We start from the raw sequence: 56,778 nt of genomic DNA on the forward strand, positions 1-56,778 counted from the left end.
CGCTGATCGATCAGCAAATAACGTGAGCACAAATGCGCTACCGACTTACCCATCACGTCGGCGACGATCGCCAGCATCAAATCCATTTGCGACAAGGCCGCGCCCGCAGTCAGTCGCGGGCCGTCACGTACCAGCATCCTTGCCTCGTCGAGTACCACATCCGGATAGCGCGCCCGAAAAGCCGGGGCCAGCCACCAGGTGGTGGTGGCGTTTCGACCGCGCAGCAAACCGGCCTCTGCCAGCAAGAATACGGCACTGCACGACGCCGCAATGTTCGTCTTTCCCGCCCCCGCCGCAGCTAACCACCGCATCGCCTGCAAGGCATCGCTGCGCGCAAGACGCTCACTGATTTCCTGATCCGAACGGGTGCCGAGGCCGGGAACAATGATCCAGTCGGATGCCTGTTGGGCCGCCGACCTGAAATTCAGATCAGCCCTCAGGCGCAAGCCGCAGCCGGTTGTAATGTGAGCGTTGACAGCGATGGTCTGGACCCGGACCTGCGGCGCTGCGTCAAGCGCCACCAGAAAGGCCTGGGCAGCGCGTAAGGTATCCAGCGTAATGGCCAGGCTGCTGTCCATGACGTCATCCAATACCAGAATCGAGATAGTTTTCATTTGTCCATTCTGACATAAAAAATGTCAAATATGATTCTTCACGCAAAATCCGTCAGCCGCCAGACTGCAGATTCACTCTCTGAAAAGGAAATCAGTCATGCCAAATATCATCGTCAAAATCCCCGCCGGCATCTTCGATGCCGCAGCCCGTGCTTGTCTGGTTGAAGGCATCAATGCCGCAGCTGCTCATGCCGAACAGATTCCGGACGATCCAAAAAAACGCATGCTGTGCTGGGTCATTGTTGAGGAAGTTGCCGCGGGATTCTGGACCTGCGGCGGGGCGGATCTGAGTTCGGCGCTGGTTCCTGTGCTGGTACAGATCAATTTACCGTCCGGTGTGCTGGATGACGGCGCCCGCACCCGCTATGTCGAAGACGTACACCAGGCGATAGCTACGGCACTGCATGGTGAAAACCGGCGCATCGCAAGCTCTTGCATCGTCAATGATGTCGCCGATGGCAACTGGGGCATCAATGGCATGATTTGGCATTTGCGCGACTTTGCGGAGCATGCCGGATTTTTACATTTGCAAGGATTGGTGAAGTAGGACGCCAAGCTGGAACTTGCGATAGTCAACGTCGTCATAAACCTTGACACACCCGTTGAAGGCCGGTGTGACAATCCCTATCGCGGCGATACCGCTTGCCATGAACGCCTTCAAGACGGTCCTGTGCTCCCCCCTTAACCACGGAACAAGGAGATTTGTCATGAAATACATGTTGACGTTCAACTGGACCCCCGCCCCTGAAACACGGGCTGAAACCATTGCAAGATTTCAGCAGACTGGCGGACTGCCACCGGCAGGCGTCAAGTTGCTGGGGCGCTGGACACGCGTCGATTTCAGCGGCGGTTTCGGTTTAGTGGAAAGCGATGACCCGCTGGCCCTGGCCGAATTTGCCCTGATGTGGAACGACCTGATGACGATAGGGATTACCCCGATCATGGAGGACGAGGGGCTTTCCGAAGTATTGAAGCGTATTGCGAAGTAACCGCCGGTACGATTGCAGCCTGGGCGCACTTTTTCCTCGCGGTGTGCCCGGCCCGCCTGCAAAGGCTCGCGCGTTGTTTGACAAACCGCAGCCGGTATTTCTACAATGGCGGCGCATTCTCAACATGAAAGCGGGCCGCCCCATCGAACATCCTTCCATCGCCACACCATCGGTCCTGCAGGTCAAAGGTCTGGGCTTCCACTATCCGCAGCGCGCGCTGTTCACCGACTGGTCGGCGCGCATCCCGCCCGGAGTCACGCTGGTGCGTGGCGGCGATGGCAGTGGCAAGACCACACTGCTGCGTTTGCTGGCGGGAGAGCTGCCAGCCCAGGCCGGACACTTGCAGGTCGGCGACGTCCGCCTGGACGACCAGCCGGTCGCCTACCGGCAGCAGGTGTTCTGGACCGACCCGCGCTCGGATGCCTTTGATCAGATGACGCCGCTCGACTACTTCAAGTCCCTGCACCGCCTCCATCCCAGGTTTGACGATCAGGTCCTGGCCGACCTGATCGAAGGCTTGTCACTGGCGCCGCACCTCGACAAGTTTCTTTACATGCTGTCCACGGGATCGAAACGCAAAGTCTGGCTGGCCGCAGCCTTCGCCTCGGGTGCCGCGGTCACGCTGCTGGACGAGCCGTTTGCCGCGCTCGACAAGGCGTCGGCTGGTTTTGTGATGGAACTGTTGAAAAACGCCGCGAGCCACCCTGCACGCGCATGGGTGGTCGCCGACTACGAAGCGCCGGGCGACGCGCGGCTGGCGGCGATCATTGATCTGGGAGACTGAACGGGATGGTGAATTGAGACCATCCCGCAGGCAGTTCAGTTCTTGGCCCAATGTGGCAGGTATTCTCGCAAAACCTCTTCGACTGCCTTAGCTTGCAGGGTGTCTCGTCGACGTTTGAGCGGGTCTCGCTCCGGCAGAGTGCTCATCCACTGCTTGAAGCGGACAAACGCCATCGGATCGAGAGTGTTCATTACTGACGCATTGCGTCGGCCGACCGTTCTAGCATGGGAGGTCTTTCGGTATCTTTTATGATTTTTTAGTTTCATACCGAAACGATATAAAAATCAATAGCTTATTGCACGTGGCGCGCTCCCGAGTCGCGTCACACTACCCGCGCCGGTCACCGATTTGCTGACCTTCGGGTCGCCGTAGTATTTGACGCCTCCGGCCCCGGCGATGTTCAGGCTGAGCATCTCCCTGGCCCATACCACTGCCTCGCCAGCGCCCGCTACGTCGATGTTCACATCCTTTGCGCTGAGCCATGCCGCTTCAACATTGCCGGAACCGCCGATGGCGAGGGACACCGTATCGGCCCTGCCGGCGGCTTCGAAAGTTCCGCTGCCGCCAAGCGTGGCTGTGAGCGATTCGCTGTCCAGCGACTTGATGCGCAGTGTGGACGAACCGCCAATGTCAACGTGCAACTTTGCTGCCTGGAGCTTTCCTGCGTAAATAGAACCGGCGCTGCCGGAAGCGAGGCTATCGACTTTCCTGGCCTCGATGATGATTCTGAGTGCATTGAACCGCACGGAAACACTTTTCTGGACCAGACGAATGTTGAGCGTCCCATCCTCGACCACGGTTTCAATCAATGGCAGCAGGTTATCGTCGGTTTCGATGGTGACCCTTTCGGCGTTACCTTGGCGAAGTTCCACATTTGCCGGAAGATTAAGACTGATCGCGGAAAAGTGATCCAGATCCCGGACTTGTTTCTTGAGGATGCCGGAGCCGGAAACGTTTTCGCCCGAGAACGAATTCACAGGCGCTGCCAGAGCGGGAACGGCATGATGTGCCAGCGTGAAAACGCCGATAACAAGAAGCAAAAGGCGAAATCGTCGGGCGGCATTACTATCTATATGCACGCTTGTTCCCCTTGGCAAGCCGGCGCCGACGACCGTGTCAATCAGGATTAGCGCTTGATCGGTGGTTTTGAGGGCGGGCAAGAGAAGCGCATTGCCAGATTCATGCGATTCCACAACGCATCGTCGGCGCTTGCTTTTTGATGCTTCTCTGCGTCGCTGGCAGCATGCGGCGGTATGCCGGTCTGCGCTAGTCGCGAAGGTTGATTTGCATTTTCTTCATCACGAAACAAAGGATGTCGGACCATGACTCACTCCATATCAAGTTGTGTTGATCGGGTGCCAATGTCTTATTCTTATTTATCGTTATTTGCCATTCTTCTCAAGTATCGCAGGCGATGGCGGCGCAGCGGCGTCAGGCGCATCAGCATGTATTAAACTGCTACCGCTTTCCGCCTTGGACTCCACCATTTGCTCGATGCCGGCACCCGGATCTTCGGTTCCATCCGCCTGCACCGCGACTTCATGCAGGACATGCTGCGGCGCAGAATTGTCTTTAGGGTTGCCGGTAGCAGAAGATTGTCCCGATGGCAATGTGCTGTCCGCCTGATCAAGCGCCTGTTTGTCTGTACTCATGTCAGCCTCCGACTTATTGTAGCCTTTGAGATTGGGACTCTCAATCAGAATATAACAAACAGAGGACACATCAATATAGGACAAATACCATAGCCGATGTAGGATTTACGGAAGATATTATTAAGTTAGGCTGCAGCAATCAAGGCAACGCACACAGCGGACCTGGTCAAGCTGCGCTATTCAGCCTCGACACTCCATCCTGCGAATGCATCACGGCGGTCGTCCTCGTGCTGCCATTTTGTGCCGCAATCCGTGCAGACATAGTGGGTCATGATTACCGCCGGTTGCCCCATATTGCGGACCTTCACCGGCTCACCGATTTGCGTCAGTTTTGCGTGCCCCTGAGCTTTACGGTTTCTTTGCTGAATAGCATTGCATGCTTCACACGACATATGGACTCCATTGATTTCGCCAGATCCTACAATCCCACAAAGCACTAGCTCGCCGTGGAATCAATGTCGGCCAGGCTTTCGCGCCCTCGTGGCGTGATGTCGAAACCGCCTCCTGATGCGCGCGGCGCGATGTGTCCCTTTCTGCCGAGGAATAGCGCAACGTCGGCTGCCAGCGGGGCCAGCGGATCATTCGAAACAGCCCGCAGTCCTTCAATGCAGTCCTTGACAAACAACGTTTGCTTGCCTTTTTCCGTTAGCGCAAGCCGCCCGTTTTTTCCATACGCAATATATTTAAGACCTGAAAGACGCTTGGCATTGCGCGCTACACATGCGGTTTCGGTGCCGCGTGCAGGCGCCCGGGCGATCTGCCCAAGCGCGTCGTATTCATCTTTTGTTAAACCATTGCTCATCACGATTTCCCGGGAAATATTTTTTCTGGGCCTCATGGTACGCGCCACGCGGGATAGCGGCAAGGCGGAGCGAGCGCTGAAGCCGATTTACAGCGCCCCGATATCGCTGGAATCAGCGCGTACGCTTATTCAACCACCTTCTCCAATCGGCGATCCGGGATCAGCCACATCAACGCGACGGCAACGTAGACCGCCTGAGCCAACCAGCTGTAGCGAAACGAAAGGAATATTCCGGCGATATACAAGACCGGGGATATCTTCCCCTTTACATCAGACCCGAGTGCATGCGCTATCGACGATTCGCTGCCCTGGGCACGTACCAGCGCCGACTGCAACATCTTGTATGCCACTGCCGCCATTAACAGCACAGTCCCGTACAACGCCGTCGGCACCGCCGAAAAATGGTTTTCGCCCATCCATCCGGTCGCAAACGGGATCAACGACAACCAGAACAGCAGGTGCAAATTTGCCCAGAGCACGGCCCCCGACGCGCGTTTCGCCGCGTGCAGCAAATGGTGGTGATTATTCCAATAGATCCCGACATAGACGAAACTCAGCACATAACTCAAAAACACCGGAAGCAGCGCCGCCAGCGCCTCCCACGTACTCGCATGCGGCACCTTGAGCTCCAGCACCATAATCGTAATGATGATCGCCAGCACCCCATCGCTGAACGCTTCCAATCGGGCCATGCCCATAATCTCTCCGAAACTTAAACTGCCAGTCTAATTCGGCCCCTCCGTGAAGGAAAGACACGGCGAATTGCAGAAAATGCGATCAGGCTGGTCCGGGCTGACGCGATCTTGCCTTTTCGTCTTTTTTCATGCTTTTCGTGGACCATGTTGTTGCCTTGCATGTTTCTTTGGCCCAAGCGCCTGCAGCGCGTTGTTTTCCAGAAACAACCCCATCGTCTGGAAAAAAAGGAATGCTAGAATGTAACAGATTGTTAAATCGCAATCACTGCAACACCCAGGTTCATGGCGGAAAGATAATGTATCTTTCCGATTTTTTTGCTATACAAGCCCCCGCCTATCTTTCTTAATTCCGGATTTTCCGGATTGAGTTAAGTCTGGGGGCTATTTTTTGGGTTGCTGGACTTGTTAAACGTACTCCGTAAATCAATCAAATACACCTGCTACGGCTTTCTTGTATTCGGGGGTGCCCAGGCCATAGCAGCCACACCGAATAATCACGGACAGTCCGGTTATATCAATATGCCAAGCGCTTCGGTAGAAGCCGACGGCACCTTCAGCATGGGATATAGCTTCGACAAGCCGTATGGGGATTTGTGGGCGACGGCGACTGTCCTGCCGTTTTTGCAATTGACCGGCCGCTATATGTCGATCGAGGGCATTCCAGGATTTACCAATGCCAGCAATGCCTACGGCAGCGGGTACGGCCGCTATAAAGACAAGATACTGGATATCAAGCTCAAATTATGGGACGAAACCGCCTGGCTGCCTTCGGTGGCGGTGGGACAATATGATCTGTTTGGCACCGAACTCTTCAACGGGCGCTACATCGTCGCGACCAAGACATTTGGCAGCAGCAAGAATCTGGAAGCCAGCATAGGCTATGGTCGTAAAAGACCGGACGGCCTGTTTGCCGGCGCACGCTGGACGCCCGACGGTTTGCCCAACTGGTCCCTGGTAGCCGAATACGATGCCACCAATTACGCCAACGATTTCCGCGCTGCGCAGACATTCGCCGGGCAACGCAAAAAAGGGCCGGCCGCCGGTGTCGAATACCACTGGGGCTGGCTGGGGGTGCAGGTTGCCGAGCATCAGAAAAATGCCAGCATCAACGCCTACGTCAGCATCCCGCTGGCCGACCGGGAGTTCATTCCAAAAATTTACGAGCCGGCTTATTACCAGGAAAAAACCACCTGGACGCGCCCTTCGATCGATGAATGGCAACACAACAGCGGCCACGGCACCGCCCTGGTGCAGGCGCTGGTCGAACAGGACTACAAGAACGTCCGCCTCGAACTCAAGGGAGATGCGCTCAATCTGACGTTGACGAATAACCGCATCAGCAACCTGGGCCGTGCAGTCGGGCGCGCCGCTCGTACCGCCCTGGCATTGGCCCCGGCCGGGATCCGCAGCATTCGCATCACCTACACCAAAAACGAACAGCCCATCGCCACCTATGAGTTTTTCGACCTCGACAAGCTGAATAAATACCTGGATGGGAGGATCACCCGGCAAGCGTTTCTTGACTCCGTACTGATCCGCTATGCCAACCAGGGCGACACCATTCACGAGGAGCAGGAAGGCATGCTGGCCGGCGTCAAGGATAATGCCGGCCTGGCCGTACTGGTGGGTTACGAAGGGCATATTGTCCAGCTCAACTCGGAAGATCGCGAAGACAATCGTTTCAAGGTCGTGCCTGCGTTAAGTTTTTTCTTCAACGATCCAAGCGGTGCATTGCGTTACAACCTGTCGGCGTTTGCCCTCTACGACCAGCGCCTGGGCGAGGGTCTGTATCTGAACAGCGCATTGGGCTTGAGCATCCTCGATACCGTCGGCGGCGTCACGCAAGCCTCCAACAGTCTGCTGCCGCACGTACGGACCGACATCGCCGAGTACAAGCGCGGCGACCGCCTCAAATTGCAGCGCCTGCTGCTCAACAAATACCTGACACCGGACGAGCGCTGGTACGCGCGTCTATCAGCCGGTATTTATGAAGAAATGTACCGCGGTGCCGGCGGTCAAGTCCTGTATCTCCCCAACGATAGTCGCTGGGCCGCCGATTTGTCGGTCGATTATCTCCAGCAACGCGACTTCAACGGCTGGTTCGGTCAGCGCGATTACAATACCGTCACTGCGCTCGGCGCACTGCATTATCGCCTGCCCTACGGCATCACCGCGACCGCCAGGGTCGGACGCTTTCTGGCCAAGGATGTCGGTGTGCGGACCGAACTCAAGCGGCGCTTTCTCTCCGGCGTAGAAATAGGGTTCTGGTATACCCGCACCAACGGCCGGGACACGACCAACCCGGGCACCCCAACCTCGCCCTATCACGACAAGGGCGTTTTTCTCTCCATTCCATTGGGCAGCATGCTGGCCACCGACTCACAGGCAACCTCCGGGTTTTCTATTGCGCCATGGACACGCGATGTCGGGCAAATGGTGTCCTCCCCGGGCGACCTGTACGAGATGCTGGAAAGCCCGCGCCGCGACATGAGCACATTTGACGGTCTGGGCAACTTTGCCGAGCGTGCGGACGAACAAAGTCTTCCCGCTGTCAATCCGCCGAACAAGACCTTCTTCAATCCATGACCGGAAATACGCATGCGATGTGCATGCGTCCGGGCCGGTCATGCTCCGCGCTCCCACAGCCTCCGACTGGCTAAAAGGGGCCGGAGCACTTGGCGCCACCGGCGCGACATCCCACCAGCTTATCTTGCCCGCACTGTTTCTTGCATCCCTTATTGCCCCGTGAAGCGGGGTTATATCGCTCAGCACGAACGGCTTTTGTTATTCATTAACTGAACAGCATTACCTCTTACGCAGCCCATTTTTTCGGTGAGCTGCCCTCTTCACTCTCCACGATAGCGGCCAATGTGTTGGGTTCGATCCGACAGTTGCCATGAAATGTGTTTGTCACAGCCAGACACTTGATCTCCGGCCATTTCGAAAAGCATCGCGAAGCGATGATCTGAAATAGAAATATTCCTATATTTTTCAATCACTTGCGTTTATTTGCACAGCACATGACCTGGGCTGGCACGGCCTATGCTCTATGTTCATCGAGCGCAACGAAATGCTCATCCAACCGGAACCAAACTTTTAGGAGAACTGAAATGAAATCGACTCTGATGATCAAAGACCTGTCCCTCGACCAACAACTCGACGGCCGTGAAATGGCTGCCGTACGCGGCGGTTATAACGTCTCGAATATCGGCAGCTTCAACCAGGCCGCTGCCCAAGGCGGCGGGTTTGCCAGCCCCAACACGCAAATCGGCGTATTTGCGCCTACCGTGACCAATACCGACGTCAACTTGACCAGCCTCAGCAATGTTCTTGGCAATATGCGTGCAGGGGTGGCCCAGATCTGACGGGCCGCGAGAGCCGCCCGGGGATAGTCCCATCCTGTGCGGCTCTCTGCTTTCCCGTGCATGGCAATTTTGGAGATACAACATGAGTGCAATCACGATCAATGACCTCCCTGCAAGCTGCGCCCTGGACCGCAAGGCGATGGCGTCCATCAGGGGCGCCGACGGTGCCCCGTGGGTGTATGGATGGATCAGTCCTTACGCTCCGGCAACCCCCAGCTTCGTTCCGGTCATCAACTTCTACCAGGTCAACAACAGCTTCTATGCCGAAAAAATGATTAATCAGTCCCAAGTCGTCAATATCAACAATTCGGGGGCCAATTCGAACATTAACGCGGTCCTGCTGAGCTCCCTCACCTCGGCATAATCGACGTCGGCGAGGATCTGGAACGTCTGGCCTGCGCAACCTGGTTGAGCCGTCTGCCTTCCTGGCCTCGATGAACAGGTTTACATTTCAACAGCCTGTTAAAGTGAGCATTACGCGTTTTTCAACACAATCCAGGCCGGAAAAAAAACAAAAATGACCACCGTTTCTCCCTCCATCCCGTTGCCGGCCATGGAAGCCGCGCGCACGACCATGGAGAGCAGGCGCATCATCGTCGCAGCCGCCATTGGCAACGGCTTGATCATGTACGACTTTACGGTGTACAGCTTTTCCGCCGTTATCATCGGCAAGCTCTTTTTTCCATCAAGCAGCCCGCTCGCATCGCTGTTGATGGCACTCGCCACATTTGGCGCCGGTTTCGTGATGCGCCCGCTGGGGGCCATGATCATCGGCAACCTGGCCGACCGCAAGGGACGCAAGGCGGGGCTTACTTTCTCCATCGCACTGATGACGCTGGGCACCGGGATCCTCGCCTGCACACCGTCTTACGCATCGATCGGCGTGACGGCAACGCTGCTGATTGTATTTGCCAGACTCACGCAGGGACTCGCGGCGGGCGGTGAAATCGGTGCCGCGTCTGCCATGTTGATGGAATTGGCCAACAAAAATCGGCGCTGCTATCTGGTCAGCTGGCGCGCCGCCAGCCAGGGAGCGGCCGCGCTTGCGGGAGCCCTGGTCGGGGCCTGCAGCACGGCGCTGCTGACGCCCGCAGCGATGCAAAACTGGGGATGGCGTATCTCCTTCGTACTGGGGCTTCCGATCGGGTTGGTTGGGTGGTATATCCGTCGCCACGTGGTGGAAACCCCGATGGAAGCAAGGCCCCGGCCCACCCTGCAGAATGTGTTCGCGCAACATCCCCGCACGCTGTGGTTCGGCATATTGTCGATGGCCGCACCCACGGCCAGTATCTACATCATGGTGTTTTACATGCCGACCTATCTGGTCACGACGCTGCATCTGTCGCCTGTCATCAGCCTGCTCTCGGCCTGTCTGGCCGGCACGGCGATCTTCCTTGGCAATCCCGCGCTGGCCCGCGTCGCCGACCGGCAACGCCGCCGCAAGCCGATCCAGTACCTGATGCTGACAGGCAGCATCGTGCTGGTTTATCCCATTTTCCTTGCCTTGACGCATGGAGCGGGCGAACTGGCCTCACTCTTGATGATCGTGGGATATGCCGCCGTGGCGCTAACCAATGGAGGCGCAAGCTCGGTGATGATGCTCGAAGCTTTTCCGCGCCACCATCGTGCGACCGGAATGTCGATGACTTACAGCTTCGGCGTCACGATTTTCGGCGGCTTTTCACCATTCATCGTGACCTGGCTGATAGGCGCGACCGGAAACCCGATGGCACCCGCCTGGTATCTGCTGGCAGCGCTGTGCACCAGCCTGTATGCCCTGATCCGGTTTCCCGATACGGTTGAAGATCACTGACAGGTGCTCTTTGCTGCCATGCGGTTCCGTCTATTTGCCCCTGCCACGCCGCAACTTAAGCGCCAGCGCGCGCAAATCCTGCGGCGCCATGTAGTAGGCACGGCGAAAGGCGCGCGTAAAATCCGAAGCGCTCTTGAAGCCCAGCCCGTAAGCAATATCCATCACAGCCAGATGCGGAGACCGGACCAGCTCATCCGCCGCCTCGCGCAGCCTGCGATTGCGAATATAAGCGCCAAGACCGCCCTCATGCTCAAACAAACGATACAAGGTAGGACGGGGTAGTTGCAGCGCATTCAGCAGGCTTTCGGGAGACAGCCCCGATTGATGGAGGTTGGCCTGAATATAGCGCCGCGCCCGGCCGAACATGGCGGCGCGGGCCGCCGCGCGCGCATTGCCGCTCAGGTGCGCCTGTTTGCCAAAAGCGGCGAGCAGGAGCTGGACGCCGGTGCGCAACGCGCTGTCCGCTGCGCTTGCGCTGATACCCGCCATGTTTCGATTCAGCGACACAACATGCTCGACGAGCAGCCGGGTCAGCGGCGTTGTGGCTTCAATGACACGGCCATGCAGGGTTTCCGCATCGGGAAAGGCCGCATCCACCAACGCCCGCGGTGCGAAGAAAGTCAACACCCGGCAGGCATTGCGCTGCATGCGCACCGGCTGATTCATGTCCAGCGCAAGCATGCTTGCCACCGATGACGCGCTGTGGCGCTGCGGGGAACCTCTTCCCACGGACTCGACCCCTCCCTCCAGAAACACATGAAAAACGTAATCGCGGATGCTATCGGTAGAGATGCGCGCCACCGAGCGCTCAAGCAACAGCGCATCAGAGCGACAGTCGGTGAAAACCAGCTCGCCGACCGCATAGCGGTCAATCGACGCGTAGAACGGATTTTCCAGCTGCGCCAACGAGGGCAACACATCTATGATATGGCCGACCCGGTCGCGCCAGGCCAGCAACTGCCGCTGCGGCGCCTCGCCCTGCACGTTGAAATGGCTATGCACGATGCCAGCTGCAAGCGCAGGACGGCCATAACCCAAGATCCGATCGGCGTGGTTTTCCGGCCGCTGGCCAGCCGCTTGACTACCGGCTTCAGAGAATGGTGTCAGCGGTACGCGAAGGACATTCTTGATTTTTCCGTTACCCATCACACCACCATAGTTCTGCCTTGTTCCTGCATGGGGCAATGATCGAGCCGTGCCGTCATGCAAACGCAGCGAGTGCAGCACCGACGAATTGCGTCGGAAAACAGGTGATTTTTTAAAAACTGAGACGCACGGTCAAGTCAGTTGACCCAGAGCAATTACAATTGCCAAGAAGCAAAAATATAATTCTATTTAACCAACCTTAACTGTATTTAACTAACCAACAATCATCCATTCGAGCAACAAAGATACTTGTCCTGCTGAAATTTCCTGATGGCAACATTTAAGCACCAATTAAGAGGAAATGCCGGGCATATGTGGCATAAACCTTGATTTTTGGCAATGTAAATATGATGAATTTCAAGCAAAATTTCCACCCGGATTTTGCCAATAAACAACACAGTTTCTTTCCACCTATGTGAAAATGCCAACGATTGTTAATAAATGTTAATTTACAATAAGAAATGTTGCAATACATATATCAGACTATCGCTACCAAGGTCGGTTGAGAGCAGAAATCGCCACTCATGTTTTCCCAGGGAGACATTGTTTTTTGGAAGGCGCAGCAGGAATTTCCGGTTGAAGCGTTGGTAATAACTTGCTTTGCAGCGCTTCAAACCACTTTAAGAAAAGTACTAAAAATTGTCGAATCCAAAAATATTGCCCGCACATTCTGAAAAACTCCCCTGCTTTCCTCCCGGATTTTTAAAACGCGTGACATCGCCGTACGCGCATGTTGTCGCCCAAGGGACAGGTAAGACCAGGGATATTTTCATGGTATCGAAAGCAGGCAAGGCCGCATTCCTGAGAACCTTACCATGACAAAATTTGAGCTGTTTGGAATCGTGTTGACTGTCGCCATCGCCAGCTTTGCGCTCAGCATGTTGATTGTGTACACGCAACACTGGCACGGCAGGCTTTCCCTGGACCACGACCTCTCCGGCGTCCAGAAAATTCATACCTGCCCTGTCCCGCGAATAGGTGGGTTTGCCTTGTTTGGCGGCATGCTATTGGCCCTCGTTTTTCTTCACTTTGCGTATCCGGCCATGGCCAAGCAGCTTTACGCGATCCAGATCGGTAAGTTGCTGCTGGCAAGTATCCCCGCATTCCTTGCAGGAATTGTGGAGGATCTGACCAAAAAAGTCTCCGTCAGAATACGCCTGCTGGCCACGTTCGCAAGCGCTCTGATCGCATGCTGGTTGCTGGGTGCGACCCTGGTCGATATCGACACAGTCGGGTTCGACATATTGCTGAAATTTACCCCGGTTGCGATCGTCTTTACCGTATTTGCAGTCGGCGGCGTGGCAAATTCCATCAACATCATCGACGGCTTCAACGGCCTTGCCAGTAGCACCGTTGTCATCATGCTGGCGGGCCTCGGGTTCCTGTCGTGGCAGGTGGGCGACGTCTTTGTCATGCAGTTGGCGCTGTGCGGGATAGGCGCAACGCTCGGTTTTCTGCTGGTGAATTATCCGACCGGCAAATTATTTTTGGGCGATGGCGGAGCGTATTTTCTGGGCTTCTGGCTGGCAGAAGTAGCCGTCTTGCTCATCGTGCGAAATCCGTCGGTGAATTCCTGGCAAGTGCTGACCATCTGCGCTTATCCGGTCATTGAGGTCATGTACAGCATTTATCGCAGAAAAGTGGTTGGCAATAACGATCCCGGCAAAGCCGACAACCTTCATCTTCATTCGCTGATTTATGACAAAGCAGTGTGCCGAGTATTCCGAAGCAACGACGCCATGCCATGGCTGCGCAATGCGATGGTGACGCCGATGATTGCGACAGCGGTAGCAACGCTGACACTGATTACAGTGTGGGCCGGGCATTCCTATGCTGCAGCAGTTGTGATCGTGCTTTTTGAAGTCTGGTTATATCTGGCCGTGTATATGCGATTGACATCCGGTCGCTGGCGCCTGAACCCGCTGGCGTTTGTTCACATAGGGACGGATAGCTCAGTTGGGCCGGTGGCGGAGTCGCCATGAGTAGTGACTCGCTGGTCCGCTGTCAAAGGAATTTTTTTATATTAAGGCAACAAAATTATGTCTGGCCGCCAGCCAGGCAAGAGTAGAGACCTCCCTGGCTCCGCTGCACACGCAACAATTCAAGCAACAATTATCTGACCACGAATATAACTGTACCAGCCAATATGACTATGACGCTCTCAAAAGATACCCGCATTGCAATTATCGGTCTCGGCTATGTTGGCTTGCCACTAGCCGTAGAGTTTGGCAAGAAATATCCTACGCTAGGTTTTGACATCAACCAGCGCCGCGTAAGCGAATTAAAAGACCATATCGAGACCACACTGGAAGTTGACGCAGAGGAACTGAAGGCAGCAACCCACCTCACCTACTCCACGAATCTCGAAGACCTGCGCCAGGCAACGGTCTATATTGTGACGGTACCGACCCCGATCGACGAACACAAGCAACCGGACTTGACACCGCTGCAAAAAGCATCCGAAACGCTGGGTAAAGTGATCAAGAAGGGCGATATCGCAGTGTACGAATCGACTGTCTACCCAGGCGCCACAGAAGATTATTGCGTACCGGTGATAGAGCGCGTTTCGGGCCTCAAATTCAATGAAGATTTTTTCGTCGGCTACAGCCCGGAGCGCATCAACCCGGGTGACAAGGAACACCGATTAACCACCATCACCAAGGTCACCTCCGGCTCCACGCCAGAGACTGCCGATTTTGTTGATGCGCTGTATGGCAGCATCATCAGCGCCGGTACTCACAAGGCATCGTCAATCAAAGTCGCAGAGGCAGCCAAGGTAATCGAGAATACGCAGCGGGATCTGAACATCGCACTGATGAACGAACTCGCCATCATCTTCAAAAAAATGGAGATCGATACCGAAGACGTACTGAAGGCGGCAGGCACCAAATGGAATTTTTTACCATTTCGCCCAGGCCTGGTAGGCGGCCATTGCATCGGGGTGGATCCCTACTACCTGACCCACAAGGCAGAATCGCTCGGCTATCATCCGCAGGTGATCCTGGCCGGCCGGCGCATCAATGACAACATGGGCAACTATGTGGTCGGCCAACTGGTGAAACAAATGCTCAAGCGCTGCATCCATGTTGAAGAGGCCAATGTCCTCATCATGGGCCTGGCCTTTAAAGAAAACTGCCCTGACCTGCGCAACACCAAGGTGATCGACATCATCAACGAATTAAAGGATTACAACGTCAACGTTGACGTATATGATCCCTGGGTCAGTGCAGAAGGTGCCCAGCATGAATACGGTATCACCCCCGTCCGCACGCCGGAACCGGGTAAATACGACGCCATTATCCTTGCTGTGGCGCACCGCGAATTCAAGGAAATAGGTGCCGCCGGCATGCGCAAGTTCGGCAAAAAAGAACACGTCCTGTTCGACCTGAAATATGTGCTGCCAAAAGGCGACGCGGATATCCGCCTGTAATAATGCCGTTCCCAAACCAACGAGAATAGAAATACAACGCATGAACCGTTTCGAACAAATCCAGCACGAATTACGCGAACAACCAAAAAAATGGCTGATTACCGGGTGCGCCGGTTTTATCGGGTCCAATTTGCTGGAAACCCTGCTGAAGCTTGACCAGACCGTCGTCGGTCTGGACAATTTTGCGACAGGTCACCAACACAACCTGGATGAAGTACAAGAATTGGTCGGCTCCAAGAGATGGGCACGTTTCAGCTTCATCCAGGGCGACATCCGCGATATCACAGCATGCGAACAGGCAGTCCAAGGCATTGATTATGTGCTGCATCAGGCAGCACTGGGATCCGTCCCACGTTCGCTCAAAGACCCGATCACCACCAACGACGTCAATATCAACGGCTTTCTGAACATGCTGGTCGCGTCAAGAGACGCAGCGGTAACGTCGTTCGTTTATGCGGCATCCAGCTCCACTTATGGCGACCACCCTGGCTTGCCCAAGGTCGAAGACACGATAGGCAAGCCGCTATCGCCTTACGCCGTCACCAAGTACGTCAATGAAATGTATGCCGAGGTATTTGCGCGCTGCTACGGATTTAAAACCATCGGCCTGCGTTACTTCAACGTCTTCGGCAAGCGGCAAGACCCGAACGGCGCTTACGCCGCAGTGATTCCGAAGTGGATCGCAGCCATGATTAATAATGAAGATATCTTCATCAACGGCGATGGCGAGACCAGCCGCGATTTTTGTTTTATCGAGAATACCGTACAGGCCAATCTGCTTGCAGCGACGACATCAGCCGACAACAAGAATGAAGTCTATAACGTTGCCGTGAGCGACATCACGACGCTCAATGAGCTTGTTGGGAACCTTAAATCGACATTAAATGCGAATGGCCTCCAGTACGAGAAAGATATTATTTATCGCGATTTCCGGGATGGCGATGTAAGACACTCTCAAGCGGATATCAGCAAGTCCGCACAGCGACTCGGTTATGTACCTGCGTATCGTATCCGTCAAGGGCTTGAGGCTGCGATGCCGTGGTACGTAGGACAAAATAATAAAGAGTGATTTTGAGGAAAATGATAGCGACTCCGGGCAGACGCACTTCCGCTGGCAATTGGCTGCGCAGTCACTATCAAACATCGAAAAGCAATTGCACGCTTCTTCAACGCCACTACACACCTCATCCGCAAATGGCGCCATGTCGCAATGGGCTGGGATGTGGATACATTGATGCAGCAAGGAAAACATGAGCAACAGCAAACCCCTTTACGCTATCCAAACCCCGGTTAGCAAACCCATCTACGTCACGCAACCCTACCTGCCCCCGCTGGAAGAGTTCATCCCGTATTTGCAAAAAGTCTGGGACAGCAAAATCCTGACCAATGGCGGTCCCTTCCACCAGCAATTGGAAAAGGCGTTGTGCGAATACCTGGGTGTGGAGCATCTCGCCCTGTTTTCCAACGGCACCCTTGGGCTGATTACCGCGCTGCAAGCGCTGCGCATCACCGGCGAAGTCATCACTACGCCGTATTCATTCGTGGCCACTGCCCATTCATTGCTGTGGAACGGCATCAAACCCGTGTTTGTGGACATCGACCCCAATACGCTCAATCTTGATCCCGCCAAAATCGAAGCGGCCATCACGCCGCAGACCACCGCCATCATGCCGGTGCATTGTTACGGCCATCCCTGCGATGTGGAAGCCATTCAGAAGATTGCCGACAACTACAACCTCAAGGTGATCTACGACGCCGCCCACGCCTTTGGTGTGCAAAATCAGAGTGGTAGCGTGCTGAACTATGGGGATTTGTCGGTTCTCAGCTTCCACGCCACCAAAGTGTTCAATACTTTCGAAGGCGGCGCCATCATTTGCCCCGATGCCAAAACCAAGCTGCGCATCGACCATTTGAAGAACTTTGGCTTTGTCGATGAATTGACGGTGGTCGCCCCCGGCATCAACGGCAAGATGAGCGAAATCAATGCGGCCTTCGGCATGCTGCAATTGCAGCACATTGACCATGCGCTTGCCCGACGCAAGGAAATCGACGCCACGTACCGCGAACTGCTCAAGCACGTCAAGGGCATCCGCTGCCTGCAGGACGCAGGTGAAACAATTGCCAACTATTCCTATTTCCCTATTCTCGTGGACGCGGCATACCCGATCAGTCGGGATGACCTGTATCAAAAGCTCAAGGATCAAGGCATCTTTGCGCGTCGCTACTTCTATCCATTGATCACGGATTTCCCCATGTATCGAGGACTGCCGTCGGCGCACCGGGATAATCTGCCGGTGGCAACGGATGCGGCGTCTAAGGTGCTGTGTTTGCCGATTTACCCTGCGCTCCAGCAAGATGAACAGGAACGAATCATTGAATTGATCCGGGAAAACTGATTATGGCGATGCTCGATCGCTTAGCGATAAAAAGCATGGGTTTTGCCTCCGTAGGCGAAAACGTTTTTATTTCTGATCGTGCATCGTTCCATAACTGCGCCAACATCTCGCTTGGCAACAACGTACGGATTGACGATTTCTGCGTACTTTCCGCCGGAGCGGGTGGCATCACGATTGGCAACCATATTCATGTTGCCGTGTATTGTTTGCTGATTGGTGCAGGAAAGATTACACTCTCCGATTTTTGCAATATGTCCTCACGGGTTTCCATCTATTCCAGCAACGACGACTACTCCGGCACCGCCATGACAAATCCCATGGTCCCAGCCGAATATACCGGTGTCACCCACGCTGACGTATCCGTTGGCAGGCACGTCATCGTCGGAAGCGGGAGTGTCATTCTTCCTGGCGTGACCTTGGAAGACGGCGTGGCTATCGGTGCCCTTAGCCTGATCAACAAGAATTGCAGGACTTTTGGCATTTATGCCGTTTCCCCCGCGAAATTAATCAAGGAACGCAAGCGCGATCTCCTGGAGCTCGAAAAAACATTTCTCTCCAGTGTTGGTCAATAGCGTCAAGCATGTCACTCAAAAAAAACATCCTCGCCAACTACGTCAGCCAGATTTACGTCACGTTGATTGGCATCGTCATGGTGCCCATGTATGTGCGTTACATGGGTGCGGAGGCCTATGGCCTGGTCGGCTTCTTTGCCATGCTGCAGGCGTGGTTCCAGTTGCTGGACATGGGTCTCACGCCGACCATGGCGCGGGAAACCGCCCGGTTTAATGGCGGAGCCACCGATGCCTTGAGTCTGCGCCGCCTGCTGCGGGCGCTGGAAGGAATTTTTATCGGCATTGCCGTGTTGGGCGGTGCGGCCATGATGGCAGGGTCTGGTGCGATTGCCGGCAGCTGGCTCAAGGTGCAGCATCTGCCGTTGATCGAAGTACAGCACGCCATCATGCTGATGGCGGTGATTATCTCGCTGCGATGGGTGTGTGGCCTGTACCGTGGTGCCATCAACGGCTTCGAGCGCCTGGTATGGCTCAGCGGCTTCAACATCGCGGTAGCGACCGCCCGCTTTGTGCTGGTGATTCCGTTATTCATATATGTGGGCACCAGCCCGACGCAGTTCTTCAGTTACCAGCTGGTGGTGGCGGTAATCGAGGTACTGGGGCTTGTGACACAGACCTATCGTATGCTTCCCAGAGTAGCATCAGGCCAGCGCATGCCTTGGCAATGGGAGCCATTGCGTGGCGTACTCAAGTTCTCACTCAGTATTGCCTTTACGAGTTCGGTGTGGATACTGGTGACGCAAACCGACAAGCTGGTGTTGTCCAAACTGCTGCCACTGGCGGATTACGCTTACTTCACCCTGGCCGTCCTGGTGGCCAGCGGCGTAATGGTCATCAGTGGACCTATTAGTGGCGCCTTGCTTCCGCGACTGACCAAGTTGTCTGCGGAGGATGATGACGCCGGACTGATCCGTCTATACCGCAATGCCACCCAACTGGTGAGCGTGATCGCTATTCCCGCTGCACTGGTGCTGGCGTTTTTTGCGGAACAGGTGCTGTGGGCCTGGACCGGCAATGCCGACATTGCCCGCAAGGCGGCACCGGTGTTAACACTTTACGCACTGGGCAACGGTATTCTGGCCTTGGGTGCGTTCCCCTACTACCTGCAGTTTGCCAAAGGCGATTTAAAGTTGCACATGATCGGCAATGCGTTGTTTGTGGTGCTGTTGATCCCAGCGTTGATCTGGGCCACCTTGCAATACGGGGTCATTGGCGCGGGCTACGCCTGGCTGGGTGCCAATGTGGTGTATTTTTTGGTCTGGGTACCAAAAGTACATGGTCGATTTGTAAAGGGCTTGCACACTCAGTGGCTGCTGCGGGATGTGGGCGCTATAGCGTTGTTGACCGTGACAGGTGCGACGCTTGCGCATGGCCTGTTGAAATGGCCGCAAGAACGCGTACAGGTTGCCATAGAGATTGCGGTGGTGGGTCTGGCGTTGTTGGCAATTGCTGCCGCAGGCTGTTCATTGGTAAGAGAAACAATCAGCGGCAGATGGCGTGCGCGCTTTGCTGGATAAGGATAAGTGACGGAAATGAATGAGAAAAAGCCCAAGGTTTCAGTGTGTGTGGTTACCTACAACCAAGAGAAATATATCCGCCAGTGCCTGCAAAGCATCGTCGATCAGGAAACGGATTTTGATTTCGAAGTAATTGTAAGTGATGACTGCTCAACGGATGGTACGCGTGCAATTGTGCAGGCGTTTGTGGAAAGATATCCGGGGATAGTAAAGCCAATTTTTCATGAGAAAAATATTGGAGCGTATAAGAATTTTGTTTTTATTCATGAGCAGGCAAATGGTGAATATACCGCGCACATGGATGGGGATGACTATGCGTTGCCCGGCAAGCTTAAATTGCAGGCAGATTATTTAGATCGTAACAGAGAATTCAATATTGTGTGGCATAGAATGTTCGTAGCTAATGATGAAACTGGCGTGATAGTAGAAGATTTAATTAATGTATCGAAGTTTCCACGGAATGGTTTTGATCGACCTGATGTATTGCGATTTATTACGATCGGTATGAACAGCTCAAAAATGTATCGATCAACAATCAGGCAATTTGATCTGCCCAACTTTCCAGTCGTTGATTATTTTGCAAATGTCGAGCAAATAGGGTCTGGTCGTGCGAACTTTGTTGGTGACAGACCACTGGGCGTATATCGCGCGGGAATTGGAGTGGCATCTTTAGGTAATACAACTAAAGTTTTATTAAAAAAAACATTTCTTTATTTTTCTGAAAAATATCCAGAGCACAGGAGAGATATATGCACGGCGTCACTTCTTTTGTTGCTGGCAGCCATAAAAAATAGGAGATGGTCAAATTGTTATTTATTTTCTTCCGTAGTAATAAAAACATTTCGCCTTACTTCGATATTTGATTTATGGAAGTATAGGGGTGTTTTTAATATGCTTAGAATTCCCGGAGTCATCCGATCAAATAGAGGTTGATGTATGAGTCTAAATCTATTTTTGGCTGATTTAAAAGCCGCCACGAAAACGAATTCAATATTGATAAACATGAAATGGTTTATGTTTAATCATACTTTACATTTATTGTTTTTGTTTAGGCTTGGGCAGGATTTGTGTAGATTGCCAATTATTGGAAAAATACTTGGTTTTTTTGTCGAATATTTTATCCGCGTCATTTATGCGAGCGACATTTCCTGTAAGGCAAAGGTGAGTGAAGGTTTCGTAATTGTACATGGACACGACATCGTAATTGGTTCAGACGTAGTAATAGGGAAGAATTGTAAAATTTTTAACGGAGTTACGCTTGGAAATAAAGACACAACTAAATCAAGTTATGGCGAACAGCCGCAAATAGGCAACAATGTAACATTGTCAACAGGGTCCAAAATCCTAGGTGGAATTATAATTGGCGACAATGTTACTGTAGGGGCAAATGCTGTGGTAATCAAAAGCTGTCCATCGAATGTTAAATTAGGTGGAGTTCCAGCCAAAATTATTGGAATAGTTAATGAATTTTAACAAAACATTGTTGTACGTAGCTCTTTCAATCGTACGATTTTTTTATAAACTTACAATTTTCTCAGAACGACGTTGTAGGGTTGTTTCCGCCAAATTAAACGGCATGAAAGTTGAGGAAAATACTAAGTTTGTTGGAACGCAAGACTTTGGATCTGAACGTTATCTGATTAAGATTGGATTGAATGTTCTTGTGACAGATGGTGTTCGTTTCATCACTCATGATGGTGCAATACAAGTTCCTTATTTAAACAGGGGGCGATGATGTCAAATGTTTATGGAAAGAAATCGAGCTTTGGTAGTTGTGATATTGGGAACAATGTATTTATTGGCGTCGGCTCTACAATTCTTCCCAATACTAACGTAGGTGATAATTCCATCATTGCGGCGGGGTCAGTTGTGAAGGGATTTTTTTCAGAAAAGTCTATCATTGGCGGAAATCCTGGAAAAGTAATTGGATCGATCAATATTTACTTTGAGAAGAACGTGTCTGAAGTTTTAGATTTTTTAAATTCTGATAATTGTGTAAGAAAAAACAAAATTATTTCTCATGTTGCTAAGATGGGAAATATGTTGTCCAGGAATATTTCGTCGAGTGTTAAGCAATGAACCCACGTTTACCTTGGCTTCTTATTTATGTTTTTGCAAATATTATTGCCACTTGTATCATGCTTGAAAGTGGTGAGTTGATTGGTGACTTAAGTGGCAATCCTCTATATAGCCATAGTGCCGTGATTTTTGCGGCGACACTTGTCGTTGCCTCGTACTTGCTAATTTTAGGTCCTCTTTTTTACCGTATATCTAAGATAAAGATTGCAAGTATTAAATTCAAGGATAACAAGCAGGATGTCGGTGAAAGAATTGGTAGGTTTCTGATTTTTCTTCAAATTGGTTTCATGATTTTTAATTTGACGACCGGCGTCAATATTGCTGGAGATAACAACACAAAGACGAATTCACTATTTTCTCTTGTTTGGATGTTAATACCAGCTGATGCCTTATTTATTATTTACTACGGCTTCTATAGAGATAATAGATATTTTTATCCAAATTTGTTTATTTGGATGATTTCAAATATTTCTCGTGGCTGGGCATCAGTTTTTATCTTTATATTATTTTTTGAGTGGTGCCGTGCGTATAGGAAAAACAAAATAACTGTATTGCGCACCATAGTTACCGGCTTATGTACGCTTATTTTTTATCCACTAATAACAAATCTCAAATTTTTTTTCCGTTCACTTTCAGCAACTGGTTTTTCTATTTCATCTCTTTCCGATTCATTTCAAACCATGTTTGGCGGGGTAGATTATTTTTCATTGATCGGTGATGGTATCACCCACATGGTGGGACGATTACAAGTTACATCAGTTGTTTCTGAGGTTATACGCCTAAGCCCCGTGTTACAACAAGACTTTGCGAAGGGAGCATTCACGCCATTTTGGCTGGAGGGACTTCATGGTCTTGTATTAGAAAAATTATTCATTGTAAAAAAAACCATACAAATTAGCGCAGCTTTCACGAATTATGAGAACTTTGATTGGCTGTTTAATGTTGGTGATTGGAATATAAATATTGGGTACGTCAGTTGGTTCTTCATTGCGCCTTACTTAATACCCTTCTACATCTTATACACATTATTTTTAGGATTTATTTCCTTTTTTCTGGTAAAAAAAATAGGCATTTCAGAATCATCAAAAGATATGTTGTGGATTGTGTGGCTTCTGTATCTTATGGCTCCTTGGTTGAATACTTTTGTTGCTTTTCTTTATGCATTGTTTGTATTTCTTGCAATTAAGTATTTTTTTACACGTGTACCGAGGCGTCGGTTTTTTTGATAGAGCAGCTATTTAACAGTTCAATTTCCCAAACAATTACAGCGGAGTACCTTGTACAAAAACAACCCAAAAATACATCGTCACTCCGGCAGCTTAAAAATATAGATTTCGCCAACAACAGTCTTTCGCCTTTAATAAATTAAAGAGGTTCTGCACAAAAATTTATACCGCCTATACAAAAAATGAATATTTGATAAGTTTTCTCACAGTTATGCGTCAATAATGAAAAAAATATTTCGCAACCAAAAAGGTTTGGTTATTCTTGAATTATTTTTTTCAAAAAAAATATTGCTAGAAAAATCATGTGAAGATATTCAATCGTATCTTCAAGCATCGCAAAAAAATGATGCAAGCACTCCATTTTTTACTTCTATAATCGATTTACAATTAAGTGAAGCCATACTCTTAAAAGCTATTCGAAAGAATTACGCTTATGAAATTCGTCGCGCAGCTGAGAAAGATTTAATTCGTACAAAAATCATTAACCAGCCAAGTGCGAGTGATATCAATAGCTATGGAGAGTTTTTCTCTACCTTTGCAAAGAGTAAACATTTGGATGATGCAAATATCCCCAAACTAATAGAGCTGACTAAGAATGATGCGTTAATTTTAGCCATATCATACTCTTCAAGTAAAAGCCAAATATGGTGTTCTGCCCATGCATATATTACTGACGGTCGCCGAGCACGTTTGTTGTATTCCGCAAGTAATATTGAAATGACTGATACCACAGATCGCCAGCTGATAGGTCGGGCCAACAAATTTTTGCACTGGCAGATGATTCAGTACTTCAAAGTTGAAGGATATCAAGAATATGATCTAGGCGGCATCAGTAAATCTAGCGCCCTTAAACAAATTGATGAGTTTAAGGAAGGCTTTGGTGGACGCGAAGTTCTCGAATATAACTTGGTACGGGGTGTAACCCTAAAAGGAAAATTGGCAGTATTCAGTTTCCGATTACTGAATAACGTTAAAAATTTTGTGCGTGGAATGCGATCGTGAAAGTTTTCCACATTATCGTTGGACTGGGTGTCGGCGGCGCTGAATTGATGCTCAAACGCCTAATTGAATCTCATAAAGATAACCCCGATTACTGCCATGCTGTCGTCTCGCTCACCACAGATGGCAAAGTTGGGCAACAATTGCAAGCCTTTGGTATTGAAGTTCATGTCCTGGGTATGCGCTCCCTGCTCGGTATACCCAGTGTGATTTGGCAGCTTGTGAAGCTTTTTCGTTTGTCTCGGCCCGATGTTATCCAAACCTGGATGTATCACGCTGATTTGTTGGGTGGCTTGGCTGCGCGCTTGGCTGGCTACAACAAGATTATCTGGGGCGTCCGTACTACCGAAGTTAAATCCGGTGGTTCACGCGCTACGGCGATGGTCAGGAAGGTGTGCGCATGGCTTTCTCATGTTGTGCCCGACACCATAGTTTGTGCGGCCGACGCCTCTCGTCGAGCGCATATTGCGGTCGGTTACGATGCTTCACGCATGGTAGTGGTGCCCAATGGGTTTGACGTTATACGTTTGGTCGCTACACAAGAGTGTCGTGAATCGATGCGGTCACGATGTGGTTTTGTTAAAGATATTGTGGTCATTGGCTGCATGGGGCGCTTTCATCCCGTCAAGGATCAGGAAAATTTTGTTCGTGCCGCGGGCTTAGTGGCACAGCAGCACAGCAACGTACGCTTTTTAATGGTGGGCCGTGACCTTGATTCCAGTAATGTGCAACTGGCTGGCTGGATTGCCGAGACTGGTTATGCAGCACACTTTGTATTGTTGGGTGAGCGGTCTGACGTGCCGGTATGTCTGGCCACGATGGATATTTTTTGCCTGTCTTCGCGCACAGAGGGCTTTCCAAATGCAGTGGGCGAAGCTATGGCGATGGGCTTGCCGTGCGTAGTGACGGATGTTGGGGATGCAGCCATGCTGGTGGCCGATACCGGCGTAGTAGTTGTCAAGGAAAATTCTGCCGCCCTTGCACAAGGTCTAATGCACTTGCTAGGGATGCAGCCCGCAGCACTGCAGCAGTTGGGCCAGAAAGCAAAGGCACGCATTCATGCGGAGTTCACCATGGTGCGTACTACTAAGCGTTTTGAGCATATTTATCAACAGATAACAAAAAAATGATCCCTCCAAAATTCATTTTGCGCTTCGACGACGTGGCACCGGAAATGGCTTGGTCGAAGTTTGCTGCCTTTGACGCGCTAGCGCATGAACTGGATATTCCGCTGCTGGTTGGTGTGGTGCCGCATTGTCTTGATTCTAAACTTGCTAAAGAGCCTGTGAAGGCTGACTTTTGGGAGGTGGTTCGCGGGTGGCGTAATCGCGGCTGGACGATTGCACAGCATGGCTACACACATCAATACGTTACGAAAAATCCTGGAATCATGGGTTCTAGCAACAAGTCAGAGATGGCTGGCCTCTCTTATGAAGATCAGTATGCCAAGCTGAAGGCAGGTAAAGATATTTTGGTTCAACAGGATGTGTGGCAACCAGTGTTTATGGCACCAGCTCATTCGTTTGATGACATTACGTTGCAGGCATTGTCCGATCTTGATTTCCGCTATGTGACGGATGGGTTTGGAGTGTATCCCTACAAGCTGGGGACCTTGACTGCCCTGCCCCAACTGTTTGCGTCAACAACACATTTTGGATTTGGTGTGTACACGATATGTTTGCATGTAAACAATATGACGCAGCCGCAGATACGGGATATTTTGCAGTTTGTGAGGACACATCGGAAGCAATTCATCTCGATGGATGATGCGGTAGCCATTCACTGCCCATTCCCCGGAGTTGCCATGGCAAGTCGGTTTGTAACGTCTGCCGCATTGCGGACTATTCGTAAGTTTCGTCGAAAAAGGACATAAAGCATGTGCGGTTTAGTTGGATTTTTTGGTGGAGCCCCTCTATATGGTCAAGGTCAAGTGGGTGATGAAGCCATGCTACGGCGCATGGCTGATACGATTGCCAATCGTGGCCCGGATGATGCAGGTTATTGGTCGGATGTGGATCATCGAATTGGCTTCGGTCATCGGCGCCTTTCGATTGTGGATCTGTCGCCTGCCGGGCATCAACCGATGCCGTCTGCTAGCGGCCGCTATGTGATTGCCTTTAATGGCGAAATTTATAATCACATGGTACTTAGGCAGGCATTGGAAAGTGCGGCGCAAGCACCTGCATGGCGCGGCCATTCCGATACCGAAACGCTGCTTGCCGGCTTCGATGCATGGGGTATTCAGGACACGGTGGAGCGCGCGATCGGCATGTTTGCCTTTGCGGTGTGGGACAAGCAAACGCACACACTGACGCTGGCACGCGACCGTATCGGTGAAAAGCCGCTGTATTACGGCTGGCAGGGACAGGGCAATGATGCGGTGTTTTTGTTCGGCTCCGAACTGAAGGCCTTGCGGGCACATCCGGCCTTTGAAAACAACATCAATCGCGGCGCGTTGAGCCTACAGTTACGTCACAACTACATTCCAGCGCCGTATTCGATTTACAAAGGTATTGCCAAATTGCCCTCGGGCAACCTGCTATCGGTGTCAACGCAGCAGCGTGAGCCGAAGGTGCGGGCCTATTGGTCCGGGGCACAAACGGCTGAGTCTGGCGTGGCCAGTCCTTTTGTCGGTAGTGCTGTCCAGGCTGTGGACGAACTGGAGGCTTTGCTCAAGGATGCCGTGCGTCAGCAGATGATGGCGGACGTGCCACTGGGGGCGTTCTTATCCGGTGGCGTGGACTCTTCCACGGTAGTGGCGTTGATGCAGACACAGTCTTCACGTCCGGTAAAAACCTTCACCATCGGTTTCCACGAGGCCAACTACAACGAGGCGGAATATGCCAAGGCCGTGGCAAAGCATTTGGGTACGGACCATACCGAGCTATATGTCACTCCAGAGCAGGCGATGGCAGTCATCCCGCGTTTGCCCACCTTGTATGACGAGCCGTTTTCAGATTCCTCACAGATTCCGACTTTTCTGGTATCCCAACTTGCCCGGCAACATGTAACGGTGTCGCTGTCCGGCGATGCGGGCGATGAGCTGTTTTGCGGGTACAAACGTTACCAGATGACTGCAAATCTGTGGCGCAAGCTGGATTTTATGCCGCTACCTTTGCGCAAACTGGCGGCGAAGGGTCTACGCAGCGTTTCAACGCAGACATGGAACGGGCTGGCAGCTTTGGCAGAAGGCTTTACGCCTCGATCTGCGCAGTTTTCCAATGTCGGAGACAAGCTGTACAAGGGGGCAGATGTATTGGCAAGTAAGTCGTTCGATAGCTTGTATCTCGGCTTTATGTCGCATTGGCTTGACCCGGCCTCGGTGGTGATCGGTGGGCATGAGCCATCCACCCTGCTGACAGGCGCTGCACCTGTTCTTGATGGGCTCGATGCAATCCAGCGGATGATGGCTCTGGATATGCTCACATATTTGCCGGATGACATTCTGGTCAAGGTGGACCGAGCAGCAATGGCCGTTTCGCTGGAAACTCGGGTGCCTTTTCTGGATCACCGGGTGGTCGAATTTGCCTGGCGCTTGCCCCAATCGATGAAGCTGCGCGATGGGCAAACCAAGTGGGCATTGCGGCAGGTGCTGTATCGACATGTACCGCAAGCGTTGATCGAGCGACCCAAGATGGGCTTTGGCGTGCCGATTGCCAGTTGGCTGCGTGGTCCGTTGCGGGATTGGGCCGAATCGTTGCTTGATGAATCACGACTGCGCAATGAAGGTTTTTTTCAACCGGCGCCAATCAGGCAAAAATGGAAGGAGCATCTGTCGGGTCAACGCAATTGGCAAAATTCCCTATGGGATGTGCTGATGTTTCAGGCGTGGCTGGAAAATCAATAATTTTTATTCTCTAAACATTAGTCATTCGATATTACACAGGGGCATCCGTCATTCTGATAATGAATCCTAAAATTATCATTTCAATTAATACAGCATGGAATATCTATAATTTTCGTTCCGGGTTGATCAAGGCGTTCGTTGCTCAGGGTTACCAGGTTATTGCAGTAACACCTGACGATGAATACTCGCACCGTCTCAAGGATTTTGGATGCCGTTTCATTAGCTTGCCCATGGATAATAATGGCACCCATCCTGGTCGTGACTTGCTTTTGTTAATGCGCTATTTGCTCTTGCTCCGATCTGAGCGGCCATCGGTTTATCTCGGTTATACCGTCAAGCCTAACGTATACGGTTCGATGGCGGCGCAAGTGCTCGGCATTCCTGTCATCAATAATATTGCCGGCCTGGGCGCTACATTTATCAACGATAATTTCCTGACGCGCATCGTACGGGGCCTATATAAATTTGCGCTATACCGATCTCATTGTGTTTTTTTCCAAAATTCGGATGATCACCATCTATTTACAACAACAGGTTTGGTTCGCCCTGAGATTGCTGATCGGCTTCCCGGTTCAGGAATAGATTTGACGCGTTATCAGCCAGTACCGACTTCACCTTTGCTTGATCGCTCTTTTCGGTTTTTGCTGGTTGCGAGAATGCTGAAAGATAAAGGTGTTCGCGAATTTGTCGAGGCCGCCAGGATGGTTCGTCAACGTTTTCCCGAAACCCAATTTCAACTCCTGGGTTTTGTGGATGCAGCAAACTCCAATGCCATTGCAATTGAAGATATAAAAGCTTGGGAGGAGGAAGGTCTGGTGCACTATTTTGGCAAGACCGATGACGTCCGCCCTTATTTGACCGAAGCAGATTGCGTCGTTTTGCCGTCTTACCGCGAAGGCGTTCCACGTTCGCTTCTGGAGGCGGCTGCTATGGCACGTCCCATCATTACGACCGATACTGTCGGTTGCCGAGATGTTGTCGATGATGGCATCAATGGAATGCTGTGTCAGGTAAGAGACGCTGGCGACCTCGCAGAAAAAATGATGCAGATGATCAGGTTTTCTCCCGAAAAGCGTTTAACAATGGGTGAGGCTGGAAGGCGAAAAGTTGAATCTGAATTCGACGAAAATGTCGTGATTCAAAAATATCTGGATGTGATTAGTACGATTGTGGGTTCGAAGACTGGTTTAACAAAAAGAAAATAAATAATGACATTAAAATAATGGGATTGCTGCTTCCGCCGCTAAAATTAATGCTGAAATTCATCGCTGATTTGACTTTGTTCCGACCATATCTGTGGCTGTCATTGAGCGTGAGTGCGCTCATTTTAGCGGCTTTATTATGCACTGAGGCAGGCGCTCAATTGTTTGTGATCCCCCTTGAAAATCGTACCGCTCCCCTTCCCTCAATACTCGATACGGGGGCACAAGCGATCGTGGTATTGGGTGGAGACAGAACTCTTGCCCGAATAAGATATACCGCTAGGCTGCATCGCGAAATGGGGTTGCCGCTGCTGGTAACGGGCGGTCGAACAGATGACCCGATTCATTCCGAAGCGGCTGTTATGGCGCAGATTTTTCTCAAGGATTTCTCGACCCCCGTTCAATGGCTTGAAGAGGATTCACTCAATACGGCAGAAAACGCGCAATTTTCCGCGCGTATCCTAAAGAACGCGGGCGTGCATCGCATCATTCTCGTTACACATGCGATGCATATGCCACGCTCTCAGGCAATATTTGTACAAAACGGTATTGAGGTAGTAGCGGCACCGATAGTGTTCTTCAGCCGCGATAGGCTCACCCTGGTTGATTTTTTTCCGAGCCGCGAAGGTCTTTACCACGCTCAGTACGCCCTTCATGAATGGGTAGGAATCCTGTGGTATTGGATACGATATGGTGCCTAAATGAAGTTTTGCATGTAGAAAGCAAAACCTCAGGTGGCAATTTATGATCGGCTTAGACTGTCAGCGGACTGCGCAAGCCGCGACTTATCGGGTTGGACAAGAAGGTCAAGGCGCAAACGGTCTTCACCTTCGCCGCGTACAACAGTCTCGCTCCGAGGAGGCAGACAAATGCCGAAATTGCAAGCTCACCATTTCGGCATCAAGGTGGGTATTTATGATTGCGTCAAAATAAAAACGCCCGTCACACCGAACGCTATCAAGAGACCGCAAAGAAAAACAGAACGGCGTGCGCGGCGTGACATATGAAAAATATTTTGTTTCTTCTTTACTCTTTTCATTCTTACCCTCCCCCAAACAAACGACAACTATTTTCCTCAGTCTTATTTCAATATTTATATTGGGTATAACGATATTTGCCATATTTATAACCGTACCCGTAGCTGCCTGGCCGGCGCTTGATGTCGTTGAAGATGACACCTTTGACCGGGATACCGGTATGGCTGCAGCGCTTGATCGACTCCTTGATGTCGCCTATCGTACTTTGACCGGCGCGCGCAATAAAGAAGATCGCACCGGCGTAGGGGCCAAGAATGAGCGTGTCCGACACCGCCAGAACGGGTGGCGTGTCTATCAGGACGTAGTCATAGCTGCCGGATAAGGACTTCAGCAGGCGGCCGATATTTTCATGCAACAACAATTCCGACGGGTTTGGCGGGAAGCTGCCGGTAGCGATAAAGTCGACATTTTCGACCACTCCCTTGTGCAGGGCTTTTTCCATGCCGCAGGTTCCTGCAACAAGTTCGGACAGTCCGTTTTCCCGACTGAATCCAAAGTATTGGTGGAGGTAACCTTTACGCAAATCGGCATCAATCAGCAGGACTTTTTTGCCGGCTGCTGCCAGCACTGCGGCAAAATTTACCGAGACAAATGATTTCCCCAGGCCTGGTGTGGGACCTGTGATCAATACGACATTGTTTTTGGCATCCAGCATCGAAAATTGCAGTGATGTGCGGAAGCTGCGCAAGCTTTCGATCGCTGTATCGGTCGGGTCGGTTTGTGCCAGCACGGACATTTGTGGCGACTTGGCAAGCACCTGTCGATACAAGGCTTCCTGCTTCTTGCTGTGTGGGATGTTGGCATAGACGGTCAGCCCCAGCATTTGTTCGATCTCGTGGGCGTCGCCGATCCCGCCAAACAGCGATTTTTTGATAAATGCACTCATTACACCAAGAAACAGCCCGATCAACACCGCCATAGCGATCACGAGTAGCCGCTTGGGCTTGATCGGCTGTTCAGGCACCATGGCCGCATCGACCAGCCGCGAATTGCCTACTTTGCCGGCTTTGACCAGGCGCAATTGCTGCGCACTGTTTAACAACGCAGTGTACAAATCGGTACTGACCTTGACGTCGCGGGTGAGGCGCAGCACATCTTGTTCAACTAAAGGCAGATTTTTGATCTGCGCGGTAATTGCCTGCATTTCGCCCTTGATCTCCTTCATCTGGCTGTCGATCCCTACCACGGCCGGGTGGTCGCTGGTGAAGCGGATCAGCAACTCTTCTCTTTTTTGTTTCAGCTCGATCAGTTTGCTTTGGGCGGCCACGGATTGCTGTAACAGCATTTTGGCTTCTTCACCCAAATCGATGGTGCCGCTCGTGTTGCGAAACTGGTTGAACTTGGTCTCGGACTGCTCCAGTTGGCGCTTCAGGTCCGGCAATTGCCTGTCGAGGAAGGTAAGGGATTTTTCAGCCTCTTCCGATTTGCGCTCTACGTTCTGGCGCACGTATTCCCGGCCGATTTCGTTGAGGATGCTGCTGGTTAATTTGGGGTCGGTGCCTTCCAGCGTGATGCCGATGATGCCGGATTGCTTGCCTTTTTCCGCAATTGCCATGGAATTCTGCAATTTTTCGATCGTCGTCAATCGGGAGGTGCTGCTCAACAGGAATTGCGCACCGGGTTTGGCAGAGAGGCGATCTACCCGCAACTCAATGTTGCCGCCTTCTTCCTCTGCTGTGAGCGTAGACCCTACGTTACCCTTCAACTCAATATCTTGTTTGCTTTCGCTTAGCCTGAACTGGCCATTCGCCTCAACCGTGAGCACAAAATCATGCCCCTGCAACGATTGGGGCACATTGAAGGTGGAAACATCAATTTGTTCGGCGCCCCACACATAACCACCGTAGCCGAACAGCCCCGGTGCCGAAAGTTGTTTGTTACGACCGGCCAACCATGCGCCAATGAAGGGGAAATATTTGGGTCGCACAGTTGTGTAGAGCCGTAGGTTGTCGACCGCACGGGATACCACCATGCGCGAACGGAGGATTTCCATTTCGGATGTAGCGGCCGTCTTAACGTCGAACATCGAAGACATGTCGCCCAATATGTTCTTTGACGAATTTGGGCTGTCTTCTACCTGGATCAGAATATTCGCTTCGTAGACCGGTTTGGCGATAAACGCATAGGCGGTACCGAGCAGCGCGATCACGAGCGCAATGCTGACGATCAGCCAGCGATTGTCAAAAAGGACGTCGAGATAGGTTGCCAGGTCGGTTTCATCGTCGTCTGGGATATTGATTGGGACTAATTGCTGAATGGGTTGATTCATCGATTATTTGAACGACTCTTTTAGTTGATGTTTACGATGCGCTCGACCAGCGCGTCAACGCCTTGGGCAATCAGGCTGTAGGTCTGACGGAATACGGCCAGGTCTTGTCGATACGGGTCGGGGATGTCGTATTTGCCGAATTCGCCAAGCCGGAACACTTTGCCTTTGGAGGTGGCATATTTTTGTTCGAGAAAGCGCTTTTGCTCCAGATCCATGACCAGGATGATATCGGCTTCACTGACCATCCAGGTCATCAGGCTCTGCGCGCGGTGTCCGCCGATGTCTATGCCCTGCTCTTGCATGATCTGGATCGAAAATGGGTCGGCCGGATAACCGATCATTGCGCCGATGCCGGCTGAACGTACCGTTTTTTCAGGCAAGGCACGCTTCAGCAAGCCCTCCGCGATAGGGCTGCGACAGATGTTGCCGATGCAGATGACCAGAATATTGCTAATCATTTTGAGGCCTGCACCGCGCTCGTCAGCGATAGCGCACTCGGCACAATCAGGTTGACGACGCGCGCCCAATTGGCGAGCCCGGAGGCATCGACATAGACCACGTCCTTGGCCTTGAGCTCAAAATTTTCTGCCAAAGCCATGGCTACCGGCGAGCGGGCGTCGAGGTTATACACGATCGGATTCATGTCTGCAGCATTGCGCACAACATAGACCTGCCGCCCTTCGGCGCTAAGCTGGTTGAGGCCGCCGGCATCCCCTAGTGCCTCATTGAGCGTCAGCCTGCCGTTACGCAGCATCAATGTTGTCGGGCGCGTTACTTCGCCCAGTACGAAGACCTTGCTTTCCTCCCGCGCAATCACGCGGACGGCATCGCCGTTTGCCAGCAGGATGCTGGATGGATTGATGCCTTTTTGTAGCAGTTGTGGAAGATTCACCCGGTAAGTTATGCCTGCGCGGCTGACGTCTACCTGGCTTTGGTCACCGGTCGGCAGGAAACCGCCTGCGCGGCTAAGCGCCTCCGGCAATGTCATCGGGAGGTCGTTGATGGTCTGGATACCCGGCGTTTTGACTTCACCATCGATATAAATACGCTTGCTGCGGTAAGCCTGCACACGCAGCGTGAGGTCCGGTTTTTTGATGTAGCGCGCCAGCCTGCCAGTAAGCAGGTTGCGTGCTTGCGCCTCAGTCAGGCCGGCAAGTTTGAGCGATCCTACATACGGAAATTGCACCAGTCCATCCTGATCGATCACAAAGCCCGGGGTGGTGGTGGCACCAGTGGCACCAGCATCGGTGCCGGGTGCGGTGATTGTCGTCGCCCCAGCCATCGCAGGAGTAGAGAGCTCAGGATGGTCCCATACCACGATGGAAAGGATATCGCCGCTGCCGATCAGATACGGCGTCGGACTCGCGACCAGTTGGCTGATGTCCTGGCTGGCTTGTTGTTCGCGTATGGCTTTTTCAGCCTGCAACAATTGCGGTGTGATGGGCTTGAGGACTGGCGTCACACCGGAATCGGCCGGCGCAGACGCATATTTGTTTTCCATACGCATGCCGGGAGCGAACGCGCATGCGGCCAACAAGGGAATCAATCCAACTATCCCCCACCTTTTGAGATGGGTTTTCGACAAAAAATGCATGAAGTTATCTAACCTGATAATGCAAGCCTGTTAAGGCTTGTTCTGTTGCACAAGCACTAGGAATACATGTCCACCACAGAACCCGGTTTACATCCAAATTTAGTACGCTAATGTTGACAAACGAATTTATAGAGATGCGCATTTTACAACACTTACCCAAACCAAATTATGGAGATGGCTGGCAATCGCTTGAAGCCCTGCGTAGACAGTAGTTTTGAACTGAAAAGATGAGGCGTTTACCCTCTATATCTGGGCGAGAGTAATGCAAGGTGCAGAGACAACCGTTTCATTAATTCAATATCGCGCAAATTTTAACATTCCTTTACTGAAATAATCTTGGGCCTTGCCAAATAATTAGGACTCGTGCGAGAAATGGCGTTTGCAAACAACAGCTTAAGGCGATGGAAGTTAAGGCGACTTGATCCGGTCAGCGTGAGGCAAGCAAAAAAACGATGGATTAGTTGGTATAAGGAAGCGCGTGCCGAGCCTATCGGACGTAGGCAGAAACGGCTGCAAAAGCAGAGAAATAACGGGATAACGCCGGTTTGTACCGGGAGAGAAAATGCGGGAACGCCTAAGGGCGTTCCCGGCGAAAATCAATGATGGGTCGTGGTCGCGTGGGAATTGCCAGAGCTACCGACAGCAGCCGCTAAACCTGCAACACCGGCGCCGATCGCGATCGATGTCCCGATACTCAGGCCGGCTGCGGTGGCTGCCGCACCTGCACCGATGGCAGCGCCGCCGGCCACGGCCGCGCCAGCGCCAACTCCGGCGCCGACCCCAGCTGCAGCTCCGGCTCCAACTGCAGTTCCAGCGCCAACTGCAGTTCCGGCGCCAACTGCAGTTCCGGCGCCAACTGCAGTTCCGGCGCCAACTGCGGTTCCGGCTCCAGCTGCAGTTCCAGCACCAACTGCGGTTCCAGCACCTGCTGCAGTTCCAGCACCTGCTGCAGTTCCAGCGCCTGCAGCGGTTCCAGTGCCAGCTGCAGTTCCAGCACCAGCTGCGGTTCCAGCGCCAGCTTCAGTGCCAGCAGCAGCGGCACCGGTCGTCGTCCCGGTTCCGCCAGTTGTACCAGCAGCAGCTGCGCCGGCCTGAGCATATGCCTCGGCGGAAAACAGGCTGAAAATAGTTGCAATAACTAGAATCTTCTTCATAAGAATATCCTTTCTTTAGTAATAGGAGGAATGGTAAGTGGGGAGTTGATTGTTGTGGCTGCTTGCATTCTAACAACAATCCTAAAAAAGTAGTTGGCTCAGTTGTTGAATTCGCCAGATTACGTGTGGGTTTGGTACACAACAAGGCGGAGCCAATGGCCGATGCTATTCAGTTAAGAAAATGTTCTTGCTGAGTAGTCCGTCAGGGGATACGTCTGTGCGTCTTCGACACGACGCTGCGCGTCTGCTCAGCCCGAACGGTTCATTGGAATTTTTTCACTGAACAGTATTAGATCCGATTGCCGTTTATTAACGATAAACAACCTGATCATCAACCATATATAGACGACATTCCTGCCCGGCATATTTTTGGCAAACGTCAAGCGCTCTTTTTTGGGGATCGGAAAACACGCTTTTATCGTCTGAACTATTTCCCCAGGCATACCCGTCGGCACCATTTTTTGAAATTGCAAAAGCGCGCGGCAAAGGTTTGGTCAGAAAGATTTGATAGGAAGCCTGCTGCTTGTCGGTGAAGCCAAGCACTTTCCCCGAACCCAAATCCGTGTATTTTTGTGGGTCAAGGTCAAGATTGGAAATGACTTTTAGCCCTTGGGCTATATTGTTTCTTGCCGCGCCCTCCACCGCCCGGCGTAACTTGGTTCGGCCGGAAGAGGCATCGCTCGGCGAGACGGAATAGGATGAAATGACGACTTTCCTTAATGCAATGCTTTTATCGGATGCCTTGACAAGCGACCATGCGGTTTCCAGATCAGCGGTATAGCCTGTTGCAACGGTAGGTTTTCTGATCTGCGTTATCGTCACTGTCAATATGTATTCCCCGCCTCCTCCCTGGATAATCCTGTTAAACAGGTTGGATTGAACAATTGAATTTTCAATCGCCGCCTGCAGGTCGGCGTCCGAGATATTCGTGCTATCCGAGGACTTCGTTTCTGCGCCGCCATAGGTCATGACAGTGACACTATGCGGTTGTTTTGCTTGTAGCGGCATACCTTGAACGGACATGGCTTCGGGTGTTGCCGGTGTTGCAGAACACCCTGCCAGAACCAGGGCCGACAAACCGAGGAAAAGAAAAAGCAGGCTCTGAAATATTGATTTCATTTCATTTCCCCTTTTTGAAAATATTGTCGATAACCTCATCCACCATTTCATGCGGATTTTTTCTTGTCAGGGATGTGTGGTAAGAGTTGCCGCTAGCCAAGGGAAAGTCACTTTTGACGTCACGGATGACGACGCTTAGCTCAAGCATATAGGCGGTGATGTCCCTTGCGTTTTCGTATTGATAGGTGACCTTGGCATCTGCGCCGGCAGACTTTTCCGGATCGGTTGTGACCGTGTAGCCTAAAGCACGAAGCTTGTCTGCGATCAGGGTATCTACGCCTTGCTGATCGTCGATAAATTTAGCCACGTGCATCGTTTTCAGGGCGCCGAGATTAACCGATGGATCAACCATCGCTGTGGCGCGATTGACGGCGCAGCCCGTTGCGATGAATGAAACCAATGCCAGGCAGGAAAAGACTTTTATAAACCTCTTCATTTCCTTCTCCCCTTGTTATTTGACTTCGATAATTCACCATGTTGACATCGGGAAATACCGACACGTGCTTCTGAAACGCTGTAAAAAAATCACATCCGGCGTTTTCATAATAGTAATTTTTTTGACATTGCAAAAGAAATAATCAAGGCCCGTTGGCATAGAAATTGTGTGTGTGTTCAATTTCTATGCCGTCAGGCCTTTTCCCCCCCTCCGCAACGGGCTTGTTTAACAGCCCGCCCATCTGGACGCGCTCTCCCTTTCTACCCTGGCGGGCGCTCTGCCAGGCTCTCACGCCAGTCGCCTGTATAGTGGAACGACGGTGCGGGTCGCTGTTCAGCGAACCAGAAATCGGTAAAGCTCATGATGCTTGGGGCAAGGAACCAGTTCGCCTCCCCGTTGGCATTCATTGCCCACCATTGCGCCGTCTTTGGCGCATGCTTCCAATCAATGTTTGGCTGCATAGTGATCACCTCATCACTTCATTGTAGCCAACTGATTTGACATGGCAATTTGTCTATTCCATTCGCCTGAATAGAATACGCCGCACCTACGCTGGCGGCCGCTCTACCAGGCTGTGGTGCCAGTCGCCGGCAAAACCAAAGCGTGGGGCCGGTATTTCATCCGCAAACCAAAAGTCCGTTCCCGCAATCACATTGGGCGGCATATGCCAATGGGCATGGCCATTGGCATCCATTGACCACCACCTGGCCCCCTCCGGTGCCTGCGTCCAATCTACTTTTGCGTGCATGATCGCCTCCCGTCATTCCATTGTAGTCAACGGATATGACATGACAATTCTGTCCAGGTGTTTCGGTGGTTTTTGACTTCAAAACGGCGCGGCGGGAAGCTGCTATTTCAAATCGTCAACGGAACGCGTGGGATGAATGCGATCAACAATCGATTTCCCTTCCTCGTAGCCAACATCCAGAGCCGCGTCTTCGTTGACAAAGGCTGCCAGCGGCTGAGAGAAAAACACCTGTTGTCCACCCACATGGATTTCAGAGCTCGGTCTGCAAACGTATCCGGTGTACCAATACGATATTCCCGGGAACGACGGACTGTGCTTGGGAAATGGATAAACGTGAATTTCGAAGCCTTTGTAATCGATGTGCTGCCACATGGCTACCTCCCTAGTGGAAAGGCAATCCTACCACGCCCAAACTTGCGGGATTGTGAGCTTGCGTGAATTTACACATGCGCAGTTTACTCGGAGAAAGCGCCGCGGTTTTTCGGGTTTTTCCTACATCCACATGCGTTGGCGATTTTTAGAATGCAGCCTGCGGTAACGAACGACAGGATCGGGACAGGTGAACGACGGAGCGGGTGCCGCGACTAATTATTGAATAGATCAAACGGAATATTTTGAGTGTGAGAAATGAGGATAAAAAGAATAGCGCTCATGTGCGCGTGAAATCATTGGCGGCGGGTGTCGTGCTCTGTGCGCTGTGGAGTTCGAGTATGGCGGGCGAAATCAATGCCTTGCGTTTTGACGACAATCTGCTCAGGTCGCTGGGGCTCGGACAAGAACAGGTCGACGACATCGTCGCGCAACACGCCAGGCCGCATGGCAAACAAGATGTCGGCGTCTATGTAAACGGAAAGTACACGGGCGTGCTGAGTATTCATTTTGGCGACGATGGCGAACCATGTTTCGACGCCGCCCTGTTAAAAATCTTCAAGATCAATCCGGAGCTGATGACCATGCGTCCTGAAAACAAATGTGTAGCCTTCAATGCCGTTTCGCAATTCAAGAGCCGCTACGCGCCGCGCGAAACGGCGCTGTATGTTGCCGCGCCGGACTATTATTTCATCAGGGATGCCGAATACGCGAATCTCCAGACTGGCGGATTGGGCGCATTCCTGAACTACAACATCAGCAGCAATTATGGCGAGTCGCGCGACACCAGCGCGGCATCGCTCAGCACGATGATGACCGCCGGCGCGAATATCCGGAACATTATCTTGCGCTCCGATTTTTCGTATTTCAGATACCGCCCATCCAGCGGACCGGGATTCAGCCGCCAAAGCGTCAACAACGCCTATGTCGAAACCGACATCGCGAACAAATACCGGACCAGGGCGGGCTACATCCCGGTCGGTAATGGCATGTTCGGCGCGGGGCAGGTGGTTGGTTTGACACTCAGCGACGATGGCGGGATGCCCGGCGGCGACACCACGGTAGATGTCAGCGGCAGCGCGACCGGGTATGCGCAGGTGGAAGTGTTGCAACAGGGCCGCATCATTTTCAGCCGACCCGTGCCTGCCGGGGCTTTCCGATTCGCGGCCGTGCCTTTGCATACCGCCTATGCTGACGCCGAAGTGGCCATACGCGAGGCAGACGGCGGCGAGCAGCGTTTCACGATCCCGCGCGCCGCCTTCACCGGCAGCAAGAATATGGCGAGCAGCTTTTCGCTGTTCGCTGGCAAACTCGATGCTAACCGCGGCGCGGTATTCGGTGCGCAATACAAGCTTCCCTTGGGGGGAACCATGCGGCCCGTGGTGGGCGGCATGGTTGCGCAAAACTACCTGGGTGTGGGGGCCGGCCTGGGGCTGGACTTGTTCTCCCATGACACGCGCGGCGATCTCAACGTGATTGCCGCGCGCAGCGGAAATAACCGCGCTCCTGGCGTCAAGGCCGCTGTGAACCTGTCCACCCAACTGATCAGCGCCAGTCCGTATTTGTCGCTGACCTGGCAAAGCCGCCAATACCGCGACTTGACGCAAAGCCGGCAGCAATCATCGCTTTCCGATGCGTCCTCCGTACTGCCCCCGCATTACAGCATCGGCGCAGGCGCCGGTATGCCGGTTGCCAAGCGGATGAGCGCTGCGTTCTCGGTATTCAGGAGCGTTTACTATAACCAGCCGTCCGGCAACAGCCTGGCGCTTTCCTCGACCTACGCTGCCGACCGTTTTACGCTCAGCGGCAATCTCGGATACGGTTGGGAAAAAGGCCGCAATTCGCAAAATACGCAACGCAACGGCGCCTGGTCCGCATCGGTGACATTGCGCATTCCCTTTAAATTGCGCGGCAGGTCCGGGACCTCATCTTCCTACGTCAGGCGCTACGGTGGCGCTACCCGGATTGGCACGAGCGTGGATCAGACCGTGACCGACAAGCTGTCGATAGGCGTCGGTGCCGACGATACGCCTGGCACGACGCGCAATAGCACGCAACACGCACAAGCATTCTGGCGTACGCCCTACGCGCATACCGGCTGGTACGCCGGCATCGATGGCGGCAGCAGGAATTTTGCGGCCAATGCGGCGGGCGCGCTGGTGGCGGCAGACAACAGGTTCGCATTCTCGTCGGCACAGATTCAGGAGACGTTTGCGATGATCGACTCTGGCGTAAAGGGTTATGTCGACGTCGATACGCCAACCAGCCGCGTCACGACGAATTACGACGGTCTGGCAGTCGCGCCGCAGTTGTTCGAAGCGCGCAGCAATGTGATCGACATCGTCACCAAAACGCTGCCCGACGGGGCTTACCTGAAGAACCCGCGCCAGGAGCTCACTGTGAGGCGCGGCGCCGTCGCCAGCGTCCATTACGCGTCCGACCAGGATCGGGTCTACCTGATACGACTGCTAACCGGCGGGGTCGCTTTTCCCATGGGGTCGAAAGTATTCACTGACAAGGGGGAATTGATCGCTTACACGGTTGACGAAAACATTCTGATGGTGAATGAGGAAAGCCTGCAGCGCCTGACGACAAGTAACGCACATATAGCTAACCCGGCCAACCCGGCCGGCGCAAGTTGCGCACTTGGCGCAGACAAGCAGCTGCGCGCATCGAAAAAATCCGACCTGATCGACATCCAGGTTTTGTGTGGAGGCGGCCATGAAAGCATTTAAAACCTCGGCGCTCGCCGCCCTGCTCCTTGCGCACAACCTGGCGGCGGCTGCGATCTTGCCGGACACGTCCGCGGTGATGATCGATGAAGCGGACAAGGAGGGCACGATAGGACTCAAGAACACCGCTGCCAGGCCCGTATTGCTGTACGCAAAAGTCATGCGCCTGAAAGACGACGAGATCGACGGCGCGCTCATTCCGGTACCGGCGGCGGTGCTGGTGCAGCCGGGAGAAACGCAAATTGTGCGCATCTTGTTTCGCAGCAACAAAAAGCTGACGCAGGAGCACATGGCGCGGGTCGTTTTCACTGGCATTCCTCCCAAGGAAGACCAGCTTGCAGGACGCGTGCGTTTTCTGATCGGTCAGGACCTGCCCATCGTCATCCGGCCCATGAATCAGGCCGCGGTTGAGCACAGATGGAAATATCTGAGATGGTTTACCGAGGAAAACAGATTATGTGTCGCCAACGATACAAAAATGGTTATTCGCTACGTCAACAACGTGTCGTTGCTGCCCATGCGCAGCACGGTCGTATTGCCGCAAGCTTATTCGCTCCCCGGCTCGAAAAATTGCGGGCCATTGCCGGAAAACTTTCAGAAAACCGCCGACATGGAAGTGCAGTTTTCCGGCATATCGGGCTACAACTACATGCTCGATGACCTGCAGCTTCCCGTTGCAACGGACGGCTTGGCAAGCCCGCAGGAAAAATCGACGTCCGAATCCGAAACGAAGGGGGCGAACAATGGATAAATAGCGCTCCCTCAAACCCGCCAGCTCCGCTCTTTTCCCGAGTCGCGAGATCGACGAACGGCAATCTGCGGCAATCAACGAACCGATGGTTCATACAATAAATTCATAAATTAAGGTGTAACAACATGCGGCTTTCCAAAGTCCTATTTTTTTCTGCGATGGCGTTGTCCTTCAACGTCCAGGCGCAGACGATTGATGTCAGCGTTAACGGCAAAACCAAACCGCCGGGTTGCAAGGCTTCCGTCAGCGGCGCGGGCATGACCTGGGGTTCTGTTTCCTGGGCTGACCTAAGCACCACGCAAATGACGACCTTGCCCAGGAAGCCGATTACATTGCAGGTGCAATGCCCGGCCGGCACCAAGATCAGGTCGGCCTTCTGGGCGGTCGATCCGAATGCATCCAGCGCCCTGACAGGGCCTAACACCCCATCCGCCAATAACGCGGGCAACCACGGCGATGCGCGTCGTATCTTCGGTCTCGGCTTGGATCCTGTTACAGGACAAAAGCTGGGTAATTTCACGATGATCAGCACAGGATCGTCCTTCGACGGCACGCCGCAGAACAAGTACCTGGGTTATATCGGCAGCGCCGATCACACCGCCACGGCTTTTGGCAAGGCGGATATAGGCTGGGCGATACCGAAGGATGAAGACTGGACGGTGTGGGACGCAACTGCCAACGCTCCCGCATCGGCCAGTATGTTTACGTTCAGCTTTGACGTCGAACCGCAATTGAATACCGCCAACAAGATTACTGCCACCCAGGAGGTGGAGTTCTCCGGGCTCGCGCAATTCAATGTGCGCTATTTCTAACGGCTAGACAGAATGTATTGACCCGGCAGGGAAATTTTGCCAGCGATAAAACATGCACGGCTACCCACATCAGCACTAACCAGACACCCCCACTGCCAAGCCGATCCTGCTGGCAGTGGGGTTTTTTGCGTACCGACCCTCTCAAAAAAACTGCGGTTTTCTCCGATTACGCCAAGCAACTATCTTGGTGACAAGCTCCATTCCCCGGCGGGCCATGAGCACGCAACGCCAAATTTAACGTTATTAACAATCAATTTCATTCAATTAGAGAAGATGCCGAGATTCTTCGTGTTTTATCAGATAAAGCGACACAGCTTCTCAGGTTTTTCCTACATCAACATTAGGCCGTACTTTCTAGAATGGAACCTGCAGTAACAAATGAGGGTTTCATCTATCGAGGCGGTTCGAATAGCGCGATCGATGCTTCCCGCAGATGAACTGTTCACTTTCTCAAAACCAATTTACAGGAATAGAAAACCCATGAAAAAAACCATCATCGGCGCAGCATTTGCCATCGCTCCATTCGTCGCCTTCGCAAACAACACCATTACCTTCCAGGGTGAAGTGAATGCTCAAACCTGTGCGGTTGGCGTCAACGGCAATGTAAATGGCGCAAGCGTGCTGCTGCCGACAGCGAAGGTCGCGGATCTGTCTGAGGCAGGCAAGACTGCAGGTCTGACCGAATTCACCGTTGGTCTGTCGGGTTGCACGGCCCCAACCGCCGACACAGCCATAGATACAAAGTTTGTCGGCAGCAACAGCATCACTCCTAACGGCAACCTCTCCAACACCGGTACCGCAGAGAACGTCAGCCTCCAGTTGCTGGATCCTGCGAAAGAGGCCGCACCATTCAAGCTGACCGCCGCTGGCTATAACGCTCCGGGTCTGGAGCTCAAGAAGGATGCCACCAGTGCGGAATATAAATTTGGCGTGCGTTACTTCGCAGAAGGTGTAGCGAAGGCAGGTACCGTGGTCGGTGCCGTGCAGTACGCGATTGCTTACAAGTAATTGCCGTTTTACTCCCGACGCGCATAGCGCGCCGGGAGCCGACAGGCCAGGCGAAGCTATCGTTGGAATCTGGCCGCGTGGCTTGTTCGAAGAAAGGAAATGTATGTCTGGGTTAGTTAGAAAAATGCTGTCGGTGTGTCTGCTCGGGTTTGCTTGCATCGTCCAGACGGCGCCAGCCTCCGCCAGCGTCGTCATCACCGGTACCCGTGTCATCTTTCCAGGCAAGGCACAGGAGCACAGCGTTCAGTTGACCAACCAGGATGACGTGCCGAATGTCGTCCAGGCTTGGGTCGATATCAATAATCCCGCCTCCACCCCAGATACCGCAGATGCGCCATTCGTGGTCACGCCTCCACTGTTCCGCATGGAACCGAAAGCCGGGCAAACCTTGCGTCTTGTATTCACCGGTCAGAATTTGCCGCAGGATCGCGAATCGGTGTTCTACCTCAATACCTTACAGATTCCGCCCATGCAGGCGGCACATGCCGGCCAGAACCAGTTTGTGGTGATGCTGCGCAATCGGGTCAAGTTGTTCTATCGGCCCGAGAGTATCGCCGGCAGCGTCGGGCAAGCATCGCAGCAGTTGCGCTTCAGCGTCGACCAGGCCGGTCCCGATTGGCGCGTAACCGTCAACAACCCTTCGGGTTATTACATTACCCTGGACAAAGCCAGTGTCGTCAGTGCCGGGCGGGAAGTCGCCTTTGCGCCGGACATGGTTGCGCCGCGATCCGAGACGAGTTATCGCATCAAGGACGCCGGCCGCCTTGCGGATCGAAACCTGCGCGTGAAATTCAAATTCCTGAACGACTACGGCAGTAGCGTCGATGGCGACTACCTGATTCAGCCGTAAAGCGAAAATTTCCCCATGATTATAGTTATACAAAGTCGCGTGGCGCGGCAATCGCGCCACGCCGGGCATCGCCGCCGCTATTTGTGTGCTGCCATTGCCGCGGCACTGGCGCTGCCTGCGCTCCAGGCATCTGCGGCAACCTCAACGCCAGCCTCGGAGCGGGCCACGCTGGCCTATGGCTTCGACAGCAGCCTGTTGCTGGGCACCTCGCTCGGCGCGGGCGGCCTTGAGCGTTTCAATCGGGCCAACGTGGTCGATCCCGGCAGCTACCAGGTCGACATCTCTGTCAACGGCGTTTTTCGCGCCAGAAAGACCGTGGAATTCCGTTCCGCTGCAGACGGCAGCGTGTTCCCCTGCCTGGATAACGCGTTCCTGATCGCATCCGGCGTGCGTGCGGACAGCATTTCCGCTGAACAGTCGGCACCCGCTGCCGATCGGGACCAAGCGGCGGATTGCCGCCCGCTGGAACAACGCGTTGCGGGCGCCGGCAGCAGTTTCGATTTTTCTCGCCTGCGCCTGGATATTTCCATCCCGCAGTTGCTGATGACGCGTGTGCCGCGCGGCGCCGTGAGCCCTGGCGACCTGGATGCCGGCGAGACCATGGCGTTCGTCAACTATGACAGCAGCTACTACCGCTACAGTGCAACCGGCCGGGTCAACGATTATTCCTACCTGGGCCTGAATTCCGGCGTCAACCTGGGATTGTGGCGTTTGCGCCAGCAATCGAACTATCGTTATACAAGCGGACCCAGCAACAGCGGCGGACACTGGCATTCGATCCGGGCCTACGCGCAACGCGCCTTGCCCGCACTCCAGAGCGAGCTCACCGTCGGGGAAAGCTATACGAGTGGCAGCCTGTTCAGCGGCGTGGGTTTCCGCGGCGTCCAGATCGGGACCGACGAGCGCATGCTGCCCGCCTCGCAGAGCGGATACGCGCCGGTGGTGCGCGGTGTCGCCTTGACCAATGCACGCGTCGTGATTCGTCAGGGCGGGCACCAGATTTACCAGACCACCGTGGCGCCGGGACCTTTCCTGATCGAGGATCTGTATTCCACCAGCTACCAGGGCGATCTGGAGGTCGAGGTGGCCGAGGCGGATGGGCGTGTCGCCCGCTTTACCGTCCCCTTCTCGGCCGTGCCGGATTCCATGCGCCCTGGCACTTCACGTTACGGCGTCACGCTCGGCCAGGTGCGCGATGTGGCGGATAGCCGGGCGGTTTTCACCGATATGACCTATCAGCGCGGGCTGACCAACGCGCTGACCGCCAACGTGGGCGCCCGGCTTGCCAGCGACTATCAGGCTTTCCTGGTCGGCGCCGTGATGGGGACATCCGTCGGCGCATTCGGGGTCAACACAACCTATTCGCTGGCCAAAGACGTCGATGGCAAAGCTGTCAAAGGCGGGCGTGCCGCGCTGACCTACAGCCATACGTTCCAGCCGACCTCGACCACATTTTCGCTGGCGGGCTATCGTTATTCGACCCGCGGCTACCGGGATCTGGTCGATGCCCTGGGCGCGCGGAGTGCGCATGACAAAGGCGAGACCTGGTCTTCAAGCAGCTATCAGCAGCGCAACCAGTTCACGGCGAATATCAGCCAGAACTTCGACCGTTACGGACAGCTCTCGCTGTCGGCATCGGCCAGCGATTACTACGGCGCCAAGAGCCCCGACACCCAGCTGCAATTCAACTATGCCAACACCTATCGGTCGATCAGCTACAACCTGTCGTTTGCACGCCAGCGCACGGCCTCGCTGTATGACCGGCGCCGGAATCTCGCCGGCCAGACGCCAGCCACCGTCAGAGAGGGCAAGACCAGCAACGCGGTGATGCTCTCGGTCTCGATGCCGTTCGGTTCGTTCGGTTCCGGGTCGCGTGCTGCCTCGGTTTCCGGCGGCGTCACACATAGCGGCGGCGTCAGCAGCTATCAGGCGTCGGTTTCCGGGATCGTGGACGAGGCGCAGACGCTCAGCTATAGCGCGAATGTGTCGGGCGCAACGCAGGGGGCGAGTTCCAGCGCCAGTGCGAGTCTCCAGAAGAGCTTCCCTATTGCGACGGTTGGCGGCAATTATTCCCTGGGGCAAGGCTTCTGGCAGGCCAGTGCGAATGCCCGCGGGGCTGCTGTGGCCCACGCCGGCGGCCTGACGCTCGGCCCTTATCTGGGCGAAACGTTCGGCCTGGTGGAGGCGAAAGGCGCCAGCGGTGCCGCCGTGCGGAATAGCCAGGGAGCCAGGATCGACCGCTTCGGCTATGCGCTGATTCCGTCGCTAACCGCCTATCGCTACAACGACATCGCCCTGGATGCGCAGGGTATCGGCCGCAACGTCGAACTCGACGGCAACCAGCAACGCGTAGCGCCCTATGCCGGCGCTGCGGTCAAGCTCAACTTTGCGACCCGGACCGGCTATGCGCTGCTGGTGAAAGCGGCGCTGGCGGACGGTTCGCCGTTACCGCTCGGCGCCAATGTTTACGCCGGCGACGATGGCGCCAGCATCGGCATGGTGGGACAGGGAGGGCAAGTGTATGCCCGCGCCGCGGCGGAGCAAGGCCGGCTGCGCGTCAAGTGGGGCGAGTTGCGCGCCGAGCAATGCGAAATTCGCTACGATCTGGGCGGACGTAAACTGGATCAGGCGCTGTATAGAGTGAATTCCAGTTGCGTTTCCCTTGGAGCTACAGAATGATGATTTCTTATCGAGACACCATGCGCTGTGCGCTGACGCGACACTATTCGGGAGTTTGTATGGCAATACGTTTACTTTTGGGTGCAAGACGATCGAACCGCTACCGGTTGATGATGCCTGCGTTCGCACTGGCCGCTACGATGGCCGCTATCCCTGCGCCGGCATGGGCGGCGTGCGTTAAGGAAAGCGCGTGGATCGGCACACGCGATGAAGCCGGTGGGAGCGGCGGATTGCCGGCGGTAGTCAATCTGAACAACAGTGCATTTCAACCTGACGGCACCGTGATCGCCAGCAGTATCGCGAGCTTCACCACGTTTTCCTATGGAAAAAACACAAGCTACGCGCCGGAGCAGGTCCTGTATCGCTGCGCTGTCGGCGACGTCAATCAGCTATACGAGTTTTTTTCCACCAACGAAGACAGTCCTTACGGCGGGATGTATGAAGATGGTGCGCGCTTATCCCCTCCCATTCCAGGCGCGTATCGCACGTTTGTCAAAGGCATGCTGATCCGCATCACCAATATCGAAACGGGGAAAGTCTTCTCGATGAACTGGCAGGCCCGACGGCTGACCGGTCTCGATACCGACCCCGTTACGAAACAAGTTCTTGTCAAAGCCAAGAATTTCAGCGATGTCAAGGTCGAATTGATCCGCGGCGGCACCCAGGGGGAGCGGGATGATACCGGCACCGGTATGTATCCCCACAGTCAACCGGCAGGCTACATCGCATTCAGCGGACCAGGCATGAATGCAGACCTCATGAACCACATAGACCAGCCGGCACGGGGTCATTACGATGGCTGGTACGACAGATGGCCGGGTACGGTCAACCTCTATGACAGGCTTGCCGTACGGCGTCGCGCGACTTGTACGTTCGATACCGTTACCCCTGTGGTGTGGTTTTCCAAACTCACCGTCGGGCAACTTGAACAGGGCGAGGAATCGACCAAGCCTTTCCAGATACAGTTCAGGTGCCAGCGATCTGCCCCCGCCACTAACGGAGTGGGCGCCTTCGGGAACGGGGTCAACCCTGGCGACACCGCAATGGGCCTGTTGATATCGGCTGCCAACTATCAGAGTGCCGTCGCCGAAAGGCTGGTGACTCCAGCTAACGGCGTCACCTACCTGCTTTCCGATGGCTATCGCACGGATCCCGGCATGGCGACCGGGGTCGGCATCGCACTGGCAGAGAACAACGTGCCGATGAATTTCCTGAGCAGCGACCTGGTCATGGGTGGCAAGCAACCCGCCGGATGGTATCCCGTGCTGGGCAGCCCAGCCACCACTATCGCCGGGGATACGATAAACGGCGTCACCGCGTACACCAAGACGCTGACGGCGTCGCTGAAAAAATTGCCGGGCAAGACCGTGACGCCGGGCAAAGTGTATGCCAAGGCGCAGGTGGTCATTCGTGTTCAATAGGATGCCGCCTGCCGTGCAATCGCGTGATGAGGGCTGTCCCTCAAGAGGGTTCGTACACCGCTTGTATATGTCACTCTTATCTCCCAACGCTGAGACACTGCGGTTCGCTTTGTACTGTCTGCTGCTCTATCTGGCCAGTGTGCCGGCGTTCGCCGGTGTGACGGCGGAATCGACCAGGGTCGTTTTTTCCGCCGGCGCTACCGAGCAGTCCCTGCAACTGGTCAACCTTAACAAATATCCGGTGGTGGTCCAGGCCTGGGTCGATGACGGCAAGCTCGATGCCGTGCCGGAGGAATCGACTTCCCCGATCATCACCCTGCCGCCGATTTTCCGGATGAACCAGGGCGACCAGACCAGCCTGCGGCTGATCTATTCCGGCGCACCCCTGCCCAAAGATCGCGAGTCGCTGTTCTGGCTTAACCTGTATGAAATCCCGCCGAAGGCAACGGACTTGCCGCCGGAGGCCGCGACCCTGTCGGTTGCCATGCGGACCCAGATGAAGGTCTTTGTGCGCCCCGAAAAACTGCCATTTTCCGCCGACAAACTAGCGGAGCGGCTGGTGTTTTCCCTCAAGACGGATGCGGGAAAGCCCCATTTGACGATAGCGAATCCGACGCCGTATTTCGCCACGATCGGGTCGCTGCGGGTGGTCACCGGCGGCGCGTCTCAGGAGCAAGCTGTCGAGATGATGGCGCCGTTCTCGCGCGTGACGCTGGAGCTCGCCCCCTTTCCTTCCGCTGCTGCCTCGAATGCCGAGATCCTGTTTGCCTTGGTCAATGACGACGGTAATCTGGCGCTCGGGAAGCAGACGATCACGCCGGAATAGGGTCCTTAGGTATTGCTGAACACCCCCCGTTATAACTAACTCGGCCCGCCAAGCGAACATTCAATCGCTGGCGGGCCACATTCTCTACACTCTTCGAATCTTCATCGACCAACAATTTTTTTCAAATAATTGTAGCTATTGTCATTCCGGTCTCTGCTGCCGCGATATTTACTATCGAATTTATCACTCCAGATAGCCGTGGCTGGCTGATTCTGATTCCAGTCGAAAACCGTAAATCGATGCTTGATACGCCACTCGCCGTTACGCCGTTCGAAATGGAAATGATGTCTTCCGCCCAGGATCCCTTCCATATCCGTACCGTTTTCGTCATGAACATGATAGGCCAGGACGTAGCATTCGGCGCTGGCCTTGTCGCCGTCCAGCTCGATCAATATATTGCTGATGCGATGTTGCGAGACTTTCAGCGCTGCAAAGCCCTGCATGGCAATCGGCACGAATGCCAAGGCGTTACCGTCATAGGAGAACAGCTCGGGATATAGCGGGTCCTGATGCGCCTCAATGGCGTCTTCCCAATAGGTCGATTTCATCAGGTCGCCGTCCATTCGATCCAGGGCGCGGGCAAACTTGTAGATCAGCTCCGTGAGTTCTTGCTTATCCAGCAGCTCCTGCAGTTTTTTTTGCACATCCATATCAATTTCCTTTTAGAGTGGCATTCGGATGCCTATTTTGAGCAATATGAACCCGTTCCAATGTAGGAAAATTCTGAAAAGAAACAGCATTCTCTCCGATCAATACTTCCCTCTTGGTGAGTGCCATCTCTTTACCACTCGTAGCGATCCGCTATTCGGCAGGATGATTGTTGGCACTCACGCCTGTGTTTTCTTCAGCCTGCGGTCCAGTTCCAGTATCGTCTGGTACAGCACACGCGTTCCATCCAGCAGTTGCGCGGGCTCTATCCATTCTTCGGGGCAGTGGCTGCGGCCGTTCAGGCAGGGAATGAAAATCATGCCGACAGGGCCGGTGGGCGCGACGTAGACCGCGTCGTGTCCGGCCCCGCTGGGCATGCGCATGCACGGATATGCCAGTCCGGCTGCCGCCTGTTCTATCGTCGTCATGACCAGCTCGTCGCAATCGGTCGGCTTGGAGCTGCTGACCGTTTTCATCTCCGCCGTCACGCCCAGGAACGCGATATCGGCGGCGACCGCTGCCATCAATTGTTCCGGAAAGCTTTCCAGAACAGCGGCGTTTTCGCTGCGCACTTCCATCATCATTTCCACGCTTCCCGGTACCGCATTGGAAGCGTTCGGCGTCAGGGACAAGCGCCCTATCGTCGCGACGACATAGTGCGGCTTGCCGGACATCGCGCTGGCTTTGCGGCTGGCCGCATCGATGATGCGGGCGGCGCCGACCAGTGCATCCTTGCGGATATCCATCGGCGTGGTGCCGGCATGGTCCGGCTGTCCGCTCACGCGAATCGATACGCGGCGGATGCCGACGATATTCGTCACGACGCCGATCGGCAGACCGCGCTTTTCCAATACCGGTCCCTGCTCGATATGCAGCTCCACGAACGCTGCGGTGCTGGCGGCCGGGCGCAGCGCTTGCGCCAGGCGCTCGGGATTGCAGCCTATGCGGCGCATGCCTTCGGCCAGGGTTTCGCCGTCGGGATTGCGCGCTGCCAGCATCTCCGGCCCCAGCGCACCGGAAAAGGCGCGGCTGCCGATGCAGGAAATGCCGTAATCGCTCGGTTCCTCCGAAAGAAAATCGATCACCTCGAACGGATGATCGAGGGCAATGCCCTGCTCATGCAGCGTATGGGCGACTTCGATCCCGGCCAGCACGCCGATGATGCCGTCGAAACGGCCACCCATCATCACGGTGTCGCAGTGCGAGCCGGTGACGATGGGTTGGCGTTCGGCGCTGCCGGCACGCGCCGCGAGACGGCCGACCAGATTGCCGCCGTCGTCTTGCCGCACGCTCATCCCGGCGGCGGCGAACTGTTCGCGCAGCCATGCGCGCGCCTCCAGAAATAACGGTGAAAATGCGCGGCGCGTCCAGGGCACGTCGGGCAAGGTCATTTTGGACAGGGTTTCGACGCGTGCCCACAGGCGGTCGGCGTTGACAGGAGGGAATGAAAGGTTGGACATGTGCAGATTTCCTAAAGATTGACTCAGGCCGAGGGACGGTTGGCATGCGGACGCAGGAACCGGCCGTAGCCGGCGTGGTTGGTGATTTTCTCGCCGTCGTAGGCAAGCCTGCCGCGACAATAGGTGGCCGCTACCTTGACGCTGAATTCGCGGCCCTCGAACGCACTCCACTGCACGGCCGACAGGCTGTGCGCGGGATCGAAGCGGTAGCGTTCCGGCGCCAGCACGACGATGTCGGCATCTGCGCCGACATCGAGCGAGCCCTTGCGGTCCTCCAGCAGGAAATGGCGCGCCGGATTACGGCACAACTGGCGCACCACCATCGTCGGCGCAATTCCGTGCTCTTCACATCCGGTCCAGAATGCCGGCAGCAAGGTTTCCAGTCCGGGGCCGCCCGAAGCGTTTTTGAAGATGTTCGGATTTTCCTTGCGTTCCAGTCCCCAGCTGACATGGTCGGATGAAACGAAGGTACATTCGTTGCGCGCCATATGCGTCCACAACAGGTCGGCCTCGGCCTTTGGCCTGATCGGCGGATAGTGCTTGGTCTTCGCGCCGAATTGTTTGCTGTGTTCTTCGTGATTCAGCATCAGGTATTGAATACAGGTTTCAATCGACGCCTGATGCCCGGCGCGGCGGTACATATTGCACAGTTCGAAGCCGCGCGCCGTCGACACATGCACCGCATGCGCCCTGGCGCCGGTTTCCGCGCCGATTTCATAAATCAGCGCGGTCGCCAGATTTTCGATCAGCGGCGTGTGTGCGCGCATAAAGGCGTCCCAGCCGGTGTCGCCATTTTCGATCAGCCGCTTGATATTCTTGCGCGTCAATTCCTGCATCTGGTTGTGCACGCCGCAGGCCAGCCCGGACGGTGCAATCAGCCTGAAGGCTTCGTACAGATCGTCTTCATCGACGCGCGGAAAGCGCCCCGGCGTCGCTTCGAAGGTCGAGAACTTGAAGGCGCATACGCCGCCCTCGATCAAGCCGGCGGCGGCATCCATCCCGTGCTGGTCGTTGAGCGTGCCGAACAGCGCGACATCGACGTGGCAGTCGCTCTCCACTTCAGCTATTTTTGCGTCGAGATGAGGGCGCGAAGCGACCGGTTCCGGATCGTCGTAAGGCATGTCCACCATCACCGTGATGCCGCCGGCGGCGGCGGCGCGCGATGCCCATCCCAGGCCTTCTTGCCCGGCCTGGCTGCCGGAATGCACCTGACCGTCGACGACGCCGGGAATGATCCAGCGCCCTTTGGCATCGACCATGTCCCTTGCCGCCGGCGGCTGGCCTTGTCCGCGCGCGGCGACCTTGCCATCGCGCACGGCGATCCAGCCGTTTTCCAGCACGCTATCCGCATCGACAATATCGCCGCGCACCACCAAATCGAAATCGCTCATCGCCAACCCTTTTCCCAAAAGTTAAACACTGAGCGAAAGTGTAGGATGGCTTGATCCAAAATACCTTATGCTTATATATACGATTCAATTAACATGAGGTTAATGGTTATGAAGTTGAACTTGCGCCAGATCGAAGTCTTCCGCGCCATCATGCTGAGCGGTTCCATCAGCGGCGCGTCCAAGCTGCTGTATGTCTCGCAGCCTGCGGTCAGCCGGTTGATTTCCTATACCGAGCAAAGGCTTGGTTTGCTGCTGTTTCAGCGCATCAAGGGCCGCCTGTATCCGACGCCTGAAGCGCGCCGCTTGTTCGAGGAAGTCGGCGCCGTGTACCAAAGCGTACAGCGGGTCAACGAAGTCGCCGAAAATCTGGCGGAAAACCGGATCGGCCAATTGCGCATTGCCTGCAGCCCGAATATCGGGCAGTCGCTGATGCCGTCCGCGGTGGCTATTTTCTGCCAGCGTTTTCCGGAAGTCAGGATCGTGCTGCACACGCTGCTCCCCAGCATGATGCTGCAGGGCTTGCTGACGCAGCAGGTGGAGTTGGGCGTGACGTATATGCCGGTCCCGCATCCCAGCCTTGAAATGCGGCCGTTATACAAAAACCGGATCATGGCGGTGCTGCCGGCCAATCACCGGCTGGTGTCGCACGCCGAAGTCACGATCCACGATCTGATCGACGAGCCGCTGGTCGGTTACAGCAGCGATATCCCGTTCGGCCAGCTGGTGCATCAAATGTTTGGCAGCGAACAGCATCAGCCGGTGTCGCGCGTCGAAGTGCAGCAGGCGCACGTTGCCTGCGCGATGGTCCAGGCCGGCGTCGGCGTGGCGCTGATCGACGAAATGACGATCAAGGGGCCGATCTGGTCGAACGTGGTCGCAATTCCCGTCACGCCGCAGGTGAATGCGCCGATCAACGTCTTCAATATTCAGCTTGAACCGCTGTCGCGGCTGGCGCAGGAATTCATCTCTATTCTGGAAGGTCTGGGGTCATAGGCCCAAGGGAGTGTAAATGCCGGTTTTGGCCTCATTTGCCGGTCGCTTGGGATCGTCCAATAAACCTCCGTTTTTTGGACCATCTTGAACCTTGTCCTATCTTGGTGTATAAACATACAAACACATAAACACCGATCAAGGAGTAATCATGAGCCAGATACGCTGGAATATTGCAGTTTCATCCGATACCGATCAATCGCTTCGCATGTTTCTCGCCAGCCAGGGCGGCGGTCGAAAAGGCGACCTGTCACGCTTTATTGAGGAAGCCGTTCGGGCGCACATCCTGGAGTTGACCGCAGAGCAGGTCAAGTCCGCCAATGCTGGCGTGACCGAAGGTGAAATGACCGCGATTGTTGAAGAAGCTTTGCAGTGGGCGCGTAATCACTGATGCGGGTAGTACTCGACACAAACGTGTTGCTCTCGGCACTTATCTCGCCGCATGGAGCGCCGGATGTTATTTACCGTGCTTGGCGTGCCGCCAAATTCGAGGTAGTCACGTCGCTTGTGCAACTTGACGAGCTTCGCCGTGCCAGTCGTTACCCGAAGTTTCAAGCGGTACTGCAACCACACCAAGTGGGCGCGATGGTCAACAATCTCCAACGCGCGATCGTTCTGGATCGGCTTACATCGGATGTTGAGGCTGACGATCCGAACGACGCGTTTCTGCTTGCGATGGCGCTCGCAGGGGATGCTGACTATCTGGTAACTGGAGATCGTCGAGCTGGCCTGTTACAGAGAGGGAATTTTGGCCGAACGCGGATTGTCACATCCGGTACGTTCTGCTCGGAAGTCCTCTGACCGCTTGTGTGGATATCAAGAATGAAATTCCAGCTAGATCGCCTGTCGGATAGCTGAATCAGTCGGGCTTGGTAGCCGCTTCGGGGTAAAGCTCCGGGAAAAGGAACTGCAGCGAGTCCACCGGCAAGCCCCAGCGCACCGGCGCCGAGGCGGTATCGCTGACCAGCAGCCCGTCGTGCAGCAGCCTGGATATCAGGGAGCGGGCCGTGCGCTCGCCCAGGCCGGTCATCTGAGTGAACTCCCGGCGGGTGAGCGGGCCGGCCAGCAGCGTTGCCGACCGGACAATATCAGCCGCCTTCTCGGTCAGCGCTAGGGGAATGAGCGACGGGACCAACGGTTCGAACTGGTGAGGGGAATCGTACATCTTTTTTGCCGCCATTTTTTCCAGGTTGTCTGCCATTGTAAGCCATTGAAACGACTGTAAATTATAAGCAAATCAGGTGCATGTATCCATGAAGTTTTGCCGCCCAATTTGCCTCTGTACGCTATTGAGCGCTCGAATGTCCACACTGCTTATGCCAGCATGTTGACAATCTGGTTGCTTGTATAGGAAGCATCAAAATAGCGACTATTTGGAGGTTTGGGCCATCTGCTTATCAACACCCGTACCGGCGTCAATTATTTTCGGCATTACTTGCCCTTCCTTCATGGTGCACGCGCGCCCCTTTTTCATGCGTGCATGCCGCTGCGCCCTTCCCGCCGGCCCTGGTTCCCAGGGACGCCAAAACTTCCGCATCGCACCAAAAACAGGCGTTAACTTGCTGTTATATGCCATTCACAAAAAGTAATGCGACATTAAGAAAAATCCTACTTAGTATCGGAGCCGTCAAGACATGCAAAGTGTCTGGCAGCGCACTCTTATCAAACGTTGCATCAGGTTTGGCAGCGATGCACCAGGCGATTGCTCCAACAATAAATGATGATTAAAAAGGATACAAAAATGGGACAGCTATTCACTTTCAGGGATCTGGCGGCAGCCGGCGCTTCCGTCTTTGCCGGCGGCCGCTCGGCCAATCGTCGGCCCGGGCGCCTGCAGCGCCGGACGTTGACTCTCACGTTCATGGCGGCCGCCGCGCTCTGCACCGCTCAGGCCCGTGCCGATGTCGAACTCGATGGGCATAACGCCACGCCCGAATCCATTGCGCGCATCGCCCAGGGTGAACCGGTGCGGATTGCGCCGCAGGCGCGCGAGCGCGTGCGCCTGGCGCACCAGGTGCTGCTGAATGCCGCACGCAACGGTCAAAAAATATATGGCTTGACCGTGGGCGTCGGCCTGAACAAGGACCGCGAGATGGTCGATGCCAAGGGCCAGCTGACGCCGGAAATCATCGACGCATCGCGCCGCTTCAATGTCGGTCTGTTGCGCGCGCACGGTGGCGGCGTTGGACCGGATGCGCCGGTGCTGGACACGCGTGCGGTGATGGCGGTGCGTCTCAACGCCCTGCTCAGCGGCGGCGGCGGCGTACAGGAAAGCATTGTCGATACCTATCTGCGCTTCCTGAACCAGGGCGTGACGCCCGCCGTCCCATCGGCGGGCTCCATCGGCGAGGGCGACATCACACTGCTCAGCCACGTCGGCATCGCCATGCTGGGAGAAGGCGATGTGTATTACCAGGGACGCAAACAACCTGCGGCGGATGCGCTGAAGACCACCGGTATTGCGCCCATCCAGCCATTCGGCAAGGACGCACTGTCTATCCTCAGCTCGAATGCCTATGCGTCCGGCCTGGCCGCGCTGACGCTGAACGATCTCGCGCACCTGACCCGCATTTCGAAGCTGGTGTACGCCCTGAGTCTGCAGGCATTCAATGGCAACGTCTCGCCCCTGCTCGAAGATTCGCTGGCGCTGCGGCCGTTTCCGGAAACGGTGCGGGCCGGCGCCGACATCCGCAAACTGCTGGACGGCGCCAGTCTCTGGAATCGCGACCCGGCGCGCGCCTTGCAAGATCCGCTCAGCTTCCGCACCGGCGTCTATCTGCTGGGCGAGCTCGATCGCAGCTATGCGGAGACCCGCGCGCTGATCGACGTCCAGCTGAATTCGTCCGACGACAATCCGGGCGTGGCCATCGGCGTAACGCCGAAATCCGCACGCTGGCAGGAAAAGCAAGGCTACCTGAACAGCAAGGGCGCGGTGCTGCCGACCGCGAACTTTGAACCGCTGCCCTGGGTGCTGGCATTCGAGGAAACCGGCCTCGCACTGGCGCACAATTCCCTCGCCTCGGCGCAGCGCATCATCAAGCTGAACGATCCGAATTTCACCGGACTGTCGCGCTTTCTCGGCACCGACAACACGGTCCACGCCTTTGGCGCCATGGAAAAGCCAGCGGTGGCACTCGCCATGGAAAACAAGGCGCTGGCCATGCCGGTATCGCTCGATTACCTGCCGGTGGCCGGGAATATCGAAGACGTGGCGACTAACGATCCGGTAGTCGTACAGCGCGTGCGCAAGCAGGTCGACAACAGCTATGCGCTGCTGGGCATCGAACTGATTCACGCGGCGCAGGCGGCGGAACTGCGGCGTCGCAAGAATCCCGATTTCGTGCTGTCGCCGGCGA

The 56,778-nt window shown here is 54.2% G+C and carries 57 protein-coding genes (2 of these 57 only partly in view); 36 read left to right on the plus strand and 21 right to left on the minus strand.

Going from position 1 to position 56,778, the window contains the following annotated elements:
* Positions 1-614: the 5' portion of a GlxA family transcriptional regulator gene (locus AC3CHX_RS18275; RefSeq protein WP_488629447.1), read on the minus strand. Its footprint begins 352 nt before the window's first position; the window shows 614 of its 966 coding nt (coding positions 1-614); its start codon is at positions 612-614; its stop codon lies off the left edge, out of view.
* Between the two features lie 97 nt (positions 615-711).
* On the opposite strand from AC3CHX_RS18275, the gene AC3CHX_RS18280 reads away from it, so the two are divergent.
* From AC3CHX_RS18280 to AC3CHX_RS18290, 3 genes are all read left to right on the plus strand, one after another.
* Positions 712-1,161, plus strand: coding sequence for a tautomerase family protein (locus tag AC3CHX_RS18280; protein WP_488629448.1), 450 nt, complete (start codon positions 712-714; stop codon positions 1,159-1,161).
* Positions 1,162-1,321: 160 nt separating this feature from the next.
* Positions 1,322-1,603 (plus strand): DUF3303 domain-containing protein, encoded by a 282-nt coding sequence (locus tag AC3CHX_RS18285; protein WP_488629449.1) that lies wholly within the window; start codon positions 1,322-1,324, stop codon positions 1,601-1,603.
* 124 nt (positions 1,604-1,727) lie between these two features.
* Positions 1,728-2,387 (plus strand): ABC transporter ATP-binding protein, encoded by a 660-nt coding sequence (locus AC3CHX_RS18290; protein WP_488644859.1) that lies wholly within the window; start codon positions 1,728-1,730, stop codon positions 2,385-2,387.
* A 35-nt stretch (positions 2,388-2,422) separates the two neighbouring features.
* On the opposite strand, the gene AC3CHX_RS18295 is transcribed toward AC3CHX_RS18290, so the two are convergent.
* From AC3CHX_RS18295 to AC3CHX_RS18320, 6 genes are all read right to left on the minus strand, one after another.
* Positions 2,423-2,653 carry a GSU2403 family nucleotidyltransferase fold protein gene (locus AC3CHX_RS18295; RefSeq protein ID WP_488629450.1) on the minus strand — a complete coding sequence of 77 codons (231 nt, stop codon included), beginning with the start codon at positions 2,651-2,653 and terminating at the stop codon, positions 2,423-2,425.
* An 18-nt stretch (positions 2,654-2,671) separates the two neighbouring features.
* Positions 2,672-3,466, minus strand: a complete 795-nt coding sequence (locus tag AC3CHX_RS18300) for a head GIN domain-containing protein (protein ID WP_488629451.1) — start codon at positions 3,464-3,466, stop codon at positions 2,672-2,674.
* Positions 3,467-3,513: 47 nt separating this feature from the next.
* On the minus strand, positions 3,514-3,711 hold the full coding sequence (locus AC3CHX_RS18305) for a hypothetical protein (RefSeq protein WP_488629452.1): 198 nt from the start codon (positions 3,709-3,711) through the stop codon (positions 3,514-3,516).
* Positions 3,712-3,769: 58 nt separating this feature from the next.
* Positions 3,770-4,039 (minus strand): hypothetical protein, encoded by a 270-nt coding sequence (locus AC3CHX_RS18310; protein ID WP_488629453.1) that lies wholly within the window; start codon positions 4,037-4,039, stop codon positions 3,770-3,772.
* 436 nt (positions 4,040-4,475) lie between these two features.
* Complete coding sequence (locus AC3CHX_RS18315) at positions 4,476-4,841, minus strand: hypothetical protein (protein ID WP_488629454.1); 366 nt, start codon at positions 4,839-4,841, stop codon at positions 4,476-4,478.
* A gap of 125 nt (positions 4,842-4,966) precedes the next feature.
* On the minus strand, positions 4,967-5,539 hold the full coding sequence (locus tag AC3CHX_RS18320; protein WP_488629455.1) for a TMEM175 family protein: 573 nt from the start codon (positions 5,537-5,539) through the stop codon (positions 4,967-4,969).
* Between the two features lie 399 nt (positions 5,540-5,938).
* Here AC3CHX_RS18320 and AC3CHX_RS18325 point away from each other — a divergent pair, with 399 nt between their 5' ends.
* The 4 genes from AC3CHX_RS18325 (at position 5,939) to AC3CHX_RS18340 (ending at position 10,714) form a co-directional block, all read left to right on the plus strand.
* Positions 5,939-8,122: a YjbH domain-containing protein gene (locus tag AC3CHX_RS18325; RefSeq protein WP_488629456.1), complete on the plus strand. Its 2,184-nt coding sequence runs from the start codon at positions 5,939-5,941 to the stop codon at positions 8,120-8,122.
* Between the two features lie 524 nt (positions 8,123-8,646).
* Positions 8,647-8,901, plus strand: coding sequence for a hypothetical protein (locus tag AC3CHX_RS18330; RefSeq protein WP_488629457.1), 255 nt, complete (start codon positions 8,647-8,649; stop codon positions 8,899-8,901).
* 82 nt (positions 8,902-8,983) lie between these two features.
* Positions 8,984-9,265, plus strand: coding sequence for a hypothetical protein (locus tag AC3CHX_RS18335; RefSeq protein WP_488629458.1), 282 nt, complete (start codon positions 8,984-8,986; stop codon positions 9,263-9,265).
* A gap of 153 nt (positions 9,266-9,418) precedes the next feature.
* The gene (locus AC3CHX_RS18340) at positions 9,419-10,714 is read left to right on the plus strand and encodes an MFS transporter (RefSeq protein WP_488629459.1); all 1,296 of its coding nucleotides are present in this window, start codon (positions 9,419-9,421) and stop codon (positions 10,712-10,714) included.
* Positions 10,715-10,744: 30 nt separating this feature from the next.
* Here AC3CHX_RS18340 and AC3CHX_RS18345 read toward each other — a convergent pair whose 3' ends face one another.
* Complete coding sequence (locus AC3CHX_RS18345; protein WP_488629460.1) at positions 10,745-11,860, minus strand: helix-turn-helix domain-containing protein; 1,116 nt, start codon at positions 11,858-11,860, stop codon at positions 10,745-10,747.
* Positions 11,861-12,675: 815 nt separating this feature from the next.
* Between AC3CHX_RS18345 and AC3CHX_RS18350 the strand changes: the two genes are divergently transcribed.
* The 17 genes from AC3CHX_RS18350 (at position 12,676) to AC3CHX_RS18430 (ending at position 29,829) form a co-directional block, all read left to right on the plus strand.
* The gene (locus tag AC3CHX_RS18350) at positions 12,676-13,842 is read left to right on the plus strand and encodes an MraY family glycosyltransferase (protein ID WP_488629461.1); all 1,167 of its coding nucleotides are present in this window, start codon (positions 12,676-12,678) and stop codon (positions 13,840-13,842) included.
* Positions 13,843-14,012: 170 nt separating this feature from the next.
* Positions 14,013-15,290: a Vi polysaccharide biosynthesis UDP-N-acetylglucosamine C-6 dehydrogenase TviB gene (tviB, locus tag AC3CHX_RS18355; protein ID WP_488629462.1), complete on the plus strand. Its 1,278-nt coding sequence runs from the start codon at positions 14,013-14,015 to the stop codon at positions 15,288-15,290.
* A gap of 40 nt (positions 15,291-15,330) precedes the next feature.
* Complete coding sequence (locus AC3CHX_RS18360) at positions 15,331-16,359, plus strand: NAD-dependent epimerase/dehydratase family protein (protein WP_488629463.1); 1,029 nt, start codon at positions 15,331-15,333, stop codon at positions 16,357-16,359.
* A gap of 181 nt (positions 16,360-16,540) precedes the next feature.
* Positions 16,541-17,686 carry a dTDP-4-amino-4,6-dideoxy-D-glucose aminotransferase VioA gene (vioA, locus tag AC3CHX_RS18365; RefSeq protein WP_488629464.1) on the plus strand — a complete coding sequence of 382 codons (1,146 nt, stop codon included), beginning with the start codon at positions 16,541-16,543 and terminating at the stop codon, positions 17,684-17,686.
* A 2-nt stretch (positions 17,687-17,688) separates the two neighbouring features.
* Positions 17,689-18,258 carry an acyltransferase gene (locus AC3CHX_RS18370; RefSeq protein WP_488629465.1) on the plus strand — a complete coding sequence of 190 codons (570 nt, stop codon included), beginning with the start codon at positions 17,689-17,691 and terminating at the stop codon, positions 18,256-18,258.
* A gap of 8 nt (positions 18,259-18,266) precedes the next feature.
* The gene (locus AC3CHX_RS18375; RefSeq protein ID WP_488629466.1) at positions 18,267-19,775 is read left to right on the plus strand and encodes an oligosaccharide flippase family protein; all 1,509 of its coding nucleotides are present in this window, start codon (positions 18,267-18,269) and stop codon (positions 19,773-19,775) included.
* 15 nt (positions 19,776-19,790) lie between these two features.
* Positions 19,791-20,708, plus strand: a complete 918-nt coding sequence (locus AC3CHX_RS18380) for a glycosyltransferase family 2 protein (RefSeq protein ID WP_488629467.1) — start codon at positions 19,791-19,793, stop codon at positions 20,706-20,708.
* A 3-nt stretch (positions 20,709-20,711) separates the two neighbouring features.
* A complete protein-coding gene (locus AC3CHX_RS18385) occupies positions 20,712-21,248 on the plus strand; it encodes a serine O-acetyltransferase (protein ID WP_488629468.1) in 537 nt (178 codons plus the stop codon).
* The gene (locus tag AC3CHX_RS18390; protein ID WP_488629469.1) at positions 21,238-21,510 is read left to right on the plus strand and encodes a hypothetical protein; all 273 of its coding nucleotides are present in this window, start codon (positions 21,238-21,240) and stop codon (positions 21,508-21,510) included. Before AC3CHX_RS18385 ends, AC3CHX_RS18390 begins: the two co-directional genes overlap by 11 nt.
* Positions 21,507-21,854 carry an acyltransferase gene (locus AC3CHX_RS18395; protein ID WP_488629470.1) on the plus strand — a complete coding sequence of 116 codons (348 nt, stop codon included), beginning with the start codon at positions 21,507-21,509 and terminating at the stop codon, positions 21,852-21,854. Before AC3CHX_RS18390 ends, AC3CHX_RS18395 begins: the two co-directional genes overlap by 4 nt.
* A complete protein-coding gene (gene wzy, locus AC3CHX_RS18400; RefSeq protein WP_488629471.1) occupies positions 21,851-23,080 on the plus strand; it encodes an oligosaccharide repeat unit polymerase in 1,230 nt (409 codons plus the stop codon). Before AC3CHX_RS18395 ends, wzy begins: the two co-directional genes overlap by 4 nt.
* Before the next feature lie 222 nt (positions 23,081-23,302).
* The gene (locus AC3CHX_RS18405; RefSeq protein ID WP_488629472.1) at positions 23,303-24,082 is read left to right on the plus strand and encodes a hypothetical protein; all 780 of its coding nucleotides are present in this window, start codon (positions 23,303-23,305) and stop codon (positions 24,080-24,082) included.
* A complete protein-coding gene (locus tag AC3CHX_RS18410; RefSeq protein ID WP_488629473.1) occupies positions 24,079-25,209 on the plus strand; it encodes a glycosyltransferase family 4 protein in 1,131 nt (376 codons plus the stop codon). The genes AC3CHX_RS18405 and AC3CHX_RS18410 overlap by 4 nt, the downstream gene beginning before the upstream one ends.
* Entirely contained in the window at positions 25,206-25,952 is a 747-nt protein-coding gene (locus AC3CHX_RS18415) for a DUF2334 domain-containing protein (RefSeq protein WP_488629474.1), read from the plus strand. The genes AC3CHX_RS18410 and AC3CHX_RS18415 overlap by 4 nt, the downstream gene beginning before the upstream one ends.
* Positions 25,953-25,955: 3 nt before the next feature.
* Positions 25,956-27,926 carry an asparagine synthase (glutamine-hydrolyzing) gene (gene asnB, locus AC3CHX_RS18420; protein WP_488629475.1) on the plus strand — a complete coding sequence of 657 codons (1,971 nt, stop codon included), beginning with the start codon at positions 25,956-25,958 and terminating at the stop codon, positions 27,924-27,926.
* 59 nt (positions 27,927-27,985) lie between these two features.
* A complete protein-coding gene (locus AC3CHX_RS18425) occupies positions 27,986-29,131 on the plus strand; it encodes a glycosyltransferase family 4 protein (RefSeq protein WP_488629476.1) in 1,146 nt (381 codons plus the stop codon).
* Positions 29,132-29,148: 17 nt separating this feature from the next.
* Positions 29,149-29,829, plus strand: coding sequence for a YdcF family protein (locus AC3CHX_RS18430; RefSeq protein ID WP_488629477.1), 681 nt, complete (start codon positions 29,149-29,151; stop codon positions 29,827-29,829).
* A gap of 385 nt (positions 29,830-30,214) precedes the next feature.
* On the opposite strand, the gene AC3CHX_RS18435 is transcribed toward AC3CHX_RS18430, so the two are convergent.
* The 9 genes from AC3CHX_RS18435 to AC3CHX_RS18475 form a co-directional block, all read right to left on the minus strand.
* On the minus strand, positions 30,215-32,434 hold the full coding sequence (locus AC3CHX_RS18435) for a polysaccharide biosynthesis tyrosine autokinase (protein ID WP_488629478.1): 2,220 nt from the start codon (positions 32,432-32,434) through the stop codon (positions 30,215-30,217).
* Between the two features lie 20 nt (positions 32,435-32,454).
* Positions 32,455-32,892, minus strand: coding sequence for a low molecular weight protein-tyrosine-phosphatase (locus AC3CHX_RS18440; RefSeq protein WP_488629479.1), 438 nt, complete (start codon positions 32,890-32,892; stop codon positions 32,455-32,457).
* Positions 32,889-33,935: a polysaccharide biosynthesis/export family protein gene (locus tag AC3CHX_RS18445; protein ID WP_488629480.1), complete on the minus strand. Its 1,047-nt coding sequence runs from the start codon at positions 33,933-33,935 to the stop codon at positions 32,889-32,891. The genes AC3CHX_RS18440 and AC3CHX_RS18445 overlap by 4 nt, the downstream gene beginning before the upstream one ends.
* 787 nt (positions 33,936-34,722) lie before the next feature.
* Positions 34,723-35,127: a hypothetical protein gene (locus AC3CHX_RS18450; RefSeq protein WP_488629481.1), complete on the minus strand. Its 405-nt coding sequence runs from the start codon at positions 35,125-35,127 to the stop codon at positions 34,723-34,725.
* 364 nt (positions 35,128-35,491) lie between these two features.
* On the minus strand, positions 35,492-36,301 hold the full coding sequence (locus AC3CHX_RS18455) for a hypothetical protein (protein ID WP_488629482.1): 810 nt from the start codon (positions 36,299-36,301) through the stop codon (positions 35,492-35,494).
* Position 36,302: 1 nt separating this feature from the next.
* Complete coding sequence (locus AC3CHX_RS18460; protein WP_488629483.1) at positions 36,303-36,737, minus strand: hypothetical protein; 435 nt, start codon at positions 36,735-36,737, stop codon at positions 36,303-36,305.
* A 260-nt stretch (positions 36,738-36,997) separates the two neighbouring features.
* Positions 36,998-37,198: a hypothetical protein gene (locus AC3CHX_RS18465; RefSeq protein WP_488629484.1), complete on the minus strand. Its 201-nt coding sequence runs from the start codon at positions 37,196-37,198 to the stop codon at positions 36,998-37,000.
* A gap of 86 nt (positions 37,199-37,284) precedes the next feature.
* A complete protein-coding gene (locus tag AC3CHX_RS18470) occupies positions 37,285-37,485 on the minus strand; it encodes a hypothetical protein (RefSeq protein ID WP_488629485.1) in 201 nt (66 codons plus the stop codon).
* A 102-nt stretch (positions 37,486-37,587) separates the two neighbouring features.
* Positions 37,588-37,857: a hypothetical protein gene (locus AC3CHX_RS18475; protein ID WP_488629486.1), complete on the minus strand. Its 270-nt coding sequence runs from the start codon at positions 37,855-37,857 to the stop codon at positions 37,588-37,590.
* Between the two features lie 338 nt (positions 37,858-38,195).
* On the opposite strand from AC3CHX_RS18475, the gene AC3CHX_RS18480 reads away from it, so the two are divergent.
* The 8 genes from AC3CHX_RS18480 (at position 38,196) to AC3CHX_RS18515 (ending at position 48,933) form a co-directional block, all read left to right on the plus strand.
* Positions 38,196-40,589 carry a fimbria/pilus outer membrane usher protein gene (locus AC3CHX_RS18480; RefSeq protein ID WP_488629487.1) on the plus strand — a complete coding sequence of 798 codons (2,394 nt, stop codon included), beginning with the start codon at positions 38,196-38,198 and terminating at the stop codon, positions 40,587-40,589.
* The gene (locus AC3CHX_RS18485) at positions 40,576-41,337 is read left to right on the plus strand and encodes a fimbria/pilus periplasmic chaperone (RefSeq protein ID WP_488629488.1); all 762 of its coding nucleotides are present in this window, start codon (positions 40,576-40,578) and stop codon (positions 41,335-41,337) included. Before AC3CHX_RS18480 ends, AC3CHX_RS18485 begins: the two co-directional genes overlap by 14 nt.
* A gap of 125 nt (positions 41,338-41,462) precedes the next feature.
* Positions 41,463-42,149 (plus strand): DUF1120 domain-containing protein, encoded by a 687-nt coding sequence (locus AC3CHX_RS18490; RefSeq protein WP_488629489.1) that lies wholly within the window; start codon positions 41,463-41,465, stop codon positions 42,147-42,149.
* Between the two features lie 480 nt (positions 42,150-42,629).
* Positions 42,630-43,157 (plus strand): fimbrial protein, encoded by a 528-nt coding sequence (locus tag AC3CHX_RS18495; RefSeq protein WP_488629490.1) that lies wholly within the window; start codon positions 42,630-42,632, stop codon positions 43,155-43,157.
* A gap of 103 nt (positions 43,158-43,260) precedes the next feature.
* Positions 43,261-44,007 carry a fimbrial biogenesis chaperone gene (locus tag AC3CHX_RS18500; protein WP_488629491.1) on the plus strand — a complete coding sequence of 249 codons (747 nt, stop codon included), beginning with the start codon at positions 43,261-43,263 and terminating at the stop codon, positions 44,005-44,007.
* A 15-nt stretch (positions 44,008-44,022) separates the two neighbouring features.
* Positions 44,023-46,686, plus strand: coding sequence for a fimbria/pilus outer membrane usher protein (locus tag AC3CHX_RS18505; RefSeq protein ID WP_488629492.1), 2,664 nt, complete (start codon positions 44,023-44,025; stop codon positions 46,684-46,686).
* A 59-nt stretch (positions 46,687-46,745) separates the two neighbouring features.
* The gene (locus tag AC3CHX_RS18510) at positions 46,746-48,107 is read left to right on the plus strand and encodes a fimbrial protein (protein ID WP_488629493.1); all 1,362 of its coding nucleotides are present in this window, start codon (positions 46,746-46,748) and stop codon (positions 48,105-48,107) included.
* A 67-nt stretch (positions 48,108-48,174) separates the two neighbouring features.
* Positions 48,175-48,933: a fimbrial biogenesis chaperone gene (locus AC3CHX_RS18515; RefSeq protein ID WP_488629494.1), complete on the plus strand. Its 759-nt coding sequence runs from the start codon at positions 48,175-48,177 to the stop codon at positions 48,931-48,933.
* A 101-nt stretch (positions 48,934-49,034) separates the two neighbouring features.
* Here AC3CHX_RS18515 and AC3CHX_RS18520 read toward each other — a convergent pair whose 3' ends face one another.
* The 3 genes from AC3CHX_RS18520 to ertD form a co-directional block, all read right to left on the minus strand.
* Positions 49,035-49,583: a nuclear transport factor 2 family protein gene (locus tag AC3CHX_RS18520; RefSeq protein ID WP_488629495.1), complete on the minus strand. Its 549-nt coding sequence runs from the start codon at positions 49,581-49,583 to the stop codon at positions 49,035-49,037.
* A gap of 177 nt (positions 49,584-49,760) precedes the next feature.
* Entirely contained in the window at positions 49,761-51,041 is a 1,281-nt protein-coding gene (gene ertE, locus AC3CHX_RS18525; RefSeq protein ID WP_488629496.1) for an N-carbamyl-l-glutamate amidohydrolase ErtE, read from the minus strand.
* Between the two features lie 23 nt (positions 51,042-51,064).
* On the minus strand, positions 51,065-52,432 hold the full coding sequence (ertD, locus tag AC3CHX_RS18530; protein ID WP_488629497.1) for a hydantoin-5-propionate amidohydrolase: 1,368 nt from the start codon (positions 52,430-52,432) through the stop codon (positions 51,065-51,067).
* Between the two features lie 108 nt (positions 52,433-52,540).
* Here ertD and AC3CHX_RS18535 point away from each other — a divergent pair, with 108 nt between their 5' ends.
* The 3 genes from AC3CHX_RS18535 (at position 52,541) to AC3CHX_RS18545 (ending at position 54,223) form a co-directional block, all read left to right on the plus strand.
* Entirely contained in the window at positions 52,541-53,425 is an 885-nt protein-coding gene (locus AC3CHX_RS18535; protein WP_488629498.1) for a LysR family transcriptional regulator, read from the plus strand.
* A 148-nt stretch (positions 53,426-53,573) separates the two neighbouring features.
* Positions 53,574-53,813, plus strand: coding sequence for a ribbon-helix-helix domain-containing protein (locus AC3CHX_RS18540; protein WP_488629499.1), 240 nt, complete (start codon positions 53,574-53,576; stop codon positions 53,811-53,813).
* Positions 53,813-54,223, plus strand: coding sequence for a putative toxin-antitoxin system toxin component, PIN family (locus tag AC3CHX_RS18545; RefSeq protein ID WP_488629500.1), 411 nt, complete (start codon positions 53,813-53,815; stop codon positions 54,221-54,223). The genes AC3CHX_RS18540 and AC3CHX_RS18545 overlap by 1 nt, the downstream gene beginning before the upstream one ends.
* 58 nt (positions 54,224-54,281) lie before the next feature.
* Here the strand turns inward: AC3CHX_RS18545 and AC3CHX_RS18550 are convergent, their stop codons facing one another.
* Positions 54,282-54,623 carry a hypothetical protein gene (locus AC3CHX_RS18550; protein ID WP_488629501.1) on the minus strand — a complete coding sequence of 114 codons (342 nt, stop codon included), beginning with the start codon at positions 54,621-54,623 and terminating at the stop codon, positions 54,282-54,284.
* A gap of 660 nt (positions 54,624-55,283) precedes the next feature.
* Between AC3CHX_RS18550 and AC3CHX_RS18555 the strand changes: the two genes are divergently transcribed.
* Positions 55,284-56,778, plus strand: the 5' portion of a protein-coding gene (locus AC3CHX_RS18555) for an HAL/PAL/TAL family ammonia-lyase (RefSeq protein ID WP_488644860.1). The gene runs 113 nt beyond the window's last position; 1,495 of the gene's 1,608 nt are visible here — the first part of the coding sequence; it begins with the start codon at positions 55,284-55,286; its stop codon lies off the right edge, out of view.

The sequence above is a fragment of the Glaciimonas sp. OK215 genome, from assembly GCF_057787885.1.

What these genes read in the sequence shown, in the direction of transcription:
- AC3CHX_RS18480 (WP_488629487.1), top strand. Translation starts at nt 38,196, where the DNA reads ATGGCGGGCGAAATCAATGCCTTGCGTTTTGACGACAATCTGCTCAGG.
- AC3CHX_RS18380 (WP_488629467.1), top strand. Translation starts at nt 19,791, where the DNA reads ATGAATGAGAAAAAGCCCAAGGTTTCAGTGTGTGTGGTTACCTACAAC.
- AC3CHX_RS18295 (WP_488629450.1), bottom strand. Translation starts at nt 2,653, where the DNA reads ATGAAACTAAAAAATCATAAAAGATACCGAAAGACCTCCCATGCTAGA.
- ertE (WP_488629496.1), bottom strand. Translation starts at nt 51,041, where the DNA reads ATGTCCAACCTTTCATTCCCTCCTGTCAACGCCGACCGCCTGTGGGCA.
- AC3CHX_RS18500 (WP_488629491.1), top strand. Translation starts at nt 43,261, where the DNA reads ATGTCTGGGTTAGTTAGAAAAATGCTGTCGGTGTGTCTGCTCGGGTTT.
- AC3CHX_RS18395 (WP_488629470.1), top strand. Translation starts at nt 21,507, where the DNA reads ATGATGTCAAATGTTTATGGAAAGAAATCGAGCTTTGGTAGTTGTGAT.
- AC3CHX_RS18550 (WP_488629501.1), bottom strand. Translation starts at nt 54,623, where the DNA reads ATGGCAGACAACCTGGAAAAAATGGCGGCAAAAAAGATGTACGATTCC.
- AC3CHX_RS18320 (WP_488629455.1), bottom strand. Translation starts at nt 5,539, where the DNA reads ATGGGCATGGCCCGATTGGAAGCGTTCAGCGATGGGGTGCTGGCGATC.
- AC3CHX_RS18535 (WP_488629498.1), top strand. Translation starts at nt 52,541, where the DNA reads ATGAAGTTGAACTTGCGCCAGATCGAAGTCTTCCGCGCCATCATGCTG.
- AC3CHX_RS18360 (WP_488629463.1), top strand. Translation starts at nt 15,331, where the DNA reads ATGAACCGTTTCGAACAAATCCAGCACGAATTACGCGAACAACCAAAA.
- AC3CHX_RS18330 (WP_488629457.1), top strand. Translation starts at nt 8,647, where the DNA reads ATGAAATCGACTCTGATGATCAAAGACCTGTCCCTCGACCAACAACTC.
- AC3CHX_RS18370 (WP_488629465.1), top strand. Translation starts at nt 17,689, where the DNA reads ATGGCGATGCTCGATCGCTTAGCGATAAAAAGCATGGGTTTTGCCTCC.
- AC3CHX_RS18475 (WP_488629486.1), bottom strand. Translation starts at nt 37,857, where the DNA reads ATGTGGCAGCACATCGATTACAAAGGCTTCGAAATTCACGTTTATCCA.
- AC3CHX_RS18290 (WP_488644859.1), top strand. Translation starts at nt 1,728, where the DNA reads ATGAAAGCGGGCCGCCCCATCGAACATCCTTCCATCGCCACACCATCG.
- wzy (WP_488629471.1), top strand. Translation starts at nt 21,851, where the DNA reads ATGAACCCACGTTTACCTTGGCTTCTTATTTATGTTTTTGCAAATATT.
- AC3CHX_RS18545 (WP_488629500.1), top strand. Translation starts at nt 53,813, where the DNA reads ATGCGGGTAGTACTCGACACAAACGTGTTGCTCTCGGCACTTATCTCG.
- AC3CHX_RS18285 (WP_488629449.1), top strand. Translation starts at nt 1,322, where the DNA reads ATGAAATACATGTTGACGTTCAACTGGACCCCCGCCCCTGAAACACGG.
- vioA (WP_488629464.1), top strand. Translation starts at nt 16,541, where the DNA reads ATGAGCAACAGCAAACCCCTTTACGCTATCCAAACCCCGGTTAGCAAA.
- AC3CHX_RS18340 (WP_488629459.1), top strand. Translation starts at nt 9,419, where the DNA reads ATGACCACCGTTTCTCCCTCCATCCCGTTGCCGGCCATGGAAGCCGCG.
- AC3CHX_RS18540 (WP_488629499.1), top strand. Translation starts at nt 53,574, where the DNA reads ATGAGCCAGATACGCTGGAATATTGCAGTTTCATCCGATACCGATCAA.
- AC3CHX_RS18385 (WP_488629468.1), top strand. Translation starts at nt 20,712, where the DNA reads ATGAGTCTAAATCTATTTTTGGCTGATTTAAAAGCCGCCACGAAAACG.
- AC3CHX_RS18490 (WP_488629489.1), top strand. Translation starts at nt 41,463, where the DNA reads ATGCGGCTTTCCAAAGTCCTATTTTTTTCTGCGATGGCGTTGTCCTTC.
- AC3CHX_RS18510 (WP_488629493.1), top strand. Translation starts at nt 46,746, where the DNA reads ATGGCAATACGTTTACTTTTGGGTGCAAGACGATCGAACCGCTACCGG.
- AC3CHX_RS18455 (WP_488629482.1), bottom strand. Translation starts at nt 36,301, where the DNA reads ATGAAATCAATATTTCAGAGCCTGCTTTTTCTTTTCCTCGGTTTGTCG.
- AC3CHX_RS18465 (WP_488629484.1), bottom strand. Translation starts at nt 37,198, where the DNA reads ATGCAGCCAAACATTGATTGGAAGCATGCGCCAAAGACGGCGCAATGG.
- AC3CHX_RS18445 (WP_488629480.1), bottom strand. Translation starts at nt 33,935, where the DNA reads ATGGAAAACAAATATGCGTCTGCGCCGGCCGATTCCGGTGTGACGCCA.
- AC3CHX_RS18375 (WP_488629466.1), top strand. Translation starts at nt 18,267, where the DNA reads ATGTCACTCAAAAAAAACATCCTCGCCAACTACGTCAGCCAGATTTAC.
- AC3CHX_RS18405 (WP_488629472.1), top strand. Translation starts at nt 23,303, where the DNA reads ATGAAAAAAATATTTCGCAACCAAAAAGGTTTGGTTATTCTTGAATTA.
- AC3CHX_RS18505 (WP_488629492.1), top strand. Translation starts at nt 44,023, where the DNA reads ATGATTATAGTTATACAAAGTCGCGTGGCGCGGCAATCGCGCCACGCC.
- AC3CHX_RS18485 (WP_488629488.1), top strand. Translation starts at nt 40,576, where the DNA reads ATGAAAGCATTTAAAACCTCGGCGCTCGCCGCCCTGCTCCTTGCGCAC.
- AC3CHX_RS18470 (WP_488629485.1), bottom strand. Translation starts at nt 37,485, where the DNA reads ATGCACGCAAAAGTAGATTGGACGCAGGCACCGGAGGGGGCCAGGTGG.
- AC3CHX_RS18345 (WP_488629460.1), bottom strand. Translation starts at nt 11,860, where the DNA reads ATGGGTAACGGAAAAATCAAGAATGTCCTTCGCGTACCGCTGACACCA.
- ertD (WP_488629497.1), bottom strand. Translation starts at nt 52,432, where the DNA reads ATGAGCGATTTCGATTTGGTGGTGCGCGGCGATATTGTCGATGCGGAT.
- AC3CHX_RS18440 (WP_488629479.1), bottom strand. Translation starts at nt 32,892, where the DNA reads ATGATTAGCAATATTCTGGTCATCTGCATCGGCAACATCTGTCGCAGC.
- AC3CHX_RS18430 (WP_488629477.1), top strand. Translation starts at nt 29,149, where the DNA reads ATGGGATTGCTGCTTCCGCCGCTAAAATTAATGCTGAAATTCATCGCT.
- AC3CHX_RS18520 (WP_488629495.1), bottom strand. Translation starts at nt 49,583, where the DNA reads ATGGATGTGCAAAAAAAACTGCAGGAGCTGCTGGATAAGCAAGAACTC.
- AC3CHX_RS18495 (WP_488629490.1), top strand. Translation starts at nt 42,630, where the DNA reads ATGAAAAAAACCATCATCGGCGCAGCATTTGCCATCGCTCCATTCGTC.
- AC3CHX_RS18435 (WP_488629478.1), bottom strand. Translation starts at nt 32,434, where the DNA reads ATGAATCAACCCATTCAGCAATTAGTCCCAATCAATATCCCAGACGAC.
- AC3CHX_RS18280 (WP_488629448.1), top strand. Translation starts at nt 712, where the DNA reads ATGCCAAATATCATCGTCAAAATCCCCGCCGGCATCTTCGATGCCGCA.
- AC3CHX_RS18305 (WP_488629452.1), bottom strand. Translation starts at nt 3,711, where the DNA reads ATGGTCCGACATCCTTTGTTTCGTGATGAAGAAAATGCAAATCAACCT.
- AC3CHX_RS18335 (WP_488629458.1), top strand. Translation starts at nt 8,984, where the DNA reads ATGAGTGCAATCACGATCAATGACCTCCCTGCAAGCTGCGCCCTGGAC.
- AC3CHX_RS18515 (WP_488629494.1), top strand. Translation starts at nt 48,175, where the DNA reads ATGTCACTCTTATCTCCCAACGCTGAGACACTGCGGTTCGCTTTGTAC.
- AC3CHX_RS18350 (WP_488629461.1), top strand. Translation starts at nt 12,676, where the DNA reads ATGACAAAATTTGAGCTGTTTGGAATCGTGTTGACTGTCGCCATCGCC.
- AC3CHX_RS18390 (WP_488629469.1), top strand. Translation starts at nt 21,238, where the DNA reads ATGAATTTTAACAAAACATTGTTGTACGTAGCTCTTTCAATCGTACGA.
- AC3CHX_RS18450 (WP_488629481.1), bottom strand. Translation starts at nt 35,127, where the DNA reads ATGCTCAGGCCGGCGCAGCTGCTGCTGGTACAACTGGCGGAACCGGGA.
- AC3CHX_RS18415 (WP_488629474.1), top strand. Translation starts at nt 25,206, where the DNA reads ATGATCCCTCCAAAATTCATTTTGCGCTTCGACGACGTGGCACCGGAA.
- AC3CHX_RS18315 (WP_488629454.1), bottom strand. Translation starts at nt 4,841, where the DNA reads ATGAGCAATGGTTTAACAAAAGATGAATACGACGCGCTTGGGCAGATC.
- AC3CHX_RS18425 (WP_488629476.1), top strand. Translation starts at nt 27,986, where the DNA reads ATGAATCCTAAAATTATCATTTCAATTAATACAGCATGGAATATCTAT.
- asnB (WP_488629475.1), top strand. Translation starts at nt 25,956, where the DNA reads ATGTGCGGTTTAGTTGGATTTTTTGGTGGAGCCCCTCTATATGGTCAA.
- tviB (WP_488629462.1), top strand. Translation starts at nt 14,013, where the DNA reads ATGACGCTCTCAAAAGATACCCGCATTGCAATTATCGGTCTCGGCTAT.
- AC3CHX_RS18460 (WP_488629483.1), bottom strand. Translation starts at nt 36,737, where the DNA reads ATGAAGAGGTTTATAAAAGTCTTTTCCTGCCTGGCATTGGTTTCATTC.
- AC3CHX_RS18310 (WP_488629453.1), bottom strand. Translation starts at nt 4,039, where the DNA reads ATGAGTACAGACAAACAGGCGCTTGATCAGGCGGACAGCACATTGCCA.